Annotated in this window: 48 protein-coding genes, 1 pseudogene and 1 riboswitch (1 of these 50 running past the window's edge); of the genes and pseudogenes, 21 read left to right on the top strand and 28 right to left on the bottom strand. The window is 71.4% G+C overall.

Annotated elements, in window-relative coordinates; genetic code table 11:
- The 10 genes from ACIRQ7_RS09860 to ACIRQ7_RS09815 all read left to right on the top strand — a co-directional run.
- Positions 1-352: the 3' portion of a CDP-alcohol phosphatidyltransferase family protein gene (locus ACIRQ7_RS09860; protein ID WP_401467696.1), read on the top strand. 257 nt of this gene lie to the left of the window's left edge; only the last 352 of its 609 coding nucleotides appear in the window; its start codon lies off the left edge, out of view; its stop codon occupies positions 350-352.
- Between the two features lie 116 nt (positions 353-468).
- A complete protein-coding gene (locus ACIRQ7_RS09855) occupies positions 469-2,964 on the top strand; it encodes a sugar phosphate nucleotidyltransferase (protein ID WP_404261311.1) in 2,496 nt (831 codons plus the stop codon).
- A gap of 77 nt (positions 2,965-3,041) precedes the next feature.
- On the top strand, positions 3,042-3,974 hold the full coding sequence (locus ACIRQ7_RS09850; protein ID WP_404261310.1) for a DUF881 domain-containing protein: 933 nt from the start codon (positions 3,042-3,044) through the stop codon (positions 3,972-3,974).
- A complete protein-coding gene (locus tag ACIRQ7_RS09845) occupies positions 3,971-4,303 on the top strand; it encodes a small basic family protein (protein ID WP_042152041.1) in 333 nt (110 codons plus the stop codon). Before ACIRQ7_RS09850 ends, ACIRQ7_RS09845 begins: the two co-directional genes overlap by 4 nt.
- Positions 4,304-4,308: 5 nt before the next feature.
- Complete coding sequence (locus tag ACIRQ7_RS09840; RefSeq protein WP_404261308.1) at positions 4,309-5,454, top strand: DUF881 domain-containing protein; 1,146 nt, start codon at positions 4,309-4,311, stop codon at positions 5,452-5,454.
- Positions 5,455-5,572: 118 nt separating this feature from the next.
- A complete protein-coding gene (locus tag ACIRQ7_RS09835) occupies positions 5,573-6,421 on the top strand; it encodes an FHA domain-containing protein (RefSeq protein WP_404261371.1) in 849 nt (282 codons plus the stop codon).
- A 17-nt stretch (positions 6,422-6,438) separates the two neighbouring features.
- Positions 6,439-7,188, top strand: coding sequence for a MerR family transcriptional regulator (locus ACIRQ7_RS09830; RefSeq protein ID WP_404261307.1), 750 nt, complete (start codon positions 6,439-6,441; stop codon positions 7,186-7,188).
- A gap of 53 nt (positions 7,189-7,241) precedes the next feature.
- A complete protein-coding gene (locus ACIRQ7_RS09825; protein ID WP_006606439.1) occupies positions 7,242-7,715 on the top strand; it encodes a bifunctional nuclease family protein in 474 nt (157 codons plus the stop codon).
- 186 nt (positions 7,716-7,901) lie between these two features.
- Entirely contained in the window at positions 7,902-8,507 is a 606-nt protein-coding gene (locus ACIRQ7_RS09820) for a MerR family transcriptional regulator (RefSeq protein WP_401467711.1), read from the top strand.
- Between the two features lie 66 nt (positions 8,508-8,573).
- Positions 8,574-10,049: a DNA polymerase IV gene (locus ACIRQ7_RS09815; protein WP_404261304.1), complete on the top strand. Its 1,476-nt coding sequence runs from the start codon at positions 8,574-8,576 to the stop codon at positions 10,047-10,049.
- Here ACIRQ7_RS09815 and ACIRQ7_RS09810 read toward each other — a convergent pair.
- Positions 9,959-10,342 (bottom strand): PRC-barrel domain-containing protein, encoded by a 384-nt coding sequence (locus ACIRQ7_RS09810; RefSeq protein WP_404261303.1) that lies wholly within the window; start codon positions 10,340-10,342, stop codon positions 9,959-9,961. The genes ACIRQ7_RS09815 and ACIRQ7_RS09810 overlap by 91 nt on opposite strands.
- A gap of 114 nt (positions 10,343-10,456) precedes the next feature.
- A riboswitch (glycine riboswitch) is annotated at positions 10,457-10,554 on the top strand.
- 188 nt (positions 10,555-10,742) lie between these two features.
- Between ACIRQ7_RS09810 and gcvP the strand changes: the two genes are divergently transcribed.
- Positions 10,743-13,628: an aminomethyl-transferring glycine dehydrogenase gene (gene gcvP, locus ACIRQ7_RS09805; protein WP_404261301.1), complete on the top strand. Its 2,886-nt coding sequence runs from the start codon at positions 10,743-10,745 to the stop codon at positions 13,626-13,628.
- A 96-nt stretch (positions 13,629-13,724) separates the two neighbouring features.
- Here gcvP and ACIRQ7_RS09800 read toward each other — a convergent pair whose 3' ends face one another.
- Complete coding sequence (locus tag ACIRQ7_RS09800) at positions 13,725-13,922, bottom strand: DUF5999 family protein (RefSeq protein ID WP_401469214.1); 198 nt, start codon at positions 13,920-13,922, stop codon at positions 13,725-13,727.
- Between the two features lie 339 nt (positions 13,923-14,261).
- Entirely contained in the window at positions 14,262-14,849 is a 588-nt protein-coding gene (locus tag ACIRQ7_RS09795) for a hypothetical protein (RefSeq protein ID WP_404261299.1), read from the bottom strand.
- 563 nt (positions 14,850-15,412) lie between these two features.
- Here ACIRQ7_RS09795 and ACIRQ7_RS09790 point away from each other — a divergent pair.
- Positions 15,413-16,975, top strand: coding sequence for a glutamate-cysteine ligase family protein (locus ACIRQ7_RS09790; RefSeq protein ID WP_404261297.1), 1,563 nt, complete (start codon positions 15,413-15,415; stop codon positions 16,973-16,975).
- A gap of 1,051 nt (positions 16,976-18,026) precedes the next feature.
- Positions 18,027-18,869, top strand: a complete 843-nt coding sequence (locus tag ACIRQ7_RS09785; RefSeq protein WP_404261295.1) for a CPBP family intramembrane glutamic endopeptidase — start codon at positions 18,027-18,029, stop codon at positions 18,867-18,869.
- Between the two features lie 87 nt (positions 18,870-18,956).
- On the opposite strand, the gene ACIRQ7_RS09780 is transcribed toward ACIRQ7_RS09785, so the two are convergent.
- The gene (locus ACIRQ7_RS09780) at positions 18,957-19,778 is read right to left on the bottom strand and encodes a PhzF family phenazine biosynthesis protein (protein ID WP_404261294.1); all 822 of its coding nucleotides are present in this window, start codon (positions 19,776-19,778) and stop codon (positions 18,957-18,959) included.
- 265 nt (positions 19,779-20,043) lie between these two features.
- On the bottom strand, positions 20,044-20,670 hold the full coding sequence (locus tag ACIRQ7_RS09775; protein WP_404261292.1) for a dihydrofolate reductase family protein: 627 nt from the start codon (positions 20,668-20,670) through the stop codon (positions 20,044-20,046).
- A gap of 259 nt (positions 20,671-20,929) precedes the next feature.
- On the opposite strand from ACIRQ7_RS09775, the gene ACIRQ7_RS09770 reads away from it, so the two are divergent.
- Positions 20,930-21,568, top strand: coding sequence for a PadR family transcriptional regulator (locus tag ACIRQ7_RS09770; RefSeq protein WP_404261290.1), 639 nt, complete (start codon positions 20,930-20,932; stop codon positions 21,566-21,568).
- 137 nt (positions 21,569-21,705) lie between these two features.
- Here ACIRQ7_RS09770 and ACIRQ7_RS09765 read toward each other — a convergent pair whose 3' ends face one another.
- Together ACIRQ7_RS09765 and ACIRQ7_RS09760 are read right to left on the bottom strand one after the other, a co-directional pair.
- Complete coding sequence (locus ACIRQ7_RS09765) at positions 21,706-22,143, bottom strand: SRPBCC family protein (protein WP_404261288.1); 438 nt, start codon at positions 22,141-22,143, stop codon at positions 21,706-21,708.
- A gap of 168 nt (positions 22,144-22,311) precedes the next feature.
- Positions 22,312-22,812: an HAD domain-containing protein gene (locus tag ACIRQ7_RS09760; RefSeq protein ID WP_404261286.1), complete on the bottom strand. Its 501-nt coding sequence runs from the start codon at positions 22,810-22,812 to the stop codon at positions 22,312-22,314.
- Between the two features lie 285 nt (positions 22,813-23,097).
- Between ACIRQ7_RS09760 and ACIRQ7_RS09755 the strand changes: the two genes are divergently transcribed.
- Both ACIRQ7_RS09755 and ACIRQ7_RS09750 read left to right on the top strand, forming a co-directional pair.
- Positions 23,098-23,628, top strand: coding sequence for a Clp protease N-terminal domain-containing protein (locus ACIRQ7_RS09755; RefSeq protein WP_404261285.1), 531 nt, complete (start codon positions 23,098-23,100; stop codon positions 23,626-23,628).
- A gap of 49 nt (positions 23,629-23,677) precedes the next feature.
- A complete protein-coding gene (locus ACIRQ7_RS09750) occupies positions 23,678-24,883 on the top strand; it encodes an EamA family transporter (RefSeq protein WP_404261283.1) in 1,206 nt (401 codons plus the stop codon).
- A 179-nt stretch (positions 24,884-25,062) separates the two neighbouring features.
- Here ACIRQ7_RS09750 and ACIRQ7_RS09745 read toward each other — a convergent pair whose 3' ends face one another.
- Together ACIRQ7_RS09745 and ACIRQ7_RS09740 are read right to left on the bottom strand one after the other, a co-directional pair.
- The gene (locus tag ACIRQ7_RS09745) at positions 25,063-25,722 is read right to left on the bottom strand and encodes an FMN-binding negative transcriptional regulator (RefSeq protein WP_404261282.1); all 660 of its coding nucleotides are present in this window, start codon (positions 25,720-25,722) and stop codon (positions 25,063-25,065) included.
- An 11-nt stretch (positions 25,723-25,733) separates the two neighbouring features.
- Positions 25,734-26,399, bottom strand: a complete 666-nt coding sequence (locus ACIRQ7_RS09740) for a pyridoxamine 5'-phosphate oxidase family protein (protein WP_404261280.1) — start codon at positions 26,397-26,399, stop codon at positions 25,734-25,736.
- A gap of 35 nt (positions 26,400-26,434) precedes the next feature.
- Here ACIRQ7_RS09740 and ACIRQ7_RS09735 point away from each other — a divergent pair, with 35 nt between their 5' ends.
- Entirely contained in the window at positions 26,435-27,766 is a 1,332-nt protein-coding gene (locus ACIRQ7_RS09735; protein WP_404261278.1) for an aminotransferase class I/II-fold pyridoxal phosphate-dependent enzyme, read from the top strand.
- A gap of 957 nt (positions 27,767-28,723) precedes the next feature.
- Here the strand turns inward: ACIRQ7_RS09735 and ACIRQ7_RS09730 are convergent.
- A pseudogene (locus ACIRQ7_RS09730) lies at positions 28,724-29,711 on the bottom strand (DMT family transporter); the annotation flags it as partial.
- Between the two features lie 74 nt (positions 29,712-29,785).
- Between ACIRQ7_RS09730 and ACIRQ7_RS09725 the strand changes: the two are divergent.
- Positions 29,786-30,700, top strand: a complete 915-nt coding sequence (locus ACIRQ7_RS09725) for a LysR family transcriptional regulator (protein WP_404261276.1) — start codon at positions 29,786-29,788, stop codon at positions 30,698-30,700.
- Positions 30,701-31,014: 314 nt separating this feature from the next.
- Here ACIRQ7_RS09725 and ACIRQ7_RS09720 read toward each other — a convergent pair whose 3' ends face one another.
- From ACIRQ7_RS09720 to ACIRQ7_RS09710, 3 genes are all read right to left on the bottom strand, one after another.
- On the bottom strand, positions 31,015-32,622 hold the full coding sequence (locus ACIRQ7_RS09720) for a carboxyl transferase domain-containing protein (RefSeq protein ID WP_404261274.1): 1,608 nt from the start codon (positions 32,620-32,622) through the stop codon (positions 31,015-31,017).
- A 16-nt stretch (positions 32,623-32,638) separates the two neighbouring features.
- Entirely contained in the window at positions 32,639-34,099 is a 1,461-nt protein-coding gene (locus ACIRQ7_RS09715; protein ID WP_404261273.1) for an acyl-CoA synthetase, read from the bottom strand.
- 255 nt (positions 34,100-34,354) lie between these two features.
- Positions 34,355-34,819, bottom strand: coding sequence for a pyridoxamine 5'-phosphate oxidase family protein (locus ACIRQ7_RS09710; RefSeq protein ID WP_404261271.1), 465 nt, complete (start codon positions 34,817-34,819; stop codon positions 34,355-34,357).
- 206 nt (positions 34,820-35,025) lie between these two features.
- Between ACIRQ7_RS09710 and ACIRQ7_RS09705 the strand changes: the two genes are divergently transcribed.
- Positions 35,026-35,670 (top strand): cysteine hydrolase, encoded by a 645-nt coding sequence (locus tag ACIRQ7_RS09705; protein ID WP_404261270.1) that lies wholly within the window; start codon positions 35,026-35,028, stop codon positions 35,668-35,670.
- A gap of 169 nt (positions 35,671-35,839) precedes the next feature.
- On the opposite strand, the gene ACIRQ7_RS09700 is transcribed toward ACIRQ7_RS09705, so the two are convergent.
- Genes ACIRQ7_RS09700 through ACIRQ7_RS09670 form a run of 7 tightly spaced genes read right to left on the bottom strand, consistent with a single transcriptional unit; the run spans position 35,840 to position 43,310 of the window.
- The gene (locus ACIRQ7_RS09700; protein ID WP_404261269.1) at positions 35,840-37,144 is read right to left on the bottom strand and encodes an NADase-type glycan-binding domain-containing protein; all 1,305 of its coding nucleotides are present in this window, start codon (positions 37,142-37,144) and stop codon (positions 35,840-35,842) included.
- 3 nt (positions 37,145-37,147) lie between these two features.
- Positions 37,148-37,705 carry a phage tail protein gene (locus ACIRQ7_RS09695; protein WP_404261267.1) on the bottom strand — a complete coding sequence of 186 codons (558 nt, stop codon included), beginning with the start codon at positions 37,703-37,705 and terminating at the stop codon, positions 37,148-37,150.
- Positions 37,702-39,711, bottom strand: coding sequence for a putative baseplate assembly protein (locus ACIRQ7_RS09690; protein WP_404261265.1), 2,010 nt, complete (start codon positions 39,709-39,711; stop codon positions 37,702-37,704). The genes ACIRQ7_RS09695 and ACIRQ7_RS09690 overlap by 4 nt, the downstream gene beginning before the upstream one ends.
- The gene (locus ACIRQ7_RS09685; RefSeq protein ID WP_404261263.1) at positions 39,711-40,127 is read right to left on the bottom strand and encodes a GPW/gp25 family protein; all 417 of its coding nucleotides are present in this window, start codon (positions 40,125-40,127) and stop codon (positions 39,711-39,713) included. Before ACIRQ7_RS09685 ends, ACIRQ7_RS09690 begins: the two co-directional genes overlap by 1 nt.
- Positions 40,128-40,164: 37 nt before the next feature.
- Positions 40,165-42,060, bottom strand: coding sequence for a VgrG-related protein (locus ACIRQ7_RS09680; RefSeq protein ID WP_404261262.1), 1,896 nt, complete (start codon positions 42,058-42,060; stop codon positions 40,165-40,167).
- A 16-nt stretch (positions 42,061-42,076) separates the two neighbouring features.
- Entirely contained in the window at positions 42,077-42,871 is a 795-nt protein-coding gene (locus ACIRQ7_RS09675; protein ID WP_404261260.1) for a LysM peptidoglycan-binding domain-containing protein, read from the bottom strand.
- A 1-nt stretch (position 42,872) separates the two neighbouring features.
- Positions 42,873-43,310, bottom strand: a complete 438-nt coding sequence (locus tag ACIRQ7_RS09670) for a phage tail protein (RefSeq protein WP_109888417.1) — start codon at positions 43,308-43,310, stop codon at positions 42,873-42,875.
- Positions 43,311-44,306: 996 nt separating this feature from the next.
- Here ACIRQ7_RS09670 and ACIRQ7_RS09665 point away from each other — a divergent pair.
- On the top strand, positions 44,307-44,471 hold the full coding sequence (locus tag ACIRQ7_RS09665; RefSeq protein ID WP_404261259.1) for a hypothetical protein: 165 nt from the start codon (positions 44,307-44,309) through the stop codon (positions 44,469-44,471).
- Between the two features lie 2,357 nt (positions 44,472-46,828).
- Here the strand turns inward: ACIRQ7_RS09665 and ACIRQ7_RS09660 are convergent.
- The 6 genes from ACIRQ7_RS09660 to ACIRQ7_RS09635 all read right to left on the bottom strand — a co-directional run bounded on the left by ACIRQ7_RS09660 (position 46,829) and on the right by ACIRQ7_RS09635 (position 52,662).
- The gene (locus tag ACIRQ7_RS09660) at positions 46,829-46,987 is read right to left on the bottom strand and encodes a DUF6760 family protein (RefSeq protein WP_085927347.1); all 159 of its coding nucleotides are present in this window, start codon (positions 46,985-46,987) and stop codon (positions 46,829-46,831) included.
- A complete protein-coding gene (locus ACIRQ7_RS09655) occupies positions 46,984-47,397 on the bottom strand; it encodes a hypothetical protein (RefSeq protein ID WP_404261257.1) in 414 nt (137 codons plus the stop codon). Before ACIRQ7_RS09655 ends, ACIRQ7_RS09660 begins: the two co-directional genes overlap by 4 nt.
- Complete coding sequence (locus ACIRQ7_RS09650; protein WP_404261255.1) at positions 47,397-47,840, bottom strand: phage tail protein; 444 nt, start codon at positions 47,838-47,840, stop codon at positions 47,397-47,399. The genes ACIRQ7_RS09655 and ACIRQ7_RS09650 overlap by 1 nt, the downstream gene beginning before the upstream one ends.
- A gap of 75 nt (positions 47,841-47,915) precedes the next feature.
- Complete coding sequence (locus ACIRQ7_RS09645; RefSeq protein ID WP_404261254.1) at positions 47,916-49,490, bottom strand: phage tail sheath family protein; 1,575 nt, start codon at positions 49,488-49,490, stop codon at positions 47,916-47,918.
- A gap of 86 nt (positions 49,491-49,576) precedes the next feature.
- Entirely contained in the window at positions 49,577-51,298 is a 1,722-nt protein-coding gene (locus ACIRQ7_RS09640; protein ID WP_404261253.1) for a DUF4157 domain-containing protein, read from the bottom strand.
- A 134-nt stretch (positions 51,299-51,432) separates the two neighbouring features.
- Positions 51,433-52,662: a hypothetical protein gene (locus ACIRQ7_RS09635; RefSeq protein ID WP_404261251.1), complete on the bottom strand. Its 1,230-nt coding sequence runs from the start codon at positions 52,660-52,662 to the stop codon at positions 51,433-51,435.
- 272 nt (positions 52,663-52,934) lie between these two features.
- Here ACIRQ7_RS09635 and ACIRQ7_RS09630 point away from each other — a divergent pair, with 272 nt between their 5' ends.
- A complete protein-coding gene (locus ACIRQ7_RS09630) occupies positions 52,935-54,287 on the top strand; it encodes a hypothetical protein (RefSeq protein WP_404261250.1) in 1,353 nt (450 codons plus the stop codon).
- Positions 54,288-54,331: 44 nt separating this feature from the next.
- On the opposite strand, the gene ACIRQ7_RS09625 is transcribed toward ACIRQ7_RS09630, so the two are convergent.
- Complete coding sequence (locus ACIRQ7_RS09625) at positions 54,332-56,449, bottom strand: ATP-binding protein (RefSeq protein WP_404261248.1); 2,118 nt, start codon at positions 56,447-56,449, stop codon at positions 54,332-54,334.
- Positions 56,446-57,105 carry a DUF4255 domain-containing protein gene (locus ACIRQ7_RS09620; protein WP_404261246.1) on the bottom strand — a complete coding sequence of 220 codons (660 nt, stop codon included), beginning with the start codon at positions 57,103-57,105 and terminating at the stop codon, positions 56,446-56,448. The genes ACIRQ7_RS09625 and ACIRQ7_RS09620 overlap by 4 nt, the downstream gene beginning before the upstream one ends.
- Positions 57,106-57,156 lie beyond the last annotated feature (51 nt).

Genomic DNA, 57,156 nt, shown 5'->3' with positions numbered 1-57,156 from the left:
CCTCTACATCCTCTCCACGCTCGTCGGCCTGACCTGGCGCGAGATCCTCCCGGTCTGGCTCACCGCGGCTCTGCTGGCCCGCGAACTGATGCTGCTCATCGCGGTCGGATTCCTCGGACGTCACGGATACGGCCCTCCCCAGGTGAACTTCCTCGGGAAAGCAGCTACGTTCAACTTGATGTATGCCTTCCCGTTGCTCCTCCTGAGCGACGGGAGCGGCTGGCTTCACACACTCGCTGCTATTTTCGGATGGGCGTTCGCCGGATGGGGTACAGCCCTCTATTGGTGGGCAGGAGTCCTCTACGTGGTACAGGTCCGCCGGCTCATCAGAGCGGACGCCACGGCCGACTGAGCTCGCCGAACCGGCAGATAGTGCCAAGTACCGGCGCCCGTACGTGAGAACAGTGGGCGATCTGGACGGGTGAAGTCGGCAAGACCGTCGTCTCTTTAGAGGAGGACGCTTCCGACATGAAGGCCGTTGTGATGGCCGGCGGCGAGGGCACACGCCTTCGCCCCATGACGTCCAGTATGCCCAAACCGCTGCTGCCTGTGGCCAATAGGCCGATCATGGAGCACGTTCTGAGGCTGCTCAAGCGGCATGGTCTTACAGAGACCGTCGTGACCGTGCAATTCCTTGCCTCGCTCGTGCGGAATTATTTCGGCGACGGGGAAGAGCTCGGGATGGAGCTCACCTATGCCAACGAGGAAAAGCCGCTCGGCACTGCCGGTAGTGTGAAGAACGCCGAGGAAGCCCTCAAGGATGACGCCTTCCTCGTCATTTCCGGTGATGCGCTCACTGATTTTGACCTGACCGACCTGATCCGGTTCCACAAGGAAAAGGGCGCGCTGGTCACCGTCTGTCTCACCCGGGTTCCCAATCCGCTCGAGTTCGGCATCACCATCGTCGACGAGACCGGCAAGGTCGAGCGCTTCCTGGAAAAGCCCACCTGGGGACAGGTCTTCTCGGACACCGTCAATACCGGCATCTACGTCATGGAGCCGGAGGTCTTCGACTACTTCGAGCCCGATGTCTCCGTCGACTGGTCCGGCGATGTCTTCCCGCAGCTCATGAAGGAAGGCAAGCCGATCTACGGCTATGTCGCCGAGGGCTACTGGGAGGATGTGGGCACTCACGAGAGTTATGTGAAGGCCCAGGCCGATGTGCTCGACGGCAAGGTCGATGTCGATATCGACGGCTTCGAGATCTCGCCGGGTGTGTGGGTCGCCGAGGGTGCCGAGGTACACCCGGACGCGGTGCTGCGGGGGCCGTTGTACATCGGCGACTACGCCAAGGTCGAAGCGGAGGCGGAGATCCGGGAGCACACGATCGTGGGCTCCAACGTCGTCGTCAAGAGCGGCGCATTTCTGCACAAGGCCGTGGTGCACGACAACGTCTACATCGGCCAGCACTGCAATCTCCGCGGCTGCGTGATCGGCAAGAACACCGACATCATGCGGGCGGCGAGGATCGAGGACGGCGCCGTCATCGGCGACGAATGCCTGATCGGTGAAGAGTCGATCGTGCAGGGCAATGTGCGGGTCTATCCCTTCAAGACCATCGAGGCCGGTGCTTTCGTCAACACCTCGGTGATCTGGGAATCCCGGGGCCAGGCGCATCTGTTCGGCGCCCGCGGCGTGTCCGGGATCCTCAACGTCGAGATCACGCCGGAACTCGCCGTACGGCTCGCGGGCGCCTATGCCACCACCCTCAAGAAGGGGTCCACGGTCACCACGGCCCGGGACCACTCCCGTGGTGCGCGGGCACTCAAGCGCGCGGTGATCTCCGCGCTGCAGGCCAGTGCCATCGACGTACGTGACCTGGAGAACGTCCCGTTGCCCGTCGCCCGGCAGCAGACCGCTCGCGGCAGCGCGGGCGGGATCATGGTGCGTACGACGCCCGGCGTGCCGGATTCCGTCGACATCATGTTCTTCGACGAGCGGGGCGCCGACCTGTCGCAGGCCAGACAGCGCAAGCTCGACCGGGTCTACGCACGTCAGGAGTACCGGCGCGCCTTCCCGGGCGAGATCGGTGACCTGCGTTTCCCGGCCAGTGTCTTCGACTCGTATACGGGGTCCCTGCTGCGTGCCGTGGACAACACCGGCGTCAGCGAGGCCGGCCTGAAGGTTGTCGTCGATGCCTCCAACGGAAGCGCCGGTCTGGTGCTGCCCAGCCTGTTGGGCCGGCTCGGGGTGGACGCGCTGACGATCAACCCCGGTCTCGACGAATCCCGTCCGACGGAGACGGCCGACGCCCGGCGTTCGGGCCTCGTCCGGCTCGGCGAGATCGTGGCCTCGGCGCGAGCGGACTTCGGGGTGCGTTTCGACCCCGTCGGCGAGCGGCTGTCCCTGGTGGACGAGCGCGGCCGGATCATCGAGGACGACCGGGCGCTGCTGGTCATGCTGGATCTGGTGGCGGCCGAGCGGCGCAGTGGCCGGGTGGCGCTGCCGGTGACCACGACCCGTATCGCCGAGCAGGTCGCGGCGTATCACGGCACGCAGGTGGAGTGGACGACCACCTCGCCCGACGATCTGACCCGGGTGGGCCGCGATGACGCGACGGTGTTCGGCGGGGACGGCATGGGCGGCTTCATCATCCCGGAGTTCAGCAGCGTCTTCGACGGTGCGGCGGCGTTCGTCCGGCTGATCGGCCTGGTGGCCCGTACGCAGCTCACGCTCAGCCAGATCGACGCACGGATCCCGCGGGCGCATGTGCTGCGGCGCGACCTGGCGACGCCATGGGCGGTCAAGGGCTTGGTCATGCGTCATGTGGTCGAGGCGGCCGGCGACCGGGATGTGGACACCACGGACGGTGTGCGCGTGGTGGAGACCGACGGGCGCTGGGTGCTGGTGCTGCCCGACCCTGCCGAGGCCACCACCCATCTGTGGGCGGAAGGACCGGACGACGCAACCGCTCAGCAGCTGCTGGACGAGTGGTCAGCGGTGGTCGACAGCGCCGGACGCTGAGTCGGAACCCCACCGGTGTGCCCGCAATCGGGCACACCGGTGGGGCCATTGGGAGACTGCGTCGGCGACGTGCGACGATGTGCGGCATGTCGCAGCAGCGCCCCGATCGGAGCAGCCCCACGAAGCCCGCTGCGCGCCCCGATGCGTCCATGTCGCTGCTGACCAACGTGATGGATCACAGCCTCGACGACGGATACGCCGAGGCCGCCGAGCGTAAGTCCGCAGCGGGTCTGCGCGGGCTGCCGCGCACCCTGCGGGCGAAGTTGGGGCTCGCGGCCGGTCTGGTGCTGGCCGCCGTGGTGGTGACGGTCGGTGCCGCCCAGGCGCGGGAGTCGGCCCCCACCCTCGCCAAGGAACGCGAAGAGCTCATCCATCGCATCCAGAAGGGCACCGACGAGGCCGACGACCAGCAGCGCCGGGTCGATGCGATGCGTGACGACGTCAGCAGGATGCAGCGCGAGGCGCTGAAGACGCACGGCGGCGCCAAGGCCGAATTGCTGGCGCTGCTGTCCGGTTCGACCAAGGTGACCGGACCCGGCGTGAAACTGGTCGTGGACGACGCGAAGCAGGCGGAGTCCAGCGGCGGTGGCCCGCGGGAGAGCAGTGGTTTCTCGGACACCGGGCGGGTACGCGACCGGGACATGCAACGCGTCGTCAACGGCCTGTGGGAGTCCGGTGCGGAGGCCATCTCCGTCAATGGGCAGCGGCTTACGTCACTCTCGGCGATCAGGGCCGCAGGAGACGCCATACTGGTCGACAACAAGCCACTGGTGCCGCCCTATACGGTGCTGGCGGTGGGAGACGGGCAGCGGCTCAGCACCGCGTTCCAGGACAGTGCCGACGGCCAGTATCTGCATGTACTGCAGCAGAACTACGGCGTACGCACCAGGATTTCCGCCGAGAACGAGGTCGCGCTGCCGGCCGCGCCGAGTTTGATCGTACGTACCGCAAAGCCGCAGGCCGGAGCCGCAAAGACGGACGGCAGCGACACAGGGAAGGGCACATCGTGATCGCCGTACTGGGCCTCATCGTGGGAGTCGTGGTCGGACTTGTGGTCCGACCCGTGGTGCCGACGGTGGTCGAGCCCTACTTGCCGATCGCTGTCGTCGCCGCGCTGGACGCCGTGTTCGGCGGTCTGCGGGCGATGCTGGACGGCATCTTCGACGACAAGGTCTTCGTCGTCTCCTTCCTGTCCAACGTCGTGGTCGCCGCGCTGATCGTCTTCCTCGGCGACAAGCTGGGCGTCGGCTCCCAACTTTCCACCGGTGTCGTCGTGGTGCTGGGTATCCGGATCTTCTCCAACGCTGCCGCGATCCGCCGGCACGTCTTCAGGGCGTGAGGCGGATGGCCACCGACGAGACCCCCGAGACCCCCGAGCCCGACAACCGGCCGGAGCCGGACATCAAGCCGGAGCCGGGCGGCAAGCCTGAGCCGGGCCGCGAGTCCGAGCCCGGCAACAAGCCGGACACGGCGGCGGATACCGGGAAGAAACCGGACCTGGAGAAGAAGCCCGAGCCCCAGCAGGACCGCGGCCCGGCCGACCGGCGTCCGATGCCTCCGGAAAGCCGGACCGCTCCCGAGGGCGCTATGGCTCCGGAAGGTCGGACTGCTCCGGAAGCACGGACCGAGGGTCGGACCGCTCCCGAGTCGGCGGCAGCCGAGGAGGGACCGGCAAACGGCGAGCCGCACGGCACGGAGCGGGCCGAGGATGCAGCGGCAGGCTCCGCCACTCCGGAAGCAGTTGCGGAAGAAGAGTCTCCGGGACGGTCCGGGACCGGCCGGCAGCGGCTGGCCGCGAGCCTGTGGCCGCCGCGGCTGACCCGAGCTCAACTGATCGTTGCCGTGCTCCTGTTCATTCTCGGCCTCGGCCTCGCGATTCAGGTACGTTCCACCAGTGACAGCAGTGCGCTGCGCGGTGCGCGCCAGGAGGACCTGGTGCGGATCCTGGACGAGCTGGACAATCGCTCCCAGCGGTTGACGGACGAACAGCGGCGCCTGGAGCGGCAGAAGACCGAGCTGGAGAACAGCTCGGACCAGGCCGAGGAGGCCCGTAAGCAGACCGTGGAGAAGGAACAGCAGCTCGGCGTGCTGGCCGGCACCGTCGCGGCGCAGGGCCCCGGCATCAACCTGACCATTGATGACCCCGCGCACGCCGTCGAGGCGGACAAGCTGCTGGACACCGTCCAGGAGCTGCGGGCGGCCGGCGCCGAGGCCATCCAGGTCAATGACGTGCGGGTCGTCGCCAGCACCTCTCTCTCGGATGTCCGGGGCGGGGTGGAGATCGATGGCAAGCGCGTCACGCAGCCGTACCGCTTCAAGGTCATCGGCAAGCCGCAGGACTTGGAGCCGGCGCTGAACATCCCTGGTGGGGTGGTTCAGACCCTGGAGAAAGAGCAGGCCAAGGTGTCTGTGACCCGTGAGGGGAAGATCATTGTGAACGCCTTGCGACAGCCGAAGCGGCCTGACTACGCTCGGTCGTCTTCGCAGTGAGGCGTACACGTATCGCGAGGGCCCGGGGAGGGCATGTGGTAGCGGGGGGTCGACGCATCGTGCGTGTGGTGTGTGGTGGAAACTGTCTGAAGGCCACGGACGTTCACATGATGTCCGGATCGGCCGGTGTGTGCATCGAGGGTTCGTCCTGCCCCACGGGCGGGTCTGTTTCGTACAAGGGGAATCGCCCGTGAAGTTGTTTGGAAAGCTGTTCGGCAAGAGCGCACGCCAGGAGGGCGGCAGCGGCTCGGCGCGGCACCGCGCTCCGCGCCAGCCCGACGAGAGCGGTACGGGCGAGGACCGTCCGCTCTTCCGCGATGAGGTCGGCGGTCCGTCCGGGGGGCACGGCGCGGGTTCTGTTGACCCCTCCGGGTCCGGCCGCATAGGTTCCCAGGAATCATCGGCCGCACATGCGGGTGGAGGGTTGGCCTTGCCGGTTTGTACGAGGTGTGGGCACCGGAACGCCGAGGCGAGCCGGTTCTGCTCCAACTGTGGTGCGCCGTTGCGCGCGGGCGCCCAGCCCGAGCGCCCGTCGGAGACGACCTCGACCATCTCCATCTCGGGACTCGAGGCCTACGACGCGGAGACGACGGGCCAGACCCTGACGCCGTCGTTGTCCCCCGAGGCGCAGGCGGCCGTTGACGCCCTTCCGTTGGGTTCGGCGCTGCTGGTCGTCCGCCGGGGTCCGAACTCCGGCAGCCGTTTCCTTCTGGACGGTGAGCTGACGACGGCGGGGCGTCATCCGCAGAGCGACATCTTCCTCGACGATGTGACGGTCTCGCGGCGCCATGTCGAGTTCCGCCGTGGCCAGGACGGCCTCTTCACGGTCGCCGACGTCGGCAGCCTGAACGGCACCTACGTCAACCGTGAGCGGATCGACTCCGTCGCCCTCTCCAATGGCGATGAGGTCCAGATCGGCAAATACCGCCTGGTCTTCTACGCGAGCCAGCGAGGCGCCGGTATCTGACCGGCCGGGGAAGGTATATGCGCGATACACCGACAGGCGGTGCCGGCTCGGCCGGCGCCGCCTCTTCGGACAGCAGGCCGGTCAGCATCGGCATGGTGCTCACCCAGCTGCGCGACGAATTTCCCGAGGTCACCATCTCCAAGATTCGCTTCCTGGAGGCCGAGGGGCTCGTCGAACCGAAGCGCACGCCTTCCGGGTACCGGAAGTTCACCGCCGGCGACGTCGAGCGGCTGGCGAGCGTCCTGCGGATGCAGCGTGACCACTATCTGCCGCTGAAGGTCATCCGGGAGCATCTGGACGCCCTGGAGCGCGGTGAGCAGGTGCAGCTGCCGGCTCCGACCACGCCGTCCCGGGACCTGGTGCAGGGTGTGCGGGCCCCGGAGGAGGAGCGGCCCACTGCTGCCCGGATCGGCCGGGCGGAGCTGCTGGCCGCCGCTGAGGTGGACGCGGAGGCGCTCGCCGACTGGGAGTCGTACGGCCTCGTCGTCCCCGATGCGGACGGCGAATACGACGTCGAGGCCGTCACGGTGGCCAAACTTGTCGCGGATCTCGGCCGTTTCGGCCTGGAGCCGCGGCATCTGCGTGCCGTGAAAGCGGCCGCCGAGCGTGAGGCGGGCCTGGTCGAACAGGTCGTTGCACCCCTTCGGCGGCACCGTAATCCGCAGACCAGGGCCCATGCCGAGGCGACCGCCAGAGAGCTGGCAACGCTGTCCGTACGGCTCCATGCGGCACTGGTCCAGACCGCTTTGCGGGTCCGCCTCAAGTGAGCAAACGAGTGCCCGACTACCCAAACCTGCCGGGCACGTCCTAGGGTTGCTGTGTGAACGAGCTCGACGTCGTGGGTGTCCGGGTGGAAATGCCTTCCAGCCAACCGATCGTGCTCCTGCGGGAGGTGGGAGGCGATCGCTACTTGCCCATTTGGATCGGGCCGGGGGAGGCGACCGCCATTGCCTTTGCCCAGCAGGGCATGGTCCCTGCCAGGCCGCTGACGCACGACCTTTTCAAGGATGTGCTGGAAGCGGTGGGCCAGGAGCTGACGCAGGTCCGCATCACCGATCTGCGCGAGGGGGTGTTCTACGCCGAACTGGTCTTCGCCAGTGGTGTTGAGGTCAGCGCACGTCCGTCCGACGCAATAGCGCTGGCGCTGCGTACCGGTACGCCCATCTTCGGCACCGATGGTGTGCTGGACGATGCCGGGATCGCGATCCCGGACGAGCAGGAGGACGAGGTGGAGAAGTTCCGCGAGTTCCTCGACCAGATCTCGCCCGAGGACTTCGGCACCAACAGTCAGTGACTCTCGGCCGCCGACCACCGCTTTCCGGCCAAACTGTTAACCGTTCCCCGCGCGAGGTCACGAGAAACCACTCGTAGGGTGATTATCACTCGGCGTGGCGAGCGCGGCGATCGTTGACGCACCCCGAGTGACTGCATACCGTCGATATGGCAGGTCCCGTCCGGGACGTGGAGGACGGAGGGCGGCGTGGCAATCACCGGCGACGGTATGGCGGCGGAAGGGGCGTTGCCGCTCCACTCGGCCGCAGCAGCGAACCGTGCCCCGGCACCGGCCGTGGCGGTGTCGGCGGACCGCGAGACGCAGACCATCGGCTACCGCGGACCGACCGCGTGCGCGGCGGCGGGCATCACCTACCGGCAGCTCGACTACTGGGCGCGTACGGGCCTGGTGGAGCCGAGCGTCCGACCGGCGTACGGCTCCGGCACCCAGCGCCTCTACAGCTTCCGCGACGTCGTCGTGTTGAAGATCGTCAAGCGGCTGCTGGACACCGGTGTCTCGCTGCAGAACATCCGCACTGCCGTCCAGCACCTCCGTGCGCGCGAAATCGCGGATCTGACGCGGATGACGCTGATGAGCGACGGCGCGACGGTCTACGAGTGCACCTCGCCCGACCAGGTCGTGGAGCTCCTCCAGGGCGGTCAGGGCGTCTTCGGGATCGCCGTGGGCGTGGTGTGGCGGGACGTGGAAGGCGCGCTGTCACAGCTGCACGCGGAGCGGGTGGACACCGGCGAGACGCTGGTGGGCAAGAATCCGCACGACGAGCTGGCGCGACGCCGTCACCGGGCGGTCTGAGCCGCTCACGGCACCGCCCGGCCCGGCATCGGGCCATTGTCAGTGGCATGCGGCAGCATCGGTCATGTGAGACGTGCGCCGACGATCCTGCATCTCGACATGGATGCGTTCTTTGCGGCCGCCGAGCAGGCGGCTAAGCCGAGCCTGCGCGGAAAGCCCGTGGTGGTCGGCGGGATCGGGCCGCGCGGAGTGGTGTCCACGGCGTCCTACGAAGCCCGGGTCTTCGGGATCCGGTCCGCGATGCCCACGGCCCAGGCGCGCCGCCTGTGTCCCAATGCGGCCTATCTCCATCCGCGCTTCAGCGTCTACCGCCATGTGAGTGACCAGGTGATGGCGCTGCTGCACGAGCTGTCGCCGCTGGTGGAACCGCTGAGCCTGGACGAGGCGTTCGTGGATCTGGAGGCGGGCGGCATCGACGCGGAGACGTCGGCCGTGCGCGCCGTGGGGGTGCGGCTGCGGCAGGACATCCGGTCGGTGACCGGCCTGACGGGGTCCGTGGGGCTCGCGGGGGCCAAGATGCTCGCCAAGATCGCGTCCGAGGCGGCGAAGCCGGACGGCCTGGTGGTGATCGAGCCGGGTACCGAGCGGGAGCTGCTGGGCCCGATGACGGTGCGCACGCTGCCCGGAGTGGGCCCCGCGACGGCCGAGGCGCTGCGCCGGGCCGGGATCCACACCATCGCGGAGACCGCCGAGGCCGGTGAGGCGGAGCTGGTGCGCCTGCTGGGCAAGTCTCACGGCGCCGGGCTGTATGCGATGGCGCTGGGCCGCGACGACCGGCCGGTGGTGGCCGAGCGGGACGCCAAGTCCGTGTCCGTCGAGGACACCTTCGAGGTCGATCTGACCGACCGGACGCGGGTGCGGGCCGAGCTGGTGCGCCTGGCGGACCGGTGCGTGCAGCGGTTGCGGGCCGCCAGGCGCTCGGGGCGCACGGTGATCATCAAGGTGCGCAATTACGACTTCTCGACGCTGACCCGTTCGGAGACGCTGCGCGGCCCCACCGACGATCCCGGGGTCGTACGCGAAGCCGCCGCGCGCCTGCTGGAGACGGTGGACACCACGGGCGGGGTGCGGCTGCTGGGTGTCGGGGTCAGCGGTCTCGCCGACTTCACACAGGAGGACCTGTTCGCCCAGCTCGCCACGGAGCGGGAGGCGGCGGAGAGCGCGCAGGCGGCCCTCGCGGCGCAGGCGGCCCGCCAGGAAGCGGAGCGGGCGGGCGGTCCGGGTGAGCCGGAGCCGCAGGAGGAGCGGCCGCGCCGCTGGCACCCGGGGCTGGACGTGGTCCATGACGAATTCGGGGCCGGCTGGGTCCAGGGGAGCGGGGTGGGGCGGGTGACCGTGCGCTTCGAGACGCCGTGGTCCGCACCGGGGAGGGTGCGGACCTTCGGCGTTGACGACCCGGCCCTGCAGGCGGCGGAGCCACTGCCGCTGGTGGGCGGGGCGGCCGGCGGCGCTCAGTCCTCCGAGCCGGCGATCCGGCCGAAGTCCTTGTCGCGGGACGAGGACACGGAATCGGAGGCCGGGGAGGAGATATCCAGCCGGTAGTGGTGGTAGAGCTGGAGTTCCTGCTCGGGGGAGAGGTGGCGGCCGACACCGAAGTCCGGGGCGTCCTTGATCAGCTTGCGGTCGTAGGGGATGTGCAGCGCTTCGCCGACCATCTCGCTCGGCTCCAGGGGGACGAACGCGTCCCGGCTGAAGAGACCCGTGCGTACGGCCGCCCACTCCGGCTCCCCCGTCGCGTCGTCGAGGTACACCTCGTCGATCGTGCCGATCTTGGCGCCCTGCCGGTCGAACGCTTTGCGGCCGATCAGGCTCCGGGGATCGATATCGGTTTGCACGGCCCCTCCAATTGGTCGCAACTGTCCTGTGACAACTACCAAACGGCACATTTCATGCCCCGGCCACTCGAAAGATTGCCCAGGAGGCTCGCTGGTAGGCTGGCGAATGGCTGCAGACCCCATGCGGGAGAGTCCTTTGTCGTTCGCGACGGGGGCGCCGAAGGAGCAAATCCTCCCCGGAATCTCTCAGGCACACGTACCGCATGGACGAGGTCACTCTGGAAAGCAGGGCGGGCCACGGACAGGCACAGCGCCGGACCCCTCCTCACCGACGGTGAAAGTCGGACCGCGATATGCGGACCGGTGAAGCTCTCAGGTTGAGATGACAGAGGGGGAGGCCGTCCGGGCACCAGCGCGTTGGTGCCCCTCGAAGGTCGCTATGACCAGGAGGCCCCCGCAGATGACCACCAATCGCATCTCCTTGACCGAGCTGGAGCGCGGCACACCCTTCGAGCACCGGCACATCGGGCCTGACCACGAGGCGCAGGCGAAGATGCTCGCGCACGTCGGATTCGGTTCGCTGGACGAGCTCACGGCCACCGCCGTGCCCGATGTGATCAAGAGCGCCGAGGCGCTGGGCCTGCCGCAGGGGCGGTCCGAGGCCGAGGTCCTGGACGAGCTGCGCGGTCTCGCCGACCGCAACAAGGTCCTGTCCTCCATGATCGGCCTGGGCTACTACGGCACCTTCACCCCGCCGGTGATCCTGCGCAACGTCATGGAGAACCCGGCCTGGTACACGGCGTACACGCCCTACCAGCCGGAGATCTCGCAGGGCCGCCTCGAAGCGCTGCTGAATTTCCAGACGATGGTCGCCGACCTGACCGGGCTGCCCACCTCCGGTGCCTCCCTCCTGGACGAGGGCACCGCCGCCGCCGAGGCGATGGCGCTCTCCCGCCGCGTCGGCAAGGTCAAGCAGGGCGTCTTCCTGATCGATGCCGACTGTCTGCCGCAGACCATCGCAGTGATCCAGACCCGTGCGGAGCCGACCGGCGTCGACGTCGTGGTCGCCGACCTGTCCGACGGCATTCCGGCCGATATCGCCGAGCGCGGCGTCTTCGGCGTGCTGCTGCAGTACCCGGGAGCCTCCGGCGCGGTCGGCGACCCCCGCGCCGTCATCGAGCAGGCCCATGAGCTGGGCGCGATCGTCACCGTAGCGGCCGACCTGCTCGCGCTGACCCTGCTGACCTCGCCCGGCGAGCTCGGTGCGGACATCGCCGTCGGCACCACCCAGCGTTTCGGCGTTCCGATGGGCTTCGGCGGTCCGCACGCCGGCTTCATGGCCGTACGCGAGAAGTTCGCCCGAAGCCTGCCGGGCCGCCTGGTGGGTGTCTCCGTCGACGCCGACGGCAACAAGGCCTACCGTCTCGCGCTGCAGACCCGTGAGCAGCACATCCGCCGCGAGAAGGCCACCAGCAACATCTGCACCGCCCAGGTGCTGCTCGCCGTCATGGCGGGCATGTACGCCGTCTACCACGGGCCCGAGGGCCTCAAGGCCATCGCGCACCGCACCCACCGCTACGCCACCGTCCTCGCCGACGGTCTGCGGGCCGGCGGCGTGGAGATCGTGCACGGCGCGTACTTCGACACGCTGACCGCACGGGTCCCCGGCCGGGCCGCCGAGGTCGTCGCCGCCGCCCGGGAGGCCGGCGTCAACCTCCGCCAGGTCGACGCCGACCTCGTCGGCATCGCCTGCGACGAGACCACCGGGCGCGGGCAGCTGGCCGGCGTCTGGGGCGCCTTCGGTGTCCAAGGTGACGTCGAGCAGCTGGACGCGGCCGCCGCCGAGGCGCTGCCCGAGGCGCTGCTGCGCACGGACGACTACCTCACGCATCCGGTCTTCCACCAGCACCGTTCCGAGACCGCGATGCTGCGCTACCTCCGTCGCCTCGCCGACAAGGACTACGCGCTGGACCGCGGCATGATCCCGCTCGGCTCCTGCACGATGAAGCTGAACGCCACCACCGAGATGGAGCCGGTCACCTGGCCCGCCTTCGGTCAGCTGCACCCGTTCGCGCCCGCCGACCAGGCCCAGGGCTATCTGACGCTGATCCAGGAGCTGGAGGAGCGGCTGGCCACGGTCACCGGCTACGACAAGGTCTCCATCCAGCCGAACGCCGGATCGCAGGGTGAGCTGGCCGGGCTGCTGGCCGTCCGCGCCTACCACCGCGCCAACGGCGACGAGCAGCGCACGGTCTGCCTGATCCCGTCTTCCGCGCACGGCACCAATGCCGCCAGCGCCGTGATGGCCGGGATGAAGGTCGTCGTCGTCAAGACCGGCGAGGACGGCGAGGTCGACATCGACGACCTGCACGCCAAGATCGAGCAGTACGGCGAGCAGCTTGCGGTGCTGATGGTCACCTACCCCTCGACGCACGGCGTGTTCGAGGAGCACATCACCCAGATCTGCGCGACGGTGCACGACGCCGGCGGCCAGGTCTACGTCGACGGCGCCAACCTCAACGCGCTGGTCGGTCTCGCCGAGCCCGGCAAGTTCGGCGGCGATGTCTCGCACCTCAACCTGCACAAGACCTTCTGCATCCCGCACGGCGGCGGCGGCCCCGGCGTCGGCCCGGTCGGTGTCCGCGCCCACCTCGCGCCGTACCTCCCCAACCACCCGCTGCAGCCCACCGCGGGCCCGGAGACCGGCGTCGGTCCGATCTCCGCGGCTCCCTGGGGTTCGGCCGGCATCCTGCCGATCTCCTGGGCGTACGTCCGGCTGATGGGCGGCGAGGGCCTCAAGCGCGCCACCCAGGTCGCGGTGCTCAGCGCCAACTACATCGCCAAGCGCCTGGAGCCGCACTACCCCGTGCTGTACACCGGCCCCGGTGGCCTGGTCGCCCACGAGTGCATCATCGACGTCCGGCCGCTGACCAAGGCGACCGGCGTGAGCATCGACGATGTCGCGAAGCGGCTCATCGACTACGGCTTCCACGCGCCGACGATGTCCTTCCCCGTGGCCGGCACGCTGATGATCGAGCCGACCGAGAGCGAGGACCTCAACGAGCTGGACCGTTTCTGCGACACGATGATCGCGATTCGTGCGGAGATCGAGAAGGTCGGTTCGGGGGAGTGGGACAAGGACGACAACCCGCTGCGCAACGCCCCGCACACCTCGGGTGCGCTCGGCGGTGACTGGAAGCACTCCTACACCCGCGAGGAGGCGGTCTTCCCCGCCGGTGTCGTGGCCGCGGAGAAGTACTGGCCGCCGGTCCGCCGCATCGACGGTGCCTTCGGCGACCGTAATCTCGTCTGCTCCTGCCCCCCGATGGACGAGTACGACGGCTGAGCCTCCACGGACACACTTCAAGGGCCCTCGGCAGGTGTGCCGGGGGCCCTGTTGTCCCTGCGGTGGGCGTGCGTCGTCCGCGCGGCCTTGCGCGGGTCAGACGGCGGTGACGACCCGCGAGGTGCGGTGCGGGGCGATGACCTGCCCGTCCGGCAGGAGCTCACCGGTGTCCTCGAAGAGGAGGACGCCGTTGCACAGCAGGCTCCAACCCTGCTCCGGGTGGTGTGCCACGGGATGCGCGGCTTCCCGGTCGGTGGAGTCTGCGGTCGGGCAGGGCGGTTGGTGCTGACACATGGGAGTTGTCTTTCGCTGCGGTGTGGTGAACGTCGTCGTGCGGCGCGATGAGGTGGTCATGGCCGCTCCCCCGTTTCCTCGGTCGGTCCCAGTGTTGCCCTACGGAGATGATTCCGCAGGGATTTCGCAGCAGCGGTACTCACTCGATACGGACGCGTCACCCGTGCGGGCGGTTGCTCCCAAATGAGCACCCGCTGAGGGGGGTTGGGAGTGGTAGCGGCGGGCTAGGCCGCGCGGGTGAGAACAGCGGCGCGCCCCGCGGCCGAATGGGCCTCGGGGCGCGCTCCTGAGAGACGGCGTACGCCGCGGTGCGGGCCGGATCCGGCCCGCGGTCCAAGGTCAGGCGGGTGAGCCGAGCAACGGACCGGGCGTGACCCGGAGAGTGAGCCGGGGCAGCAGATCCGCGACCCGCTGCGGACGGTGTGCGGCGATCCCCGGCGGGGCGGGCGCCAGTGGTACGAGGAGGTCGGCGGGCGCCGGAACCCCCTCGGCGCCGTCCGAGGTGATGTCGTGATGCAGCCACAAGGTCAGCATGTACAGCTCCGGCACGGACAGCAACCGCGGCTGGTAGGCCATCGGGAGCGCCTCGGCCTGCTGCAGGGCCTGCTCGGTCGCGGTGACGTACGGGCCGCCGCAGAAGTGCGAGAACGTCCAGCCGTCGGCGGTGAGCATCGCCTCGGCCGCCGCCACGGCGCGTTCTCCGTCGCGGACCAGGAAGCGCCAGCCGGCGAGGCGGGTGCGACCCGGCCCGCCGGCGCGGCTGACGTCGTCCCAGACGTGGACGGGCAGGGGGTGGTCCGGGCTCAGCGGGCCCTGATGGGCGCGCAGGGCGTGGGCCGGTGCCTCACGGACGGCACTGGGGGAGCCGAGGGCGGCGAGAACGCTGCGCAGGGCGGGCGCGGGAGCAGGGGGAACATGCAGCGGCATGGTGGGTCGCCTCTCACTCGGAGACACGGTGGAGCGGGGTAAATGCGGACGGCGCTGTCAGCATGCGGGGTGAGAGCACGGCCGACCGGGGCTGGGCCCGGCGGGTCGGACGCTGTGCTCCAGCTCCGGTGAGAACACCGCAATGCCGGGCGCCAACTCTCAGCCTCGTCAGCGGAGTTTATACGACGTATGTTCTGAAAGTGTTTCGGCTAGCCGCCTTGTGGATTTCCGGCAAGGCGGAATCCGGACCCCTTCGCAGGGTGTTTTCCCCCGCTTTGCGTGGGGTTTCCGGGGGATCGCCTCGTAATTCCTCGCCGAAGCGGTAGGCCGGATCTCGTCCTTGCAATTCCCGATGCAATTGCAGACGGCGATCGCCGTTGAGGTATGCCCACGGAATGTGCCAGGCACTCCGTCACTTCGAGCCTATCGCCACCGTCACGTCGGTGCGGCGTTTTCGATCAGATCGCCGGGGCATCATCGACCGTAGCCGCGTGCCCCGGTGGTGTCGGGGACGGCCCAACCGGCCCGTGGCCGCGGGCCGTTCACTGAGGAGGGACCCTTCGATGGGCGAGAAGGTCGCCGCGGACGGGCTCGACCCGGCCGGCCGGGAGCGTTATCGAAGAAAGCTTCACGAGTGCTTGGAGGGGCTGGCGCGACTCCTGAAAGAGGAGAGGTTCGACCGCCCCAAGAACCTCATGGGCCTGGAGATAGAACTGAATCTTGCGGGGGCCGACGGACTGCCCCGCATGATGAACACCCAAGTGCTCGAGCGGATCGCCAGCCGCGATTTCCAGACCGAACTCGCCCAGTGCAATATCGAGGTCAATGTCCTGCCGCACCGCTTGACCGGACGGGTCCTCGATCAGCTCGCCGAAGAACTCCGTACGGGCCTGGCCTATGCCGACCGGAAAGCACGCGAAGTCGCCGCCCGCATCGTGATGATCGGCATTCTGCCGACCCTGAACGCCACGGACCTCACGGCCTCCAGCCTCTCCGGGACCGACCGTTACGCGATCCTCAACGACGAGATGCGGGCGGCCCGCGGCGAGGACTTCGCGATCGACATCCAGGGCGTCGAGCATCTGCGCTCCCGCTCGCCCTCGATAGCCCCCGAAGCCGCCTGCACCTCCGTCCAGTTGCACCTCCAGGTGACGCCGGGGCGGTTCGCCGCCGTCTGGAACGCCGCACAGGCCATCGCCGCCGTACAGGTGGCGGTGGGCGCCAATTCACCGTTCCTCTTCGGCCGCGAGCTGTGGCGCGAGTCGCGCCCGCCGGTCTTCCAGCAGGCCACCGACACCCGGCCGCCCGAACTCCAGGCCCAGGGGGTGCGCCCCCGCACCTGGTTCGGCGAGCGCTGGATCGACTCCGCCCACGACCTCTTCGAGGAGAACCTGCGCTACTTCCCGCCGCTGCTGCCGATCTGCGGCCCCCAGGAACCACTGCGGATGCTCGACGCGGGCGACGTGCCCGACCTGTCCGAACTGGTACTGCACAACGGCACCGTCTACCGCTGGAACCGCCCCGTCTACGACGTCGCCGACGGCGTCCCGCATCTGCGCGTCGAGAACCGCGTGCTGCCGGCCGGGCCCACCGTCGCCGATGTCGTCGCCAACACGGCCTTCTACTACGGCCTGGTGCGGGCGCTCGCCGAGGAGCCGCGCCCCGTCTGGTCCCGGCTGCCCTTCGCGACCGCCGCCGAGAACTTCGACACGGCCTGCCGCGACGGCATCGACGCCACCCTGCGGTGGCCGCGCCCCGGACGCGCCGGAACCCTCGCCGAGATCCCGGCGGCACGCCTCGTACGCCAGGAGCTGCTGCCGCTGGCGGCGGCCGGGCTGGACTCCTGGGGCGTCGAACGCGCCGACCGCGACCACTACCTGGGCATCATCGAGCAGCGCTGCGCACGCCGCACCAACGGGGCGTCCTGGCAGGCCGCGGCCTTCCACCACGCGCAGCGCCAGGGCCTGGACCGCGACGCCGCGCTCGCCGCGATGACCCGGCGCTACGGCGAGCTGATGCACGGCGGGGAACCGGTGCACACCTGGCCGGTCGGCTGGGCCGCGAAGGAGACCGGCCGCAGGTCGGCCCCTCGTACTACCGCGGGGCCTTGCGGCCCGCCGCCATGATGGCGGTGAGGATGTCCTGGTGGATCTGCAAGGGTCGCTGACGGGTGGGCCGCCCAGCCGCCGGTCGGGGCCGCGATGCGGTCCGGCGCCGACCTATCGGCCTCCTGACGGATCGAGCCCGGCCACCGGAGCGTCGAGTTCGATGCTGCTGGAGTCGTCGTCGGCCCGGTCGGTGATGCTCGGTGACGCTCACCGGGGAGCGGAACTTCCCGGCCCCACAGGTCTGACGGGCCTGTCCGTACGCGGCCGGCACGGTGCCGTACGGCCCCGTGGCGCCGTTGGGGACCGGCACCGGTGAGCTGAACACGGCGACGAGTTCGTCGCGGTGCGTCGCGCCGGCCGTGCCCCGGTCGCCGAGCCGGGCGGTGGGCGAGCCGGGCGGTGGGCGACAGCCTCAGAGAGTCCTTGGGACCGTCCAGGGGGGAGCACTTCCGCGGCCCGGTGTCGAGGGAGGCCGGGGCGCCGAGCCGCACCGCATTGCCGTCGCATTCCCCGCCGATGAAGGCCGATGAAGGCCGATGAAGGGGAGCCGATCGCCGCGCAGCGCCACGACGGGCGCCGGGGGCTACGGCGACCGTGAGGACGCGCGCGGTGGCGAGGACGGGAGCGCGGCGGCGTGTGCCGGAGTGGGCCCCTGTGGTGTCCGGTCCGGAGTCGTCGGGCAAGCTATGACGTCCCCTTGCGGTAGCGCCTCATCTGAATCTCGGACCCCCGAGGGACCGGACGCGATCGGGAATCGATGGGGAGAGGGAACACGCCACGTGGAGGCGCCCGTCCCCGGCCTGTCGCGCGCGATCTTCGTACCTGTATTCGAGACCTTGGGCGTGTCCGCGACGTCCCTTCGTCCGACCGTGACCGGAGGGCGGGGCTCGCGGTGTCCGGTGCGTGCCCTGGCAGGCGGAGGGTCTTCCCGGTACCGCGGTCGTACCGGGGAGATCCTGATAGCCCGGCGAGGTGCGTGCCGGGTGCCGCGCGCCGGAAGGGACTGTGTGGACACGCCCCGGCGGGGCGGTGGTGGTGGAGAGGCGGTATCGCGGAAGTGGAGGAAGCCGTGCAATCGGATACGAGTCCCGTGGCGGACGCGGACGTTCCAGGTCAGGGAGCCGGTACGGGACGGGGCGGGGGAGCGGCCGAGGAACCGGCGCGGCGAATCCTGCGCAGTGAGACGCTGCTGGTCCTGGCCCTGTCGCTCGGCGCGAGCGGGCTCTCCGCGCTCATCAGTTTCGTCGGATCCGTCACCAAACCGGGCGGCCTGAAGGATCAGGCGGCGACGCTCAACGGGTCCCAGGCACCCGGCCGGCCCTGGCTGGATCTCGCCTGGCAGCTGTTCGGTATCGCCACCGCGCTGGTGCCGGTCGCGCTGGTGGCCCATCTGCTGCTGCGCGAACGGGCAGGCGGTCTGCGGGCGATCGGGTTCGACCGGAGCCGGCCCGGTTCGGACCTGGGGCGGGGAGCCGCGGTGGCGGCGGCCATCGGGGGCAGCGGACTGCTGCTCTATCTGGGCGCGCGGGCGGCCGGATTCAATCTGACCGTGGTCCCCGAAGCGCTGCCCGACGTGTGGTGGAAGCTGCCGGTACTGATCGCCTCCGCGGTGCAGAACGCCGTCGTGGAGGAAGTCATCGTCGTGGGGTATCTGCTGCGCAGACTGGGGCAGTTGGGGTGGGCGCCGGTGGCCGCCCTGGCGGCGAGTGCGGTACTGCGCGGCTCATACCACCTGTACCAGGGCATCGGCGGGTTGGTCGGCAACATGGTGATGGGCGTGCTCTTCGTGCTGCTCTATCGGCGCTGGGGCCGCGTCGGGCCGCTGGTCGCCGCCCATGCCCTCATCGACATCGTGGCCTTCGTCGGGTACGCGCTGCTCGCGGGCCGGGTGGGGTGGCTGCCGACGGCGTGAGGCGGCCGCCTGCCCGGCCCTGCGCGCAGCGGCCGGCGCCGTGCTCCGCGGCCCGGCCTCCTCGCTGGGCTGCCGGGCCGCGAGCGATCAGCCGGCGGCCAGCAGCTCGCCGTCGATCACGGTGACCGCCGTGCCGGTCAGCAGCGTGCGGTCACCGCGCAGCTCGGTCCGTACGAAACCGGTACGTGCCGAGCTCTGCAGGCCCACCAGCGCGTCGCGGCCCAGGCGCGCCGACCAGAACGGCGCGAGCGCGGTGTGCGCGCTGCCCGTCACGGGATCCTCGTCGATCCCCACGTACGGGAAGAAGCCGCGCGAGACGAAGTCGTAGCCTCCGTCGGGGTTTTCGGCGGGCGCGGTGGCGATGACGCCGCGGCCGCCGTGCCCGGCCAGGGCCCTGAAGTCCGGGGTCAGTGAGCGTACGGTCTGCTCGTCCGCCAGCTCGACGAGCAGATCGCCGACGCCGGGCCCGGTGTCGTACGCGGAACGGATCTCGGCGCCCAGCGCGTCCGCCACCACGCGCGGAACCTCCACCGGTGTGAGCGGCGCGGTCGGGAAGTCCATCGTGATCTGTCCGTCGTCGCCGGCCGTGGTGGTGAGCCGCCCGCTACGGGTGCGGAAGCGCACCGTGCCGGTGGCCGTTCCGGTGGTGGCCAGGACATGCGCGGTGGCCAGGGTGGCGTGCCCGCACAGGTTCACCTCGGCGGCCGGGGTGAACCAGCGCAGCGCCCAGTCGGCGTCGCCGCCCTCGGGCAGCCGGTGCGCGAAGGCGGTCTCCGCGAGATTGACCTCGGCGGCGACCTGTTGGAGCCAGACGTCATCGGGGAAGCCGACGGCGTCGAGGAGTACGACTCCCGCAGGGTTGCCGGCGAACGGACGGGCGCTGAATGCGTCGACGATACGAATCCTCATGGGGCGAGCGTAGGGGCGCCGATGTGGCGCCGACCAAGGCCAATGCCAAGAAATTGGACTGATGTGGAGCGGTAGGTATGCCGTCCAATGGGGGTTCTCGGCGGATTGTGCGGCTTATCGGGGGAGCCGCAGGGGATCCGGTGGACCGATCGGGCTGCCGTCATCGCCTGGCCTCGCCTTGCTTCGCCCGGCCCCCGCCTGCTGGTCGGGAGGGCCGGACTCGGGTCGGACGCGGGCCGCCGGGCAGGATGCGCCTCGGGCGTGCTCACTCCTGCTCGTCCAGCATGAAGGACCCGTACTCGGGCTTCCCCGCCCGTTCGTAGACGCAGTACTGCACGCCGACGCCGGTCGCGCGGGATTCCGTGAGCTTCCAGGCGACGGGGGCGGCGCCCTCGGCGAAGAGCCGTTTGCCCGTTCCGAGGATCACGGGGTTGACGAGCAGCCGGTACTCGTCGACGAGGTCGTGCTGCTGCAGGGTGCGGATGAGATCGCTGCTGCCCTGCGTCATGATCACGCCGTCGAGCTGCTCCTTGAGCTGCGCGATCGACTCGGCGGCGTCGCCCTTGAGCAGGTGGGAGTTGTTCCACTCCAGGCTGTCGCGGGTGCGCGAGGCGACGTACTTGGGCATGGCGTTGAGCTTCACGGCGATGGGGTTGTTCTCGTCGGTGATGCGGGGCCAGTGGGCGGCGAAGATGTCGTAGGTCTTCCGGCCGAGGAGGAGATGGTCGGTCCGCTCGAAGGTTCCCGTCATGAGGCGCATGAAGTCGTCGTCGACGTACGGGACCTGCCAGCCGCCGTGTGCGAAGCCTTCGTCGACGTCCTCGCCCCGGCCGCCGGGCGCCTGCATGACGCCGTCCATGGTGATGAATGCGGTGACGATCAGTGTGCTCATGATGCTGCCTTTCGGGTGCGGAATCTGCCTGCATCGGTAGGGACTCCCGGTCGGCCGGGAACTCATCGCCCGCCGCGCGGCAGGGGTCGGCTCTGGGCTCCTTCCGGCGGCCGGTGACGAAGCTCCGCAGCGGGATGCCGCGGATGCGGCGGATACATCGGATGCAGTGGATGCCGCGGAAAGGGGATTGCTCGGCGAGCGGTTCCGATATATCGTTGAGGTATCGCGACCGATCAACGATAGAAAGTAGGGCGTCACCATGCGCACCCGACAGCACGATCACGGACATGACCACGGCCACGAGCGCCGGCACGAGTACTGCGGCCCCGGGCCGCACGGCGATCGGGGCGACTTCCCCGGCGGCTTCGAGCGGCGGCGCGCGGCCTTCGGCGGGTTCGGCCCGCCCTTCGGTGGGCCGCCCTTCGGCGGCGGCAGGGGCCGCGGCGGACCGCGCGGCCGGGCGCGGCGCGGCGATGTGCGCGCCTCGATCCTGGCGCTGCTCAAGGACCGTCCGATGCACGGCTACGAAATGATCCAGGAGATCGCCGAACGCAGCGGCGGGGCGTGGAAGCCCAGCCCCGGCTCGGTCTACCCGACCCTGCAGCTCCTGGAGGACGAGGGTCTGATCACCAACGCGAGCGAGGGCGGCAAGAAGCTCTTCTCGCTGACCGACGCCGGCCGCAGCGAAGCCGACAGCGGCTCGGACGCGCCCTGGGAGGACGCCGGCCGCGGCGTCGACTGGGACGCCATGAACGAAATACGCAAGGCGGGCGGCGGCCTGGTCGAGGCGTTCCGGCAGGTATGGGCCACCGGCAGCCCCGAGCAGCGCGAGAAGGCGATGGCGGTGGTCAACAAGGCACGTAAGGAGCTGTATCTGATCCTCGCCGAAGAGGACTGAGGATCTTTGATCGAGAAGGCTGAACGCCGAGCCGGGAATGCGTGTTCACGGCGAGGCGGACGGCGACGGCCGGGGATTCTCCGGCCCGGGGCCGCGACCGGACTGCCGGTCGCGGCCCCACGCGTCCGTCCCGGGCATTACCCCGCCGTGGCGACCAGGGCGGCGAGCTTGCGCAGCGATTCGTTGAGGGCGGCGCCCGCCGAGTCCTTGAGCTTCCCGGCCATCAGCGAGACCGCCGCGCCGGTGAAGGCCCCGTCGATGCGGACGGTCGTCGCTCCGCCGTCAGGCGTGAGCGCGTAGCGCATGCCCAGGTTGACGCCCATCGGGCCCTTGCCCTGGATGTCGAGCAGCCGACCGGGCCGCACTTCCCGCACGGTCCAGTTGACCTCCGCCGGGAAGCCCATCAGCTTCATGTTTTCCTCGTACGCCGCGCCCACTTCGAGCACTTCCGGACCGCCCTTGGGGAAGGCGGTGTGCGTGGCGTTCCACTGTCCGTACGCGTCGAAGTCGGTGAGCCGCTCCCAGACCTTCTCGGCCGGTGCTTCCATGCGGGCCTGGGCGGTGACTTCGGCCATGCGATCACCCCTTCGTGACGGTCCTGGCTGGTGCCGCGGACCGTAACGGCAAGGGAGTGAAGGTTCAAGGGCGATGGCTCATCAATCTGATGCACCGTCAGGTCTTTACGTGGCGCGCCCTGTGTGCCGTCAGGTCCGTGGGAGGCGCGCCCCGTGTGCCGACAGGTCTTAGGCGAGGTGCGCCCTGGGTCGATCGGCGAGGAGTCGCTCCACATGGTGGCGGCGCAGCCCGTGCCCCGGATCGACCGGCAGCAGCAACCGGTCGGGTCGCTGCCGACTGTGCCGCACCAGGCTGTCGGGCATCACATCGTCCACCCACGCGAACGGACGGTCCCCGGCGTAGCGCAGCAACGGCGCCCACTTCCGCCCCAGCAGGGTCTCCACACCCTCCAACTGCGGATCGTCCGGACGACTGCGATACCCGGTGAACTCGACCACCGGCAGTGCGGGCAGCCCCAGCAGCGGTGCGACATGGGTGTTCGCGTGATGCTCCCAGGTGGTGGCCCAGACGAGTTCATAAGCGCCGGCCAGCTCGCCCAGCCAGCCGGCATGGTCGGCGGAGAGCAGCACGGTGTGATCGAGCAGATCGTGCGCGACGAAACCGGGGGTGGGCAGCACCGGGTTGAGCACGCCGTCGATGTCGAGGAAGAGCAGCGGTCGGTCGGCCATCGGAATCCTCCGCGGGCAGGTTTTGCCGGGAAGCGCGAACAGGTTTTGCCGGGAGGGACGTGCGGCGAGCGGCCGGCGGTTGCCTCCGCCGGGTGGGCGAGGCGGGTGCGCACCCCACCCCTGTCCCCGCCGGTGACGCCGGTGAAGCCGGTGACGAACCGGCACGCTTCGGCGCATCTCCTTCCTGAGGATGAGATGCGGTGCGTGTGTGCCCAACCACGGTGGGATGCGCAAATGCTCCCCACCGGGGATGCTCCGGCTCCCGGCGGCTGGTGGGGTGGGAGGGTGCAAAACCGTACTGCGTACAGCGGTGGCGACAGCGCCGCTCCGGAAGACCTCGACACCCAGCTCACCGTGGAGCTCGCGTCCGTGGTCTCCGCTGCCCGCAGGCGGGCCACCCGTGACGGCGACCGACAGGTCGACACCGCCCACCTGCTGCACGGCCTCCTGGAATGGGACCCCGCCGTCCGCGACACCTTCGACGGCGGCCCGCAGGTCGCCCGGCTGCTCGGCTACCTCGTCCAGCGCAGCATCGGCTACGGACTCCGGTGGCACGGCACCGTCGAGGACTCCGGCGCGGTCCCCCTGGTCGCCGAGGGCGGCGTTCCCGGATGGTCGCCCGCGGCTGCCGCCGCCATGGACGGCGCCCTCGACCGCGCGCACGCCCGCTACGATCACCGCGCCGGCTGCCTCGACCTGCTGGCCGCCCTGGTCGACGACCCCGAATCGCGGGCCGTCGAGGTGCTGCGCCGGGCCTCCGTCGATATCGCCCTGCTCGCCGCGCGCCTGGACGCCGACCCCTCCGGCCAGGAATGACAGGGGTATAGGTGGTGACGCTGCTGACGGCGGCTGTCATGATGACCCGATGCACGCGTCTTCGGGGAGCCCCGCCGGCCCAGCGACCGGCACCGGCCGGCACACGTCAGAGTCCGCAGGGACCCGTCAGCCGCAACGGGCCTCCGGCGGCAAGGGCGGCCGCACCCGCAGCAGGGGCACAGGCCTCGCCATCGCCCTGCTCTCCGCCCTCGCGTTCGGCGGTTCGGGCGTCGCCGCCAAACCCCTGATCGCTGCCGGCCTCGACCCCCTGCACGTCACCTGGCTGCGCGTCGCCGGCGCGGCGCTGGTCATGCTGCCCGTCGCCTGGCGCCACCGTGACCTGCCGCGCCGCCGGCCCGCCCTGCTCGTCGGCTTCGGCCTGCTCGCCGTCGCCGGCGTCCAGGCCTGCTACTTCGCCGCCCTCTCCCGCATCCCCGTCGGCGTCGCGCTGCTCATCGAATACCTGGCACCCGCCCTCGTGCTCGGCTGGGTGCGGTTCGTGCAGAAGCGGCCGGTGACCCGCGCGGCGGCCATCGGCGTCATCCTGGCGGTCGGCGGCCTGGCCTGCGTGGTCGAGGTGTGGTCCGGACTGAGCTTCGACATCATCGGGCTCGCCCTCGCGCTCGGCGCCGCCTGCTGCCAGGTCGGCTACTTCGTGCTGTCCGACCACGGCAGCGACGGCGAGGACGCGGTGGACCCGCTCGGCGTGATCGCGTACGGCCTGCTGATCGGTGCGGTCGTCCTCACCGTCATCGCACGGCCCTGGACCATGCACTGGCCGGTGCTCGGCGGCAGCGCCGACATGAACGGCACTCAGGTGCCCGCACTGCTGCTGCTCGCCTGGATCGTGCTGATCGCCACGGTGCTCGCCTATCTCACCGGCGTCATCTCGATCCGGGTGCTGTCACCGCAGGTCGCCGGGGTGGTGGCGTGCCTGGAAGCGGTGATCGCGACCGTATTGGCATGGGTGCTGCTCGGCGAGCATCTCTCCGCACCGCAGATCATCGGCGGCGTGGTCGTCCTGGTCGGCGCCTTCATCGCCCAGTCCGCCAAGGCGAAGCCGACGTCGAAGCCGACGCCCGAGGAGGAGCGCGCGGCCGACCCGGTCGCCGGCGGGGCGAAGCCGTACGCGGCCGCAGCTGTGGCAGCGGAGGGAAAGGAGACGGTGGGGGTGGGGGTGGAAGTGGCGCCGGCAGGTCCCTCTTCCGAGCCGCATACCGGGGACGACCTGCCGGCCGGATCGCGCGCCACGTAGGTCGTCTGATCTCTGCTTCGCCGTCGGCTGGCGGGCCGACCGTCACCGACCATGCGGACGGCTGCGGGCGTCGCCGCCGGCCCGTCCACGTCGGGGTCGCCCGTGGGTTCCCGCCGCGCCGGCTCGCCTTGCTCCTCTCCGTGCCTGGGCGCGTGCCCTTCCTCTTTGCGCCCGGCCGTTCAGGAATCGGTGGAGGCGGGGTGGGAGGCGGCGGCCAGGCGGCGCTGCTGGTGCGTGCGGGCCGCCGCGTCGCCGGGTGCGTCACGTTCGGCGAGGCGCTCCGAGATGCGTTGCTGGACGGCCTCGCTCCGCTTGCCCGCGTACTTGAACTTCGCGCGTACGTCCCGCACCTCGAGCCGCAGGCCGCGGATGCCGGAGAGCAGCCGCCCGTAGGGTGCCTCTCCCACGGCGACCGGAGCCGACCCGCCGTCCGGCTGGAAATGGCCCATCTGGCGTTCCAGTAGCGCGGCCTTCGCCTCGGGGGCGTCCACGACATGCGCTGTACAGGTCAGCTGGACCGCGGCATAGAAGCTGGTCGGCACGCCGTGCTCGGGCGGCTGGTCCGGCTCGGCCTGCCACGGTCCGGGAATGAAGGTGTAGTCGTCGACCACGCTCAGCAGAACCGCCGGGCTCCCGGCGAGCGCGTCCCATATGGGGTTGGGGCGGGCCAGATGCGTGACGATCTCGAGGCGGGGCGCGTCATACGCGAAGTGCAGGGGTTGCAGCATCGGTGGTGCGCCGGGCGGTCCGTTGACCGCCAGCTGGCCGAAGTCGTGCGTGGCCAGCCAGTCCTGCCATTCGGCGTCGTCGCCGGGGGCGTCCCAGGGGTGGATCAGCATCGGGTGCCTCCTCAGCGGGCGGAGAGGTACGCAGGCTCGGCCGTGCCGGGTGCGAGATCGTCGGACGGTATCGGCGCGCCATACGCCGGAGCCACGGGGAGGACGCCGCTCCAGTAGGGCAGCGCGAGGTCCTCGGGCTCGTCGTTGGGCCCGCCGGCGCGGATCTTGGCGGACACCTCGCGCAGATCGAGCCGGATCACGGCGGTGGCGGCCAGCTCCTTGGCGTTGCCGGGCCGGGAGTCGGCGGCCCGGCCGGGCAGGACATGGTCGACGAGGGAGTCGAGGGCGGCCGTCTTCTCGTCCTCGTCGATGACCTGATATGCGGTGCCGTGCACGACGACGGAGCGGTAGTTGATGGAGTGGTGGAAGGCGGACTTGGCCAGGACCAGGCCGTCGATGTGGGTGACGGTGACACACACGGGCAGGCCGGAGTCCGCCGCTTCGCGTGCCGTCCGCAGCGGCCGCGAACCCGTCGAACCGTGCAGGTAGAGGCGGTCGCCGACACGGCCGTAGAGGGTGGGCAGGACGACCGGCGCCCCGTCGCGCACGAAACCCAGATGACAGACGTACCCCTCGTCGAGGATGGCGTGCACCGTCTCGTGGTCGTAGGAAGCGCGCTCGCGGGCACGGGTGGGGACCGTGCGCTCGGACGGTGCGTACGACTCGGCTTGCGTCATTGCCTTCTCCATTGCACTAGTGCATAATAATCTTTGTGCTAGGAGAGTATCGGATCGAAGGGCGGCGCGCATCGGAGATTGCCGCCAGTGTCGAACGAGCCGTCGGTGCGGGCGAGCTCCAACCGGGCGAAGTGCTGCCCCCGCTAAGGGAGTTGGCTGTCTATCTCGAGGTGAATCCCAATACGGTCGCGTCCGCGTACCGCACGCTGCGCGACCGAGGAGTGATCGAAACGGCGGGCCGCCGCGGCAGCCGGGTGCGATCCCGCCCGGCCAGCACCGCGCGCGAGGCACTGCGGGTCCAGGTGCCACCGGGCGTCCGGGACGCCTCGGCGGGCAACCCCGACCCGAGCCTGCTCCCCCCGCTGGAAAGCGCCCTCGCCGAGGCCGCGGCGCGCAGCGCGCGGCGCCCCGTGCTCTACGGTGACCCGGCCGTCGACGACGACCTCGCGGCGCTCGCCCGCTCGGCCTTCACCCGAGACGGCGTGCCCGACGGCCCCGTCACCCTCACCAGCGGGTCGTTGGATGCCATAGAGCGCGTGCTCGCCGCGCACCTGCGGACGGGCGACGCGGTGGCGGTGGAGGACCCCGGCTGGGGCAGCCTCCTGGATCTCATCCCCGCGCTCGGACTGCGCCCGGCACCGGTCGCGGTGGACGACGAGGGCCCGCTGCCCGAGCAGTTGGCCCGAGCTCTCCAGGACGGCGCCCGAGCGGTCGTCATCACCGACCGGGCGCAGAACCCTACGGGGGCGGCCGTCAGCCGGGCCCGCGCCACGGAACTGCGGACACTGCTGGCGGACCACCCCGGTGTGCTCCTCATCGAGGACGACCATGGCCACGGCATCGTCGACCTCCCGCTCCATCCGCTGTCCGGCATCACCGACCACTGGGTCCTGGTGCGCTCCACCGCCAAGGCCTACGGCCCGGACCTGCGCCTGGCGGTGCTGACCGGTGACCCCGTGACCGTGGACCGGGTGAGCGGACGCCAGCGGCTGGGGCCCGGCTGGGTCAGTCATCTGCTCCAGGACACGGTCGCGCACCTGTGGCGGACGTCCGCGATCGAGCCGGCGGCGATCGCCGGCGCCTACGGCCGGCGGCGCGAGGCGCTGATACGCGCGCTGGCGGAGCGCGGAGTGCCGGCGCGCGGGCGCAGCGGGATGAACGTCTGGGTACCGGTCCCGGACGAGACCGGAGCAGTGTCCCGCCTTCTGCACGCAGGCTGGGCGGTGGCACCCGGAGCCCGCTTCCGCATGCAGTCCCCGCCGGGCGTACGGATCACCGTGTCCGCCCTGTCCGACGACGACATCGCGCCCGTGGCGGACGCCGTCGCTTCTGCCGTGGGGCTGGGCGAAGCGCGCCGCTACGAGTGAGGGAGGGGGAGGGCGCGTGCCGGGTGGTGGGAGCGGGCGAGCGAGGGCTGTCGGTCGGGAGAGCGGCGGTTGGGGGCGACGGTGAGGGTGGGGCTTGGGGCTTGGGGCTGGAGGCATGTGCCGGTACGCCTCGGGGCGAGGTCGTTTGATGGAAGTGGGGCGGGGTGGGGTGGGGGTGGGTTGGTGATGGGTGGGTGAGTGGGCTGTGGTTGTGGGGGGCGGCTGAGGCCGGGGTGGGCGTCTGACGTCGGGTGGGCTTCTGGCGTCGGGGTCCGCTGGGCTGAGGTCGATGGGGTGCGGGGTGGGTGGTGGGCGGGCGGGGGGAGAAGGGGGAGGGGGAGGGGCGCCGAGAGGGCAACTTAGGAAGTGGTGGATCCTCTAGCCTCTGGTTGCCCCTCCAGGTGATCTGGTGTCGGGGGTGACCATCTGGCAGTCGGTCGTTGTGCCTGCGGCTGCGGCTGCGGCTGCGGCTGCGGCTGCGGCGGGGCTGTGGCTTCCGGCTGGGGGCGCGCGCGGGTGCGGCTTTGGCCTGCCCCCACGCTCACGACCACGACTGGCACCCGGGCAGGCGCCTGTGCCCACGCCCACGCCCGCGCCCGCACGAGCAGGCTAAGGCGCAGGCAGGCGTAGGACTTTGGCTGTCACCTCTCGCCCGGTGGTGGATCCTGTGGGCCAGAGGTGCGGGGGCCACCCTGTGCGCCTCTACCAGCGGCGGCTGGTGTCAGCATCGGGTCTCGTGCAAAGGCGTGGCTGACGCCATGTCTGATGCTGCCGGAGCCGGAGCCGGAGCCGGAGCCGGAGCCGGAGCCGGGGTAGGGGCGGTGGGATCGGCGAGGGTGTCCGCGGTTGCAGCGGTTGCAGCGGTTTCCGCGGTGTCTGCCGTGTTCGCGGTGTTCGCGGCGCTCGCGGCGCTCGTTGCGGAGGGGCGTGTGGCAGTGGTGGAGCGTGGTGCGGTGCGGCGGGGCTTGCTCTGGGTGAGGGCGGCGCCGGCGAGAATGACGAGGGCGCCGACCGGTGTGTTCCAGCTCAGCTGTTCGCCCAAGAGCGCGACACCGGCGGTGGTGGCGATCACCGGGATGAAGTACGTGACCATCTGGGCCGTGGTGGGGCCGATCTCGGCGACCAGGCCGTACTGGAGGAGGAAGGCGACGCCGGTGCCCAGGGCGCCGAGTGCGAAGACGGCGAGCAGCGGGACGATCGGGTAGGAGCCGGGCGCGGTGGTGAACAAGGGTGTCACGATGGCCAGTTGGACCGTGGCGAGCAGTAGCTGGGCGCCTGACATCGAGAGATGCGAGTGCTGGGCGCCGGCCAGGGTGCGACGGACGTAGATCCAGCCGATCGCGTAGCTGAGCGAGGCGCCGAGCGCCATCCCGGTGCCCGCCAGGTCGGTGTCGGCGAATCCCTGCCAGGCGCCGAGCACGGTGAGTACGCCCATGAAACCGAGGCCCAGGCCCGCGACCCGGCGGCGGGTGGGGCGGTCCTCGGAGAGCGCGACGACTGACAGTGCCATACCCCAGAGGGGCGAGGTCGCATTGCAGATCCCGGCCAGCGTGGACGGGATGGTCAGCTCGGCGTAGGCGAACAGGGAGAACGGCAGGGCGTTGAGGAAGAACGCGGCAACCGTCAGATGACCCCAGGTCCGGGCCGAGCGCGGCAGCCGCTCGCGCTTGATCGCCAGCATCGTCAGCAGGACCAGCGCTCCGAAGGCGACCCGCCCCAACGTGACCTGCAGGGGCGCGAACCCCTCGGTGCCCACCTTGATGAACAGGAAGCTGAAGCCCCAGACGAGGCAGAGGGCGGCGAAGCGGATCGGCCAGCCGAATGTGCGTCGGCGGCCGGGGTCGCCCGCCGCGTCGGGACGCGCCGTGACGGCATTCGCGCTGGTCGGGGCGGCAGGGCGGGTGCTGCGGACGGAGGCGGTGGCTGCGCCGGTGGTGGTGCTCATGACGTCTACGATGCTGCGCACAATCTCGTAGCACAAGCGAGAATCTGTGGCAGGTATCGGTTAGCATTGCTTATGTGTTGAACCTTGATCGTCTACGGACGCTGAGTGCGATCGCCCGCCACGGCTCGGTGAGTGCGGCCGCTGACGGGCTGCATGTCACCACGTCCGCCGTCTCGCAGCAGATCGCCAAGCTGGAGCGGGAGACCGGCCAGCAGCTGCTGGCGAAAAACGGGCGTGGTGTGCGGCTCACCGATGCGGGACGGCTGCTTGCCGATCATGCGGTGCGCATCCTTTCCCAGGTCGAGCTGGCGCAGGCCGAGTTGGAGGCCCACCGTGGGCAGGCGGTGGGGGATCTGCGCATGGGCGCGTTTCCCACTGCGGCGCGTGGGCTGTTCCCCGCCGCGCTCGTCGCCCTGCGCTCGGCGCACCCGCAGCTCCGCGCGCGGCTGTCGGAGCAGGAGCCGGACGCGTCGGTGCGCGAAGTGGTGCGCGGTGACATCGACCTGGCGGTCGTCCTCGACTGGTACAACCGGCCCTTGTCACTGCCCGACGGGCTGGCGAAGGCGCCGCTCCTTGACGATCCTGCGGATGTGGCGATGCCGTCGGATCACCCACTGGCCCAGCGGCGGTCCGTGGAGTTGGAGGAGTTCGCGGACGATGAATGGATCTCCTGGCCGCAAGGGGAGTTCTGCAATGAGTGGCTGATGTTCACTCTGCGGAGCAAGGGCGTGGAGCCGCGGATCTCGCATATGGCCGAGGAGCATCACACCCAGCTCGCCCTGATCGCGGCCGGGCTGGGCGTCGCGGTCGCCCCACGTCTGGGCCGTGGGCCGGTGCCGGAGGGGGTGAGCGTTGTGCCCGTGCGCCACACGATGCGCCGCCATGTGTACGCGATTTGGCGCGCGGACGCCGATCGTAGGCCGTCCATCCGTGCCGCTGTTCAGGCGCTCCAGGTGGCGGGGCGGCAGGTGGAGGGGGACGGGGGCTGAGGTCGGGAAGACTCGGGGCCGGTCCCGGACCAGGTCCCGGGGGTCGCGGTCGGGGGTCGGGGGTCCGGTGGCGCTGTTGGGGGCGGGCGACGGCGGCGGTTAGCGTCACGCCGAACGCCGAACGCCGAACGCCGAACGCCGAACGCCGAACGCCGAACGCCGAACGCCGAACGCCGAACGCCGAACGCCGAACGCCGAACGCCGGGATGCATGGCGCGTTGGCCGGCCAGCAGTGCGCGATGCGCGGCGAGCAGTGCGCGGCATGCCGGGACGCTGTCGCCGTGAGCGTCCTGGCGACGCATGAGTCGTAGGAATTACTCCGGGCCTGCGATACCTCGGATGATGCCCAGCTCCAGCAAGTCCTGGGGGCGGATGTGGAGTTGATCGGCGGTGTTCTGCACCTCCCGTTCGTCGCGTTTGAGGATGGCCGCGGCGAGTCCCGGGGCGATCACGGAGAAATAGCTGTCGGGTGTTGCCCAGAGCCGGTCCGGTGCGGCGAGGGCGAGTGCCCCACCGGAGCCGCCCTCGCCGATGAGCAACGAGGTGACGGGCACTCGGGCCGAGGCGATGGCGGCGAAGGTGTCGGCGATGGCCGCTCCCGCACCGGCGCGTTCGGCGTCGGCGTCGTTGGCCGCGCCGGGGGTGTCAACGAGGGTGAGGACCGGGAGACCGAGCCGGTCGGCGAGCCGGATCAGGCGGGCGGCGGTCCGGAACCCGGCCGGGGTGTTGGCCGTGCCGCACTGGGCGGCGAAGGCGATCGTGCGGCCTTCGTGACGGCCGAACCCGCAGCGCATTCCGCTGTCCACGCCGCCGCACCGGTCACCGCTGATCTCCTCCAGCCCGTCGAAGTACGCCCGCAGATACGCCTCGGCCCGGGGCCGCCCTGCGTCGCGGGCGCGGACCACGGCGTCCCAGCCGGTGTCCGGAAGGTCGTGCAGGCCGAGTGCGTACGGTGGGGGAGCGGCCTCGGGAACCGGCCGGGAGCCCGGCGCGCCCACCCCGGCCAGCAGTCGCAGCCACCGTCCGAGAGTGGCGCGCAGACGGTCGGCCGGCACGACGGAGTCGAGGTGACCGGATGTGAACTGGCCCTCGGCGGAGTATGCGTGGGGATCGGCGTCGCCGGGACGTACGCGCGAGCCCGCGAAGCCGACCTGGGCCCCGGGCAGGGCGAGGACGACATCTGCGCCAGCACCGAGCGTTGCCCAGCCGCCGCCGGTCGTCGGGTCGCGGAGTACGGCGATCTGCGGCAACCCGGCGGCGCGGTTCAGGGCCGACTGGCGGGCCACCCGCTGGAGTTGGGTGAGGGCGCGCATCCCTTCCTGCATCCGGCTGCCACCCGTGGCGATCAACGACACCAGCGGCAGGCCCCGTTGGCGCGCGTGGGTATAGGCGGCCTCCAGCAGGTCGCCGGTGCGTTCGCCCAGGGAGCCGCCCAGAAAGCCGAACTCGAAGGAGACGAGAACGACGTCCACGCCCCCGATCGTGGCGCGCACGGTGACCACCGACTCGTCCTCACCGGTTCGTGCGTGGGCGCGGGCCCGTGAGTCGTCATAGCCGCGCCAGCCGATCGGGCCGTCCGTGAGGTCACCTCGGGCCGGGCCCGCGGTATCCGCCCCGCCGGATGCCCTTGACGCGGCGGGTACGTGGGGGCCTGCGGCCCCGTCCTCCGCTCGGTGGCTGTCGGGCGAGGCGATATCCGGCTCGGCGGGCGCATCCGCCACCGCCGCGATGGCTTGGCGGGCCGTCAGCCGCACGGGCGGTGCCACTGCGGCGGTCGGGTTGCCTGCGCGGGGAGGGCGGCCGGGCGCGTCGCCTGGCTCCTGGCAGGGCGGGCGCCCGGATACGGGGTCGGGGGCGTGGTCCGGGGTGGCGTGGTCCGAGGTGGCGTCGTCCGGGGTGTCGTCACTCCTGGCATCCGACATGGCGTCCGACATCGCGTCAGGCCCGGAGTTCTCGCTTGAGGATCTTGCCCATGTCGTTGCGTGGCAAGGACGTCAGGAAATGGACGGTGCGGGGGCGCTTGTGCGGGGCGAGTTGACGGGCGACATGGTCGGCGAGGTCCTGGGCGGAGGGGGGCGGCCCGGCGTCCGGGCCGGATTCCGTCACGACCCAGGCGACGATCCGCTCTCCGAGGTCCTCGTCCGGTGCGCCCGTGACGGCGGCCTCGGCCACCCCTGGGTGCGCGAGGAGGGCGTTCTCGATCTCGCCGGCACCGATCTTGTATCCGCCGCTCTTGATCAGGTCGGTGGCACGGCGGCCGACGATGCGGTAGTTGCCGGAGGCGTCGCGGAGGGCCATGTCTCCGGTGCGGAACCAGCCGCCGTCGAAGGCCGCGGTGGTGGCATCGGGGCGGTTGAGGTATTCGACGAAGAGATTCGGGCCGCGGACCTGGATCTCGCCCACCGTCTCGCCATCGCTCGTCTCGATCGTCCGGCCCGCGTCGTCGACCAGCCGGACGTACACACCGGGGAGCGGCACGCCGACCGTGCCCGCGGCATCCGGGGCGTCCGCCCGCACGCTGGTGTTCATGAGGGTTTCCGTCATGCCGTAGCGCTCGACGACCCGGCGTCCGGAGGCGGCCGTGATCCGTTCATGGTCGGTCAGGGGCAGCGCTGCCGAGCCGGAGACCAGCAGTCGGGCGCCGGAGAGCGCCTTGGCGAGAACCGGATTGTCGCCGGCCTCGGCGGCCAGCCGGTGGTACATCGTCGGGACGCCGAACAGCATCGTGCCGTCCGCGGAGAGTTCCCGGGCGACCGCCTCGGTGGTGAAACGCCCCAGGTGGTGGACGCTGCCGCCGCGCCGCAGCGGGCCGAGGACGCCGAGGATCAATCCATGGACGTGGAAGAGGGGCAGCGCGTGGACGAGGACGTCATCAGCGGTCCACTGCCATGCCTCCTCCAGCGCGTCGAGGGTGTGGGCGATGGCGCGGCGGGGGAGAACGACGCCTTTGGGCGGGCCGGTGGTGCCTGAGGTGTAGACGATCAGCGCCGGTGCCTCGTCGGCTGCTTCGTACGGGAGGGAGACCGGCTCGGTGGGCTCCGGAGGCGCTGTCACCTCGATGTCGATGCGGGGGAGGACGGCGAGCGCGCCCGGCAGTTCGGCGCCCGGCTCGGCCAGGACCAGCGAGGGCGCGCTGTCCGTGACGATGTGCGCGAGCTCGCTCTCGCCGCTCTTCGGGTTCACCGGGACGGCGGGCACCCCGGCGAGCAGCGCGGCCACCACACCGACCGAGGTCTCCAGCGTCGCGGTCGCCCAGATGGCGATACGGGTCCGGCCGCCGATCCGCTCGGCCAGCGGCCCCGCCACCGATGCCAGTTGGCGATAGCTCAGGGCGCGGTCGCCGAAGCGCAGCGCGGGTGCGGGGGACGCGTCGCGCAGTGCGGGGAAGAGCACGTTCACCGGATCTCCTTCGTCCTCGTCGGCGCCCGGCCCGTCGCGGCCGGAGCTGCCCCGCTCCCGCACCCGTGGCGGTGGAGAACGGGCTGCCACCACTCTCGCAGAGACCACTGACATCGTGATCGCGGAGAGCGCTGACATCACGACGGGTCCCGAGAGCCGTCCTCGACCCGCTCACCGTCTGTCCCCCCCGCTCACCGTCTACCTCCCCCTCTCCCCGCCTGCCTCCCCCGCTCCTCCGACCCTCCCCCCGGCCCGTCACCCCGGAATCTTGCGGAAGTCCCAAGAGGCGAAAGTGTCCGGCGTCAGGCGCAGCCACGCGTGCCGGCCGTCGTGCGGCATCTCCTCCAGGCCGAAGTACTTCTGCGTGAACAGCCGCTCCACCTGGTCCAGTTCAGGGCACGGCTCGCCTGTGCGCGGTGCTTCGCCGACGAAGACGGCGCGGCCGGCCAGCTCGGCCCCACGCAGCTCCCCGTAGTCGTGTCCGTCGTCCACGACCACCGCGAGGCGCGGGTCCTTGCGCAGCTGGGCCCACCGCTTGCTGCGGGTGATCGAGTACAACCACAGCGCCGTACCGTCCCAGACGTACCAGAGCGCTCCGATGTGCGGTGCGCCGTCGCCGCCGACCGTCGCGACCCGGCAGGTCCGCTGACCTGCGAGGAACGCGTCGAGTTCGCCCTGCGTCATCATGATCCGGCGCCCGCGCCGCTGTGTGTCGGTCATGCGTCATCGCCCTCCGGTTGGTGAGGTGCCGCCGCCGGGCGAGGAGCCGCCGATGGCGGACCCGGTCGGTGCGCCGGCACGGCGGCCGGAACCGAATCTGACCAGGTGTCAGAAATCATGGGCGCTCTTCCTACCGGATGCAATGGCCGCTAACCTCGCGCGCCACACCGGGGCCCTGCCCGGCCCTGCCGCAGAAGGGGAATGCGATGCCTTCGGACGCACGGCTCATCGAGCAACTGGACCCCGCCTCGACGGTGCTGCTCACCGTCGAATGCCAGCGGGGGGTGGTCGGGCCGGAGAGCGCGCTGCCCGAACTCGCGGCTGTGGCACGTACCTCGGGTGCGCTGACGCGTACCGCCCGACTGGTGGCGGCAGCCCATGAGGCGGGCGTCCAGGTCATCCACGCCGTGGCGCAGCGGCGCCCCGACGGACGGGGCGCCAACCACAACGCCCGGCTGTTCAGAGCCGCCGAGCGGCTGCCCGTTCAGCAGACCGTCGGGTCCACCGCGGTACGCATCGCCGACCCGATACCGGTGTCCGAGGACGACCTGGTGGTGCACCGGCTGCACGGTCTGTCGCCGATCGCCGGGACCGATGTGGACGCCCTGTTGCGGAACTTCGGGTGCCGGTCGCTTGTCGTCACCGGTGTCTCGGCGAACGTCGCTGTGCCGAATGCGGTGTTCGACGCGGTCAACCTCGGCTACACGGCCGTGGTGCCCGCGGACGCCATCGCGGGGGTGCCCGCCGACTACACCCCGGCGATGGTCCGCAACACTCTCGCCCTGGTGGCCACGGTCACCACGACCGACGAGGTTCTGGCCGTCTGGAAGCGGCCGCGGCGACCCCGCTGACCGCGTCGGCCGCGGCGACCCCGCTGACCGCATCGGTCGCGGCGACCCCGTTGACCGGATCGGCCGCGGGAGAGCGCACCGCCCCCGGCATCGCCCTTGGCCGCCGGGAGGCCCGGACCGATAGCGGTGGCCGTGTGGTCCGGGGAGCGCGATCCCCTGACCCTGCGGGCTATCCCGCCGACCGGCCGAAGAACTCCATCTCGGCGATGGCGACCTGCTTCTTGTCCGTGGCGCCGTACGCGGAGTGCAGCACCAGCCGTACGGACATCGCGTCCCGTACAGGCACATCGATCTTCTGTACCCCTCCGTCGTTGATCCGGGGGTGCGCGAGGTACTGCTTGCCCGCGGAGTCGGTCACGATCAGGTCGAATTCGCGCGGCCGGGCCGGGCCGGTGGCCTGCGGGGTCCGTGCGGAGGCTCCGGGGGTGATCAGAATGTTCAGCAGATCGGTGGGCTGGCCGAATCCGGCCTCCAGGTACTGGCCGTCCGAGGCGCCCGAATACCCCGTCCCCCACCAGGTGTTGGAGTAGCCGTCGAAGGCGAGCTTCACGCCCTGCTTGGCGTCGGAGTGCGATGCCGTCCAGGTGGCGGGGGGCACGGGGACGCGCTGGGCGAAGTGATCCTGTACGGCCCGCGCGGCCGGCGGGACCCCGAGGAATCCCCCGACCACGGCGGCCGCGATCACGGCCGCCACCACTGCGCGGGTGATCCACCGCGTGCGGTCGCGGTGCAGCCGCGGCCGCTGTCCGGCGTACGGGCCTTCGGCGGCCTCCCGCACGGTGGCGGTGAGGGGGTTGGCGCAGCTCCGGCAGAAGTGCCGGCGCGGCGCGTTGAGCGCTCCGCAGCTCGGGCAGGGTGCGCCGTGCTCGGGCTCGGGGGCCGCCTGCGGGGTGCGGACCCGGGGCCGGGGTGCGTCGGGACGGCCCGGCAGCACACTGCCCGGTGCCTCGGGAGGCGGGGTGGGGGAGGCACCCGGTACGGGGACCAGGAGGGCGCGGATGCCGGTGTCGGAGACGCCTCTTTCGCCGGCCGGGCGGGGGGCGGTCGGCCCGTCCGGGCTGTCCGGGCCGCGCGGGGGCCGGACAGCGCCCGCGTCGTGTGCGGCGGCGGACGGCAGGGGGACGGTCGGGTCCGCGCCTGCGCCCTGCTGCGGGCCGGCGGCCGGGTGGGTGCCGGGGCCGGTGGCGGGAGCAGTAGGGGGAACCGGAGGGGGAGTGGCGGGGCCCGTTGCGGGTGTGGCGGCGTCGGACGGTTCGGGGCGGTTCGGGGCGCTCGTGCCGGGGGCGGCTTCCGGGGCGTTTGCGGGCGGGGCGGGGGGAGCCGGATGCGCCGCGGCGGTGCGCGGGTCCGCTGGGGGCGACGGCGGCGCCGGCCGGTCCCAGCGCAGGAAGGCTCCGCAGGAGTCGCAGAAGGACTGACCTGTCTGAGAGGTGGGGGTGCCGCAGTCGGGGCAGGTGATGTGGTCGGTGGGCATGGGTCAGGTTCCTTCAGGGGAGAGCAGGTGGGCCACCTCGGCCGTGAAGGGGAGGTGCGCGGGGCGGGCCGCCGCGACGACGGCGTGCAGACGGTGCGGGTCGGCGGTGGAGGGGTCACGGATCCGCAGGGTCACCCGCAGTCCGGGCTGCGACGAGCCCGGGAAGGGGCCGAGGGGGCGCGCGGACCAGGTCGCGCCGCCGCTCTCGGTGATCTCCGGCCGTACTCCGAAAGCCAGGTGGACGGCCTCCGACAGGCCACGCCGGGTACCGCGTACGCGGTGCAGCGAGACGGCCGTGGCCACGGCGCGACGGCGGGTGGCCAGCGGTTCCGTGCCGTCGAGTTCGGTGCCGACCCACGTGGTCAGCCAGTCGACGAAGTCCTCGGGCGCGAGGGCGGGCGTGAAGTAGCTCTCCAGGCAGTCCAGGACGTTGAAGAGGGGGGCGAGTACGACGTCGAGGCCCTCGACGAAGCGCTGGGCGAAGTCGTCGTCGGCGTAGACGGCGGGGAGTTGCCCGCCCAGTGGGTGCGGCGAGGCCATTCCCGCGGGCGTGCCTCTCATCGGGCCTCGATCACGCGGACGCGGTGGTCGAAGGGGAACAGGAGGGCGGACGGGGCGAGTTCGATGCGGTCGGTGGCGTCGCCGCGGCGGCCGCTGAGCGGGTCGGCGGGGTGCAGGAGGACCTCGTCGACGAGCTCCACGCCCGGTACCCGCTGCAGGGCCGCGAAGATCTCGCCGGAGCGCAGCGGGCGGCCGAAGGGCCAGCCCTCGCCGAAGGCTCCGCCGGTCAGCGGGTCGAGGTAGGCGTGCAGCGCGTCCAGGGCCTCGGCCCGCACGCGGTCGGCCCGCGCCGCACGGAAGGAGTGCAGCGTCGCGACGACCGTGACGCCCTGGTAGAAGGGCGGTCCGACCGCGAGACGGGTGCCCAGCGGGCGGCGCTCGTCGAGGAACTGCGTGACGCGGCCCAGAAGTTCCTCACCCGGCACCAGCTGTTCGAAGCGGAGCCGGCCGCCGCGGTCGGGGACGGCCTGCGGGACGACCAGGACCCGGACGGCGTTCTCGCCGGTCTGTCCGGTGTCGGTGGCTGACGGGCTCAAGGCGCTCGCGGTGCCCGCCGAGCGCTCGGTGGCATCGACCGCGAGGCAGGCGATACGGGCTGCCTCGGGGGCCGCGCGCCGGGCCAGTTCCTCGTAGTCGCGGGCCGTCACGGCCCGTTCCTGCGCGCGCAGCGCGATCGGCGCGCGGACCTTCGCCTCCTGCACCGTCTCGCCGTCCACCCCGCCGCGCGCCGCCTCGCGGTTCTCCACGCGCGCCACGTACGGGATCGAGCTGCGCAGCACCTGGATCGCGCCGCGCGCCACATTGCCCGACCGCCCGCCGCCGGTGCGGTAGTGCGCGGCCCGTAGTGCCGACCCCTTGACCGGTACGGCGCCGAACTGCCGTACCGAACCGTCCGGTTGGCGCACCGACGGGCCGAATGCGATCTCGCCGGTCGCTTCCTCCAGCGTGACGTGCCGGTCGTGCGGACCGGACGCCGCGAAGTCGGGGACGACCTGCCACTCCTGCCAGCCGTCCCCGTCCGAGACCTCCAGCCGCAGCGGCGGGCGGTCGGCGACGACGGGCGCGTGCGCCAGGCGCACCCGCTGGCCGGGCACCCCCGCGGACTCGCCGAGCGGCTCGTCCCGCACCACGTCGGCGTGCTCGACCCGCGTCGTGCCCCCGATGGTGAACGCGGAGGCGGACCGTACGGTCGGCGAGGCGCTGTAGAACGGCTGACCGGGCGCGGCCTCGACGACCCGGCAGCGCAGCCACGCGGCGTCCGTCCTGCCGACGCGCGAGACGGTGTGCCCGGCCGGGATGTGCAGCACGACCTCGCCGGGCCGGTTCAGGCCGCCGGTGGAGTCCTCAGCGACCTCGCAGGGTGTCCATCCGTCGGCGGTCCATGCCTCCCAGCGCAGCGGCGGCTGGCGTGGGTCCACGCCGACCCCGTCCACCCGGCTGTCCAGCCGCAATACGGCCGCGCAGCGCGGCACCGCCGCTGACAGCCCGAACAGGAGGGTGTCGCCCGGCTGCGGGGCGGCCGCAAAGACGGCCACGTCGCGGCCGCCGAAGACATCCTGGCCGCAGTCCTCGGGGGTGGTTCCCGCCTCCTGCCGCAGTATGGCCGTCAGTTCGCAGGGCACGACCGTCAGATCGTCCTCGGTGGCGAAGGCCACCGCCTCCTCGGTCTCGGTCCGGCCGGTGGCCACCTCCGTCCCGGCAGGCAGCACGACCGGCTCGGTCTGCGGAGCGGAGAGCCAGAAGGTGACGTCGGCACGGGCGGCGGAGGGCGGGAACAGGGTGACGCCCAGCAGGTCGAGGAAGGCCAGATGGTTCTTCTCCGGCACCCGGTTGAGCCGGTAGACGATCTGGTCGGCCATGTGCGCGACCGCCTCGATGAGGGTCACTCCCGGGTCCGAGACGTTGTGGTCGGTCCACTCCGGGCAGCGTTGCTGGACATAGCGTTTGGCGTCGTCGACGAACTGCTGAAAGCGACGGTCGTCGAGATGGGGTGCGGGCAGGGCCATCAGGCTTCGCTCTCCGGGCTCTCCGTGGACGGGATGACATAGAAGGGGAAGACGAGGCTGCGCGGGTTGTTGGTGCCGCGCACGCTGTAGCGCACATCGATGAACAGCACGGATGGCTCGTCGGGCGCCGGGCTCACCTCGACGTCCTGGACCTCGATGCGCGGCTCCCAGCGGTCCAGCGAGGACCGCACCTCGTAGCGGATGCGGCCGGCCGTCGCCTCGTTGACCGGCGCGAAGACCATGTCGTGGACGGCACAACCGAATTCGGGCCGCATCGGCCGTTCTCCGGGCGCGGTGGCCAGCACCAGCCGGATCGACTCCTCGATCTCCCGCTCGCGGCGGACCAGCGCGATGCCGCCGCCCGCGTCCATGCGGAGCGGGAATCCCCAGCCCGCGCCGACGAACTGCTCACTCACCTCGGTGCACCTCCGTGCCCATCGCCACCAACTCCTCCTAGAACGGCACGCCGTTGCGCACCACGGCGGGCGCCGTCAGCGCGACCGTGGCCGCCGAATTGACGGTCACCGGCCCGACCGCCGTGACCGCGGCCGTACCGGCCGCGTTGACCGTCGCCGCGCCACCCGCGCTGATCAGCGCGGCACCACCCGCGTTGATCGTCGCCGCGCCGCCCGCCATGACCCCGAACTTCGCTCCGGCCTTGATGTCCACCGCCCCGCCCGCGCTCAGCGTCATCGAGCCCACGGCCGCCAGCGACAGATTGCCGCCCGCCTTGATCTGCACGTTGCGGGTGCCCTGGATGGACACCGACCCGTCGCTCTTGATGGTGACGCTGGTGCGCGCCTCGTCCATGTGGACGGTCAGCCTGCCGTTGCCGGTCTGCAGCCGGATGCCGCTCTTCATACGGGACTTGGCGTCCACCAGTTCCACCGTGTGACCGCTGCGCGAGGTCAGAGAGCGCCAGTTGATCCGGCCGCTGGTCGGGTCGACGGCGGGCAGGCCGTCGGTCTGCGGGGTGGGCTTGTCGATGCCGTTGTAGAGCCCGGCGAGTACGTACGGATGCTCCAGCGACCCCCGGTCGAAGGCGCACAGCACCTCGTCGCCGACCTCGGGCAGGATCAGCCCGCCGCCCCGTACACCGCCCAGCTGAGCGACCCGGCACCAGTCGCTCTCATAGGTGTCCGACAGCCAGGGGAAGCGCAGCCTGACCCTGCCCAGCTTCAGCGGGTCCTTGGCGTTGCTGACCAGAGCCATGGCCACGCCCGGCATGGGCGGAGCCGTGTCCGCTCCGCCGGACGCGAGCCCGTACAGCGACCGGAACTGCCGCCCCGAGACGGTCAGCCACGTGGTGAACTGCCGCCCCGACTCGAAGACATGGCGGACACCGGTCGCGGTGTACTTCCCCTCGAAGGGGAAACCGGCGCCCTTGAGCGCGACGGGTTGGCCCGGCTTCAGCTGCGGATTCCCGGTGACCGCCACCTCCAGCTCCGCGAAGGAGCCCGCCACATCATCGGCGAGGGCTCGGGCGGCATGGGTGACCTGCGCCTGCGTGGTGAACGGCGTGTCCGTGGCGGTCAGTTCGGCCGGTCCGAAGGGCTTGCCGAGCGCCGCGGGCGCGATATCGGCGACGATGTCCTTGCTCGCCGTGGCCGGGGACCGTGCGGACAGCGCCCGCTTGGCCCGCATGTCCCAGCCGCGCGCGCCCGCCTTGTCGACCTGCCCGGCGGCGGTGACGGCGATCCGGCTGTGCAGCGCGTTGTGACCGAACTCCAGGACGTACGGGCTCTGCGCGGCCGGTGTGGTGTCGGCGGGCGCGGACGCGGCCGGGGCGAGCTTGCCGAACTGCAGCTTGCCCTTCGGGTCGAAGGAGAGATGGACGTCGTTCTCCTGGGCGAGGCGGGCCAGGAAGTCCCAGTCGGTGATATTGGGCTGGGTGGCCAGCTCGTAGACGGTGCGGGTGGCCTCCACCTTTCCGAGGGAGAGCTTGTTGAGGCCGGCGAGACGGCGCACGATGTCGCTCGCGGTCATGTTGGGGTATCCCGCGACACGGCGATTGCGCAGCAGCCGGTGCCCCGGGTCATATCCCCGTACGACCAGCGACTTGCCGCTCGCGTCCGCGTCCACTTCGAGAGCGGTGACCTCACCGGTCACCATGGGCGTGCCGCGCCGCCCGTCCGTGAAGGGCGACAGCACCGCCTTCGCGCCGACCTTGATCTGCGGGAAGATCTTGAGGATGTCCGAACCCGTGTCACTGAAGGTGAGCTGGAAGGCGGACGGCACATTGACGCTCGCGTCCACCCAGCCTGCGGTGAGGAGGGCGGCGAGCTTGTCGGGCAGCGGTGCGCCGCCGATCTCGGCGTGCAGGACGCTGGTGTACGTCTTTTCACTCATCGGATGTGCTCGCTGGTCATCGGGCGGCCTCGTGGGTTGTGGGGTGACCGGTGGGACGGTGCGCGGGCCGGCTTCGGGGCCGGTCTTCAGGAGGGCCTTCGTCGGCGGCGGGCAGCAGCAGTTCGGTGCCCGGCCGAAGCCGCATCGGATCGTCGATCTCGTTCGCCTCCGCGATCAGCCGCCAGCGGGTCGCGTCCCCGTACTCCCGCCAGGCCAGCGAGGCGAGCGAGTCACCCGCGACCGTGCGGTGGATACGGCGCGCGGAGAGCGCACCGGAGGTGGGGTTCTGGCCCTTGGTGGGCATCGCCACCTCGGTGAGGGACAGCGTGCAGGTGGCACGGATCGGCTCGCCGGTCGGATGGAAGAGGGTGTAGGCGGCGCTGACGTTCGTCACGTACGCCACGAACTGAACCGTGTTGAACGACCCCCAGGAGAACCGCACCCAGGGCGGCGAAGGCCGCTTGGAATTGACGCTCTGCGCCGTTACCTCGCAGCAGGACAGGAGCAGTTCGATCTGCTTCTGCACCTTCCCGGAATTCGGCGTGCCGGAGGCGTCCAGGAACACCTCCAGCTGGAGCGTGGCGGGCCGGGTGCCGGTGAACTTGGGTGGCGCCCCTCGCATATAGGCGACGGCGGCCTGGGTGTGCCACTCCGCCTCCCGCCCGAGTTGCAACTGGGTCGGATTGAACTGGAACTCCACCTCTCCGATACGGCCACCGAGCGAGCCGCCGAGATCGGTGGGGGGCTGGTGGATCGCGAGCGCGGCCCGTACGAGGCTTGCGCCCGCCTTCCCGCCCGCCGGTGCGGCCACCTCAGGCACCTCCCGCGTCGGTGAATCCGTGGTGCGCGATCTCCAGCGTCTCGGTCGCCACCCCGGGGCTGGACGGGTCCAGGCTCGGCCCCTGCCAGCGCACGGGCAGTACCTCCACCAGCCCCCACTGCGCGACGACCGAACCATCGGCGCGGAGGGCGGCGATCTGGGCGGTGGGCCTGCTGATACCGGTGGCGAGGGACGAGATCCAGGCGGCCACACGGGAGGTGTCGGCGGTCAGAGGGCGGGTGAGACGGATCGTGGAGAACGTCACGCGGGTGGGCAACTGCCAGACGAAACCGTTGTTGCCGCCCTCCTGGCGCTGCTCCACCTCCACCTCGGAGGCCAGTCCGTCGCAGCCGTTGAAGAGTCCGAGGTCCTGGCCGTCGATGGTCAGCTTGAAGAAGACGGTGGAGCCGGGGTCCTGGGCCTGGGGCATGGTGGGTGGTCTTTCGGGTGGAGTGGCGGGGCGGGTGGTGTGGGGCTGCGGGCGGGCGCGGGTCAGCGGCCGTGATCGCGTAGTCGGCCGATGCGCTCCCGGTCGCTGCGCAACTCGGCGCGGAGCAGGCGGGAGAGCGGGGTCACCAGTCGGCGCGCCAGGGCGTCCAGGGCGGCGGGGTCGGTGGGGTCAGTGGATGGCGCGGGGGAAGGTGAGGCGGGTGAGACATTCGGCGTGGCTGGTGCGGATGGTGGAGATGTGGGGGCGGATGCGGAGGAGCCGGGGCCGCGGTGGGCCGCCCGGGGGGCACCCGGCGGAGTGCGGCCGGACGGTGTGGCTGACGGCGACCGTCCGGGGACGGCGGCCGGTGCCAGGGGCTGCGACGCCGGGGCCGTGACCGCACCCGGGGCACCGGAAGCGGCGGGCGCACGCTGCACCACGGGCATGCCTGCGGGGGCCGGGGCGGTCCGGACGGTACGCGAGGGACGAGGCGGGTGAGAGGGAGGAGCCGGGTGAGACGGAGCGAGCGATGGGCCCGGTGGCCGTCCCGGTGCTGGTGCTGCTGCGGGTGTGCGCGCTCGTCCCGGTGCCGGGGCTGATGTCGGTCTCTGCAGGGGGACGGCTGGGGTACCCGCGCGTATCGGAGTCGGCCCGGTTGCGTCAGCCGTGCCCAGCGTGCCTGCCATGCCTGCCGTGCCCGTCACGGGGCGGAGGGGGAGGGCGGCTGGGGCCTGCACGCTTGATCGCTGCACCGCTGCGGTGCCGGTGGACTCCGTCCCTTGCGCGGTGGCCCCTTGCCGGGCGCCGGGGTCCAGCGCACGCGCGGACGCGAGCGGTGCTCGGCGGACGGTGAGGGGAACGGAGACAGGAGAGGGGGCGCTGGTGGTGAGCACTCGACTCGTCGGCGTGCGGGGTGCCCGGGGGTGAGGTTCCGCGTCACCGGAGGCCAACGGATGGCTCTCCGACGCCTGGCTCTCGGATGGATGGCTCGCCGAGGTGGGTGATGTCGTCACCGCGCTTATGGAGGTGGGACGCGCGGAGGGTGTCGCGGCACGCTGCACCGGGCTGGGGGATGCCGGGGCCGGTGCTTGGGCCGTTGTCGGCATCGGCCCCGGCATCGGCTTCGGTGTCCGCTTCGGTGCCGACGCCGGTATTGCTTGAGGTGTCGGCATCGATGCAGCTTCCTGGCGAGGGATCGCGGCGGAGTCGACGGGAGCGCCGATCAGCGGCTTCCGTTGGACCGTGGGCTGCGTGGGCTGCGTGGGCTGCATGGGCTGAGTGGACTGTTCGGCTTCCGGTGTGTGCCCGTCGTGGGCCGGAGGGCGGCTGTCGGGCGTAGCCGGGGCATCCCGGACCGGGGTGCGTGTGCCGGCGGTCGGGGGCAGCGGAGCACCGAATCCCAGGCGTTGGCCGCCTGTTGCTGTGGGCCGGCTCGTGGGCGGGTGGGCGGCTTGTCCGCCTGCTGCTCGCTGGACCGGTCGGTGTGCCTGGTCGCTCGGGGCCGGGCTTGGGGCCGCGCGGTCGCTGGTGTCGGCCTCCGGGCGTGCCGGCGCGATCCCGGCCGGAGCCGAGTGCGGGGGCGAGGACGTGTACGGGGCCGGTCGCGGGCTCGGCGCCGGGCTCGCGACCGGGCCCGCGCTGGATGTCGTGTCCCCTGCCGACCGGGGCGAGTCACCACCCGGCGCCGGGCCTGCGCCGAGTGTCACGTCCCCGCTCCGGACGGCCTCCGGCGCGGCGCCCTGGCTCCGGGCGATCGGTCGGCGTGGGCCAACAGCTCTCCGCTGTAGGACCCGTTGGGCCTTGTCGGGTCGTACGGCGGCGGAGGCCGCTGCCGCACCCTCGCTAACCGGTTCAGCAGGAGCAGGAGCAGGAGCAGGAGCAGGAGCAGAGGCGGAGGAGGGCCGGGGATTGAGAGGGGGTGCCGCTTGTGGATCTGTGGCGTGCGTGGGTGCCGGTGCCGGCATCGGCACCGGCGCTTCCGTGCGTGGCAAAGGTGCATCGGCGGGGGAGGAGGCGGGGCCGGTGCCGCTGTTCCCCGTACGCGACGAGGTGGCCGGCCGCAGCCGACGCGGCGGCATGGCGACCGTGCCCGCCGAGGTGAGCGGGGACCGCGTCCCTGCGGCCCTCTGTACGGGCATGGCTACGGGCACGGTCCGCCGCACGGGCATGGCTGAGGGGACGGCCGCAGGCCTTCCGTCAGGCGACGCGGAGCCAGCAGCCGCTCCTCCACCACCGGACAGGACCTGGCCACCGGGCGCTGTCGTGCCACCGGGCACAGCCGTGGTTCCAGGCGCGCCGTCGCGACCGGGCACGACCGTGCGGCCCTCACCTGCCCCGCCGCCCTCACCCGCCCGGCCAAGCCCTCCGGATGCCGGCTCGGCCGGAGCCGACCCCGGTCGCTCACCCTGCCGGCCGCCCGGCGGCACAACGGACCGAGTGACAGACCGAGTGACAGCCGGAGAGACGGACGGAACGACGGACGGAACGACGGTCGGGGGGACGACCGTCGAAGGGCCCGAGGGCGTGCCGGAAGGCACGCCGGAGGACGTGAGGGCGGGAGTGACGGCGGGAGTGCCGGACCGTGTGACGGATGGCCCGGCCGCCCGTGCGGATGGCCCGGCCGCCGAGGCGGTCGGAGGTGTGCCGGTCGGCATGGCCGACGCTGCGCTGGTCGCGTCGTTCCGCGGAGTCGCGGAGGTCATCCCGCCCCCAGAAGCCGGTTGACGAGGAGTGCGAGGCGCAGTGGTCGGAGTGCGAGGCGCAGTGGTCGGGGTGCGAGGCGCAGCCGTCGGGGTGCGCCGCGCGTCCGGTGAGGCCGCCCGCTGTACGGCGGCGGTCGTATCCGGGGTATCCGTTCCTGCCGCGCCCGGGGCCTCCCTGCCCGTCTCCCCGCCCGTCTCCCTGCCTGCCTCTCTGCCGGCCGGGCTCCGCGCCTCTTTGCCCGCCGTGCTTCGGGCCTTCGTACGTGCCCCGTCCCGGCGTGCCCCGTCCCGGGATTTCGCTGGTTTCTGCCCGCGGGCCCCGGCTTGGGGCGCGGAAGGTACCCCGGTGCCCTGCCCGGCGCCCGCGCGTTGCACTGCGCTCGGCCCTGGCACGGCAGCGAACCCGGAGGCCGGCCCCGCGTTCCCGACTGCCGCCTCATCCATCCGCCCCGCGACCGGAAGCTGCAGGACCGGCAGGCCGAGGCTGACGGGGCGGCCCGCGACGGGCACCAGCGCGTCGCGCACCACTCCGCCGGGTGCCGAGGCACGTACGTCGTGCCCCAACTCCCCTCCGAAGGAGGGATTGCGGTGCGCACTCAGCGACGCGGCGAAGCCGGCCTCCGCGACGGTGCGGGGTGTCCCCAGGACTCGCTGGATGGGGGGCACGGCCGACCAGCCGCCCCCGTCCGAGCCCCCGCCCGAAACCTCCTCAGCCTCTCCGGCCTCTCCAGCCGCCCCGTCCTCAGGCCCGTGCGCGCGGTGCGTATCCTGCGCACCCCGTGCCCCCCGACGCCACCTGAACAAGCCCATCCTCCGTCACTGCTTCCCTTCAGCCCGCTCCACCAGGGCGGCGATCTGTGACACGTACGCGCGCCGGTCGGCGTGCTCAAGGTCGAGGATGTCGTCGATGCCCCAGTGGAAGTGGTAGGCGAGATACGCGACTTCCTCCTCGATGCGCCCGGTCGCGTACGTCACGATTCCCCCAGGCGGCTCCCGGCCAGCTCCACTTCGAAGGGCTCCTCGCAGTGCGGGCAGGACACCGCGGCGCGCGTATGTCCCTCCGCGTTGATCTGCCGGTAGAAGTCCTGCAGGAAGGCCAGGTCGGAGGCGAACATGTTCTCCACGGTCCCGTCGTGCACGGACGCGAGGGTCCCGAGCCGGGTGATGACCCGGCCCAGCAGCACGACCGACAGATATGCCGGGTTCTCGCGCACGCGCACATCGCGCAGCGGGATCAGTTCGTCCCGTGCCGTGGCGAGCCGCATCGCGCCGTTGCGGTGGACGGCCCCGGACTCGTCCACGAATCCGCGCGGCAACTCGAATTCGAATTCCGTCCGCAGGGACTCGCGTTGCTGTGGTGCCCCCGCCGGGCCTTCGCGTCGCATTACTCGATGACCAGCTCTTCGAAGACGATGGTGACCTGCTCGGTCAGGGCGGCAGCGTCGCCCGCCTTGACCCCGCTGGTCTCCACCTTGCTGCACCAGGCATTGCGCATGTTGTAACGCTTCACGGGGCTGTTCTGGTAGTCCATCATCATGATCGTGGCGTTCTTACGGGCCGAACCCATATCGCCCGCGATGGACTTGTTGATCCACTCGCTGAACGCGCCGCTCTGCGTCATACCGCGGGTCACCGTGCACTCGCCGGCCTTCTTCGCGCCGGGCATCTTCTTCACGACGGGCTTTCCGTCCGCCGAGACCTGCTGGTATTCGATGACGTCCTGCTCCATGGTCAGACCGCTGACCTCCTGCAGGTATTCGACCATCACGCCGTCGATCTGAAGGCCGAAATTGTGTGAGGTGAGGGCATCGCCGGGCTGAAGGGACAAGGTGGTTCACTCCTGTGGGGAAGAAAATTGCCGGATGGCTGAATGGGGGAGGGGCGGGAGGCGGGTGCCCGGCTCCTACTCCTCCAACTCGCCGCCGCCGCCGGAGAACTGGGCCAGTCGGAAGACCACGAATTCGGCGGGCTTCACGGGCGCGATGCCGATCTCGCACACGACCCGCCCCAGGTCAACGGACTCGACAGGGTTGGTCTCCGCGTCACACTTCACGTAGAACGCGTCCTCGGGCCGCTGACCGAACAATGCGCCCGAGCGCCACTCGTTCACCAGGAATGCCGAGATATTGCGCCGGATACGGGCCCAGAGCGCCTCGTCGTTCGGCTCGAAGACCACCCACTGGGTGCCGATGAGAATCGACTCCTCCAGGTAGTTGAAGTAGCGCCGCACGTTCAGGTAGCGCCAGGCCGGGTCGGAGGCCATGGTCCGCGCGCCCCACACCCGGATTCCGCGTCCGGGGAAGGCCCGGATGCAGTTCACGCCGACCGGGTTGAGCAGGTCCTGCTCGCCGCGGGTGATCTGCAGCTCCAAGTCGACCGCGCCACGGACGATTTCATTGGCCGGGGCCTTGTGGACGCCACGCTCGGAGTCGTTACGGGCCCACACGCCGGCCATGTGGCCGGACGGCGGAACGGTGCGGGTCTGGCCCGTGGCCGGGTCGAGGGCCTTGATCCACGGGTAGTAGAGCGCGGCGTAGCGGGAGTCGTAGCCCGCGACCTCCTGGCGCCACTTGCGGATGTCGCGTGCGTTGAGTCCCGGCGGCGGGTCCAGGACCGCCATCCGGTCACCCATCAGCTCGCAGTGCGCGACCAGGCCCAGCTGGACGGCCTTGACCTGTTCGAGGTCGATCAGACCCTGCTGGTAGGCGGCCATCAGGTCGGGTACGGCCACCATGTTGATCTCGTCGAGCGCCTCCAGGCCGCCGAAGCCGGTGCGGTCGGCGGAGTCGCCGATGAACTGGCCGGAGGCGAGCCGCTCGCCCGCACCGTTCGCGGCGGGGACGGCGGGTGCCGGGGCGGCCGGGGCGAGCGTGACGCTCTGCGCGTCCGGCTTCGCCAACTGCGCGGCCGGTACGGCCTCTTCGACGGCGATCACCTTGGACCGCTGCTTCACCTGCGCGACGACATAGTTCCGTGCGCTCTTCTTCGCGCTGACGTCGAAACTCTCGATGACCTTGTCGCCGTCCCTGACGACGAGCGTGAACCGGTCGGCGCTGCCCTCGCCCTCGACGTCCTGCACCTCGACGGTGAGCGCCCCGCCGGCGGAACCAGCGGCGATCGCCGAGACCTTGAAGGTCCCGAGAGCGGCCGGCGCCCCGGCCGTCAGTGCCCTGGGCGCCTCGGCGGCCACCGTGCTCTGCGGCTCGCGGTCACCGGACCCGCCGACCCGTACGACATAGGCGGCCGTTCCGCCGTTGTTGAAGAACCCGTACACGGAGTGCGCGAGGTAGTACCCGTCCGTGAACTCACCGAAGGCGGCCACGTACTGGGACCAGTTCGTCACCAGCGTCGGGTCATTGAGCGGGCCGGTGGGCGCAAGGCCGACGAAGGCCGCCACCGACGTCCCGACGCCTTCGATGGGCCGCGATCCGCTGGCGACTTCCTCGACGTAGACGCCGGGGGACAGGTAGGTGGGCATGTTCTGTTACTCCCTGGATATGCGAACTGAGCTGTTGGGTGTTTCTCGTGCGGTGCGAAGGCGAGGAGAAGTGAAGGCGACGAGGATCAGGGCATCGTGTACGTGAAGGTGGCGGTGAAGGAACTCATCGAGGTGGCCGCGATCTTGTCGCACCCCTTGTAGAACTCTTCCGCCTCGTTCGGGTCGAAGCCGTTGGCGGAGACCAGTTGAGCGAGTGCCCGGTATTCGTTGAGCGCCCGCTCCTTGAAGTCTCCGTCTTCCTGGTCCACGTCCGCGTCACGGTGGAATTGAGAGTCCTTGGAGCCGCCGGTAGCGGAGTTCCCCTTGGCCTTGGCGAAGACGGCGTACCTGGTGAGGGCCTCGTGCAGGGTTCCGACCGAGCCGGAGACGACCTGGTTGAAGGCGGCGATCGCCACGGTCGGGTTGGCTGCGGCGCGGCGGAATTCGGCGCCCTGGATGATGGCGACGATCTTCGCGCAGTACTTACGGCCGTCCTCGCTCATTCCGTCGAATCCGTAGGCCGGCTCGGTCAGGGCCCGGATGAAGTGCTGGGCGAGTTCCTTGTCGGACAGTCCGGTGCTGTTCCTGGCACGGGCGAAAAGGACGTCGTACTCGCCTTCCTGGGGGCCGCCCAGGACGAAGTTGCCGGTATGGCCGATGGAGTAGGCATTTCCGGTCGGGGTGTGCGTGAACGGGTTCACCATCTTCTGGCGGTTGCGGAACCCGTCAAGATCTTGTTTCGTCCCGCGCGAGGAGAGCCGCCGGCGGACCTCGGCGAGGCGATGGATCTGCTCGGTTTGAGGGAGATCCACTTCCGTGTGATCCGGATGCGACGGACCGGTCGTGAGGGCGGTGGGTACCACCGGCGGCAGGTCGGCCGCCGCTGCCTCGCGGACACGCCTTTCGGCGGAATCCAAGAGTTCCTCATACGACGGCCATCGGCCGAGGTCCCGCTCATCGCTCGCCATCCGGACGATCTCGTCCCGGACCTTCTCCTTGAATTCTTCGTCCCACCGGGCATGGCGTGCCTTGCCCTTGGCGAAGAGGGATGCGAGAGGGAGGACATCCTCAGCGGCTTGGATGGTCTTGTTTGCCATCTTGAACGTGCGCTGCACGGGACGGTGCCCGTCGGCGGTGCCGAGGTCCGGCGCGTGCGCGGTCCCGGCCGTACGCTGCACCTCCGCGGAAAGCACCCGGCTCGCATGGGCCTCCGCCTCCCTCTCGAACCGATCGGAGGGATCGCTCACCTTCGTCCCGTCGCCGCGGTCCGTGCCCGCGACCGGGCCGCTGCGCTGCTGGATGACGTGCGTCAGTTCATGAGCGAGCATGTGGCGGCCCGCCGCGGAGGACGTGTCGTAGCGGCCGCGCTGGAAGACGATGTGCGAACCGGAGGTGTACGCATGGGCATTGACGGACTCGGCGGATTCATGGGCGGAGGTGTCGGTGTGCACGCGTACATCGGAGAAATCCGCACCCATGCGGGTCTCCATGTCGGTGCGGACCGGCTCGGCGAGGGGGCGGCCGGGTGAGCGCAGGACCTCTTGGACGGGCGAGCGCTGCACGGAGGGTGCGGAGTGGCCGCAGCCCGCGCCGTGCCGGTGCTGCTCCTGCGCGGCCATGGCCGCCGAGAACGCCGCGTTGCCCACGGCCCGTTGGAGGGCTGCTGCCGCCTGGGGAGTCAGGTGCTCCGCCTCGCCGGCCGCTGCCTGGCGAGCCGCGTCGGAGGCGCGGGAGGACGCCGTACGGACGGCGCGCGCCGCGCCCGCGTGGTCGCTCCCCGCGCCGGGCTGCCGATCCTGTGCCCGCATGACGTTCCTCCCCCATCACCACTGCTGATCACCGCTGTCGTACTGCGCCCTACGCTCTCGACCTTGGCCGACGGACGGGCCCGGCAGTAGAGACGAACGGGCGCCGTCGGGGGCAGAGCGCGCTGCCCGTTAGGTCACGTGGGGGCGCCGTCCGTGCCGCTGGGCGGCGCCGTCCGTGCCGCGTAGGCCAGGTTCTGGGCGCGGATGACCGTGTCGAAGGACCGGTCGGTCCCGGCCCGGCCGTACAGCGCGAAGTAGCCGAGGGATTTGCCGTGTTGCAGTGCGCCGGTGCGGTCGGCAGCTGCCTCGTACGTGAGGCTGTCGTGGCCGTCGCGCAGGATGACGGCGGCGAAGTGGTTCGCCCAGCCGTCCGGGGCCGCTCCGGTCAGGTCGGCGAAGTGGTTCTCGCCCACGGCGGGTGCGTCGCGTCGCACGCTCAGGCCGCCGTCCGCCGGCCTGCCGATGAGCTGCGCCGCCGCGCCCTGGCAATCGTTGGGGAGCGTGATGAGCAGCTCGTGCACCAGGCTTTCCTGGTTCTCGACGGCGGGGAGACCGGCCAGGAAGTCGGCGGTCAGGCCCGGCATGAGGACGGCGAGGTCCGTCAGACCCTCCCGGCCGGTGCGCTCCGGATAGGGGAACTTCGCGGCGGCCCAGCCACCGCCCATCGTGGCCACCGCCAGCTTCATGGCGTCGGACCGCAGACGGTCGACGACGGGGCCCGGCGGTTCGGTCCGTGTCCGGAGTGCCGTCGTGATGCGCTGGGTGAGCGTGATGAGCTGCTTGAATTCCGGAGGGTCGGCCAGGGACCGCAGGTAGGCGGCTCGCTTGTCGTTGCGCTGCGCCGCGCTGTCCCCGCTCACCGGTTCGTGACCGGCCCCTTCGGGGGCCCGCCCCGCCCCGCGTGTGGCCGCCTCGGCCCTGGCCGCGTCCTTGTACACCGGCAGCACCCGGTACAGGGTGCGCTCACCGACCTGTACGGCTGCCCCGCGCTCCAGCGTGATCGCCACCCGGTGCTGGGCGTCGAGGTCGCGCGCGGCGGCCGTGATCATGCCGGGGTCGGCGTACGCCTCGTAGCGGCCCCGGATGGCGATGCCTCCGTTGGCGGAGACCTTGTCGAATCCGGGGGCGGCCTCTCCCTCCGCGAACCGCTGTACGGGCGGGGCGTGGCGTGGGTCCCGTGCAGTGTCCGCCGGGGCCAGGGCGCGGGCGACAGCCGCGTTCCCCGCTGCCCGTTGGAGGGTGCGCAGCGCGTCCGGCCGGTGGGTGGGCAGGGCCGAGGCGGGGGTACGCGGGCGCTGCGGATCGCGGGCCGCGGTGCGGGGCGCCGGTTCCCCTCCCGGGGCCCGCCGTTCGTGTGCGTGCACGATGACTCCGTTCTGGCGGCCGGTGGTGCGTGGGCCCGTGGTCCGTCCCGGGCGGCCCCAGCGCCGATTTTCGGTCGGGGAGGGCATCGCGCCCAGAGGCGGAAGGGGAGCCGAACGGGCAGGGCGTTTGCCCTGCCGGACACCGGTGAGCGTCGGCGTACACCGCGGGCACCGGAGGGAGGGCCGGGGGAGCCGTGAGGACATCCGGTTCTGCCCCTGGCTCTGCCCTTACGGACGCTGACCCGGCGCGGCTCCGCCGGTTGACTGAGCGGGTGAGCATGTGGACTTCACTGGAACCGGCCGCGATCACCGTCGACCCCGGTTCCGTCGCGAGCGTAGGGCTGCGGGTACGCAACACGGGCGACACCGTTGAGGAGTACCGGCTGCGGCCGGCCGGTGACGCAGCCGGCTGGACACGGGTGGAGCCGGAGGTACTGCGGCTGTATCCGGGGGCCGAGGGCACGGCGCAAGTCGCCTTCGCGCCCCCGAGGACGTCGGACGCCGTGGCCGGTCCGACGCCCTTCGGGATACGCGTCGAGCCGGCCGAGCACCCCGAGATCCGTGATGTCGTCGAGGGACAGATCACGGTGGGGCCGTTCGCCGAACTCCGCTGTGAGCTGGTGCCCTTGTCCGTACGCGGCCGGTGGCGCGCCAAAGCGGCGGTCGCCGTCGACAACCTCGGCAACCAGCCGCTGACGGTCTCCCTCTCCGGCCGCGAGAACGGCGACGCCCTCACGGTCGAGCCCGAGCCGACATCGGTCCAGGTCGCGCCGGGCCGCGCCGCTTTCGTGCAGCTCGCCATCCGGCCAGGAACGGTGAGCTGGATCGGCGGCACCGGCAAGCACCCCTTCACCGTGTCCGTGCAGCGCGCCGGTGCCCCGGAGCCGATCGACCTGCGCGGCACCTACATTCAGCCGTCCGTGCTGCCGCGCTGGGCGATGGCGGTGTGCTCGCTGCTGGTCGTGGCGGCGCTGGCCTTCGTGGCGCTGTGGTTCAACGCCCAGCCCAAGGTGTCGACGAGCGCGCGGGAGAAGCCGGCCCCGGCCGGGAGCAAACTCCCGCAGGAGGACAAGAAACCCGCTCCGCCGCCGGCCCCCAAGCCCTCAGAGCAGCCGCCCGAGCCCGATCCCGAGAAGAAGCAGCCCGAGGACACCGGTGGCAAGGACGAGGACCCCGCGGCGCAGACCATCCGGTCCAACGCCGGCGGTGGCTGGTACCTCCAGGCCAACCGGGGCGCCCAGGTGGACGGCACGCAGATCGGCCAGAACCCGGAGTGGACGGGTGACCAGTTCGGCCGCAACCAGTGGTGGATCATCCACCGCTATCCCGAGGACAACACGGTCGCCCTGGAGCCGTCCAGCGCCCCGGGCAGCGTCGCCGAGCTGAAGGCGGACACCAACGAGGTCCAGCTCTGGACGGCCGACCCGGAGCAGTTGAAGTCGGGCAAGCTGCCGCCGCAGCAGAAATGGCGGCTGGTGGACGCGGGCGACGGCCGCACCCGCATCGTCAACATGCGCAACGACGAGTGCCTGACCGATCTGCAGAACGACAAGGGCGCGCTGTCCTGGGGGTGCTCCGACGGGCCCAACGAGCAGCAGGACTGGAAGATCTCCGAAGGGCCGTGAGGCCCGCCGGGGCCGGCGCACGTCCGGCCCCGGCACCCGGAGGTTCAGTCCCACAACGGTGACGCGTCCGGCACCAGCCGCCCCATCTTGCGGTACTCGCGGGTGGCCCCGGCCCGTACGTCCTCCGCCGAAACCGCCTCGCCGCGCCCCGCCGCGAGGTAGCCCGCGGTCACCGCGGCCGACCGGATCGCCCCGCCGGACAGCTCGAACTCCTCCGCGCAGACGTCGAGTTGCAGATCGTCCCCGCAGGGGGTGGCCGCCAGGCAGGAACGCCACAGGGCGGTGCGCTGCCCGGCGTCCGGGAACGGGAAGTCGACCACCAGGTCCAGTCGCCGGGTGAACGCATCGTCGATGTTGGCCCGCAGGTTGGTCGTCAGGACGGCGATCCCGTTGAACGCCTCCAGCCGTTGCAGCAGATACGCGCTCTCCAGATTCGCGTACCGGTCGTGCGAGCTCTTGACCTCCGAGCGTTTGCCGAAGACGGCGTCGGCCTCGTCGAAGAGCAGCACGGCGTCCGTGCGGTCGGCCTCCGAGAAGATCCGCTCCAGATTCTTCTCCGTCTCCCCGATGTACTTGTCCACCACCGCGGAGAGTTCCACCACGTAGAGATCCAGGCCCAGCTCGCCGGCCACCACCTCGGCGGAGTGCGTCTTTCCGGTACCGGATTCCCCGGCGAACAGAGCCACCACGCCCCTGCCGCGCCCGCCGCCGGTGCGCAGCCGCCATTCGCCCAGCACCTTCTCCCGATGCCGCGCCCGTTGCACCAATTCGCGCAACAGCGCCAGTGGTCCGGGCGGCAGGACGAGCCCGTCGAAGCCGACAGCGGGCCGCACGCGCCGGGCGTGCCGGTCCAGCAGCGGCGCCGACTGCAGGCGTGCGCTGTGCTGGACATGGGCGGCGGTCAGCGGCGTCCCGTCGAAGGCGGCGAGAGCGGTGGCCGCACGGGCCGCGCGCCGGATCTGGGCGGCCCCCAGCCGGTACGGCGCCACGGCCGCCGCGAGGTCGAAGGCTCCGTCCATGGCGCCGATTTCGGCACTCCAGACCTCACCCGCCGCGGCCCCGTCGTCCGGCGCGTCCAGGGCGAACAGTCCCGAATCCGGGGCCCAGCCCGGGTCGTACGGCTCGGCTCCGAAAAAGACCACCGGCACGTCCCTGCCCGCCAGGGCCCGCACGAGCCCATCGGGCCGCTCCGGCAGCGGCCCCACGACGACCGCGGCCCGGCGCAGCCGCGCCTCCCGCAGCAGTGCGCCCGCCAGGCCGGCGCCGTCCCCCCGGGCACCGTCCGCGCCCTCCGGCCGGTAGCGCAGCACGGGCAGGCCGGCGTCCCGCAGCCCGTCGGTCACCGGTTCGGCGGCGGTACCGGGCCGGCGCTCCCGCAGATGTACGGCGAGCGGCCGCTCGCTCGCGAGCACACCGAGCCGCCCGGCAAACGCCTGCCCTTCGGCCCCGGCATCGCTTCCCGTAAGGCCGCCGACCCGCGCTCCCGGCGGCAGCAACTCCACCTCACCACCGAAGAGTTCGGGATCCAGGCCGTCGTCCCCCAGCAGATGGGCCACCACCCGCTCCGGCACCCGCAGTGCCCGTCCCGGCAGGGGCCGGTCCTCGTCCTCGACGACGAGCAGCCCACCGGACAGCAGGGGCGCGGCGGGGTGGAAGCGCGCGCGGGCCTCGGGTGCGTACGGGCCGGTGCCCGCGAGGTCCAGCGCCAGTGCGACCGTGGCACGCCGGCGCCCGACATCGTCGTTGAGGTAGCCGTACAGCGGCTCGAAGCCCCGGTCCACATCGGGTGCGAGCGCGGCCAGCAGGATGTGGCTGTCCAGCGCCGACAGCCCGAACCGCCCGGCAAGCGCGGCCGATCGATCGGGTGAGGCCGAGGGGGCCGACGCCGCGTCGTCCGGCGTGCCCGTGGACGCCGCACCCGCGTACGCCTCACCCGCGTATCTCTCGCCCGTATGCGCCCCGTCCGGGTCCTCAGCCGGCGGTGGCGCGCCGGCCAGCCGTCTGGCCGTCTCCGGGGTCACATACAGCCCGCGCAGCGGATCCGAAGCCGTCGGATCGTCGGCGCTGCGCCGCTCGACCAGCCCGGCCACCCGCTCGCGCAAGCCCGCCAGTCGGGCCCGCAGCGCGTCGGCGGCGTTCTCGCTCACGGTTGCGCCACTCACCGTTCCCCCTCGCCGTCCGGCGCGGCCGGTGAGGCACCCGGGCGGGACCGGAGCATCCGGGGCCGGGAGTCGCCGGGGACGCCGTCGAGTCCGGAGACGACCGTGACCGCGCCCTCGGTGACCGGCGGCGCCACCTCGTACGACGGCGAGACCGGGAAGGGCACGGTGATCACCACGTCCAGGGACGGCTTGAGTTCACCGCCGAGCGCCGACCAGATGTCGGCGATCGAGCGGGACTCGGGCGGCGGCACCGCCACCGTGAGCGGGACGCTCACCGCCGGCGCGCGGAGCGCGTCCGGTAACGCGGCCCCCGGCAGGATCTCGTGGGAGAGCAGGCACCCCAGCGCGGCCGCCAGCAGTCGGTGTTCGTCCTCCGGGCGGGTGGTCCACGCCGTGACCAGATACGACAGCCGGAACCAACGCGGCGGCTGATGTCTGCGCACGACCACACCGCTGGCGTCCCGCTCCGATATCGCCCCGCGCTCGCGGCGGGCCACCTCCTCGCGTATGTCGTAGAGATACGCGTTGAGCGTGGGGGCGTTGCGCCGCGCCGCCCAGTCGCGGGTCGGCGCCTCGAACGCGACGTCCCCGGCGCCGTCCGGCAGGACCCCGCCGCGCAGCACGCGCCGCAACGCCTCATCGACCTCGTGAATCATGCCTGCTCCTCCGCCTGGTGACCCGCCGCCCGCACGTCCTGCGCCAACTCC

It is taken from the genome of Streptomyces sp. NPDC101393, assembly GCF_044767385.1.
GTDB lineage: Bacteria > Actinomycetota > Actinomycetes > Streptomycetales > Streptomycetaceae > Streptomyces.
Note: the sequence above shows the minus strand (reverse complement) of the source record. Positions and strands in the feature narration are given on the sequence as shown.

Excerpts from the sequence above, each read along its gene's own strand:
- ACIRQ7_RS09855 (WP_404261311.1), top strand. The coding sequence starts at position 469 with ATGAAGGCCGTTGTGATGGCCGGCGGCGAGGGCACACGCCTTCGCCCC.
- ACIRQ7_RS09850 (WP_404261310.1), top strand. The coding sequence starts at position 3,042 with ATGTGCGGCATGTCGCAGCAGCGCCCCGATCGGAGCAGCCCCACGAAG.
- ACIRQ7_RS09840 (WP_404261308.1), top strand. The coding sequence starts at position 4,309 with ATGGCCACCGACGAGACCCCCGAGACCCCCGAGCCCGACAACCGGCCG.
- ACIRQ7_RS09830 (WP_404261307.1), top strand. The coding sequence starts at position 6,439 with ATGCGCGATACACCGACAGGCGGTGCCGGCTCGGCCGGCGCCGCCTCT.
- gcvP (WP_404261301.1), top strand. The coding sequence starts at position 10,743 with ATGACCACCAATCGCATCTCCTTGACCGAGCTGGAGCGCGGCACACCC.
- ACIRQ7_RS09800 (WP_401469214.1), bottom strand. The coding sequence starts at position 13,922 with ATGTGTCAGCACCAACCGCCCTGCCCGACCGCAGACTCCACCGACCGG.
- ACIRQ7_RS09795 (WP_404261299.1), bottom strand. The coding sequence starts at position 14,849 with ATGCCGCTGCATGTTCCCCCTGCTCCCGCGCCCGCCCTGCGCAGCGTT.
- ACIRQ7_RS09790 (WP_404261297.1), top strand. The coding sequence starts at position 15,413 with ATGGGCGAGAAGGTCGCCGCGGACGGGCTCGACCCGGCCGGCCGGGAG.
- ACIRQ7_RS09780 (WP_404261294.1), bottom strand. The coding sequence starts at position 19,778 with ATGAGGATTCGTATCGTCGACGCATTCAGCGCCCGTCCGTTCGCCGGC.
- ACIRQ7_RS09775 (WP_404261292.1), bottom strand. The coding sequence starts at position 20,670 with ATGAGCACACTGATCGTCACCGCATTCATCACCATGGACGGCGTCATG.
- ACIRQ7_RS09770 (WP_404261290.1), top strand. The coding sequence starts at position 20,930 with ATGCGCACCCGACAGCACGATCACGGACATGACCACGGCCACGAGCGC.
- ACIRQ7_RS09765 (WP_404261288.1), bottom strand. The coding sequence starts at position 22,143 with ATGGCCGAAGTCACCGCCCAGGCCCGCATGGAAGCACCGGCCGAGAAG.
- ACIRQ7_RS09760 (WP_404261286.1), bottom strand. The coding sequence starts at position 22,812 with ATGGCCGACCGACCGCTGCTCTTCCTCGACATCGACGGCGTGCTCAAC.
- ACIRQ7_RS09750 (WP_404261283.1), top strand. The coding sequence starts at position 23,678 with ATGCACGCGTCTTCGGGGAGCCCCGCCGGCCCAGCGACCGGCACCGGC.
- ACIRQ7_RS09745 (WP_404261282.1), bottom strand. The coding sequence starts at position 25,722 with ATGCTGATCCACCCCTGGGACGCCCCCGGCGACGACGCCGAATGGCAG.
- ACIRQ7_RS09740 (WP_404261280.1), bottom strand. The coding sequence starts at position 26,399 with ATGACGCAAGCCGAGTCGTACGCACCGTCCGAGCGCACGGTCCCCACC.
- ACIRQ7_RS09720 (WP_404261274.1), bottom strand. The coding sequence starts at position 32,622 with ATGTCGGATGCCAGGAGTGACGACACCCCGGACGACGCCACCTCGGAC.
- ACIRQ7_RS09710 (WP_404261271.1), bottom strand. The coding sequence starts at position 34,819 with ATGACCGACACACAGCGGCGCGGGCGCCGGATCATGATGACGCAGGGC.
- ACIRQ7_RS09705 (WP_404261270.1), top strand. The coding sequence starts at position 35,026 with ATGCCTTCGGACGCACGGCTCATCGAGCAACTGGACCCCGCCTCGACG.
- ACIRQ7_RS09700 (WP_404261269.1), bottom strand. The coding sequence starts at position 37,144 with ATGCCCACCGACCACATCACCTGCCCCGACTGCGGCACCCCCACCTCT.
- ACIRQ7_RS09695 (WP_404261267.1), bottom strand. The coding sequence starts at position 37,705 with ATGAGAGGCACGCCCGCGGGAATGGCCTCGCCGCACCCACTGGGCGGG.
- ACIRQ7_RS09690 (WP_404261265.1), bottom strand. The coding sequence starts at position 39,711 with ATGGCCCTGCCCGCACCCCATCTCGACGACCGTCGCTTTCAGCAGTTC.
- ACIRQ7_RS09680 (WP_404261262.1), bottom strand. The coding sequence starts at position 42,060 with ATGAGTGAAAAGACGTACACCAGCGTCCTGCACGCCGAGATCGGCGGC.
- ACIRQ7_RS09670 (WP_109888417.1), bottom strand. The coding sequence starts at position 43,310 with ATGCCCCAGGCCCAGGACCCCGGCTCCACCGTCTTCTTCAAGCTGACC.
- ACIRQ7_RS09655 (WP_404261257.1), bottom strand. The coding sequence starts at position 47,397 with ATGCGACGCGAAGGCCCGGCGGGGGCACCACAGCAACGCGAGTCCCTG.
- ACIRQ7_RS09645 (WP_404261254.1), bottom strand. The coding sequence starts at position 49,490 with ATGCCCACCTACCTGTCCCCCGGCGTCTACGTCGAGGAAGTCGCCAGC.
- ACIRQ7_RS09640 (WP_404261253.1), bottom strand. The coding sequence starts at position 51,298 with ATGCGGGCACAGGATCGGCAGCCCGGCGCGGGGAGCGACCACGCGGGC.
- ACIRQ7_RS09620 (WP_404261246.1), bottom strand. The coding sequence starts at position 57,105 with ATGATTCACGAGGTCGATGAGGCGTTGCGGCGCGTGCTGCGCGGCGGG.